This is a genomic window from Vreelandella sp. L-15 (genome assembly GCF_056857635.1).
The window spans coordinates 1-45,351 of sequence record NZ_JBSXNN010000099.1; the positions used below are offsets into that span (position 1 = coordinate 1).

Annotated in this window: 42 protein-coding genes and 3 pseudogenes; 19 read left to right on the forward strand and 26 right to left on the reverse strand. The window is 58.3% G+C overall.

What is annotated here, in order from left to right; all coding sequences use genetic code 11:
- The 3 genes from ltrA to purE form a co-directional block, all read right to left on the reverse strand.
- Positions 1-1,320: group II intron reverse transcriptase/maturase (gene ltrA / locus AC13CY_RS15685; protein ID WP_483052783.1), on the reverse strand; the 1,320-nt coding region annotated here is incomplete at its 3' end.
- A 505-nt stretch (positions 1,321-1,825) separates the two neighbouring features.
- Positions 1,826-2,956, reverse strand: coding sequence for a 5-(carboxyamino)imidazole ribonucleotide synthase (locus AC13CY_RS15690; protein WP_044628530.1), 1,131 nt, complete (start codon positions 2,954-2,956; stop codon positions 1,826-1,828).
- 33 nt (positions 2,957-2,989) lie between these two features.
- Positions 2,990-3,508 carry a 5-(carboxyamino)imidazole ribonucleotide mutase gene (purE, locus tag AC13CY_RS15695; protein WP_054645228.1) on the reverse strand — a complete coding sequence of 173 codons (519 nt, stop codon included), beginning with the start codon at positions 3,506-3,508 and terminating at the stop codon, positions 2,990-2,992.
- 217 nt (positions 3,509-3,725) lie between these two features.
- On the opposite strand from purE, the gene AC13CY_RS15700 reads away from it, so the two are divergent.
- From AC13CY_RS15700 to AC13CY_RS15715, 4 genes are all read left to right on the forward strand, one after another.
- Positions 3,726-3,998, forward strand: a complete 273-nt coding sequence (locus tag AC13CY_RS15700; RefSeq protein ID WP_483052784.1) for an XRE family transcriptional regulator — start codon at positions 3,726-3,728, stop codon at positions 3,996-3,998.
- Between the two features lie 255 nt (positions 3,999-4,253).
- Complete coding sequence (gene dsrO / locus AC13CY_RS15705) at positions 4,254-5,030, forward strand: sulfate reduction electron transfer complex DsrMKJOP subunit DsrO (protein WP_483052785.1); 777 nt, start codon at positions 4,254-4,256, stop codon at positions 5,028-5,030.
- A complete protein-coding gene (nrfD, locus tag AC13CY_RS15710; RefSeq protein WP_483052786.1) occupies positions 5,014-6,207 on the forward strand; it encodes an NrfD/PsrC family molybdoenzyme membrane anchor subunit in 1,194 nt (397 codons plus the stop codon). Before dsrO ends, nrfD begins: the two co-directional genes overlap by 17 nt.
- Positions 6,200-9,295 (forward strand): molybdopterin dinucleotide binding domain-containing protein, encoded by a 3,096-nt coding sequence (locus AC13CY_RS15715; protein WP_286701437.1) that lies wholly within the window; start codon positions 6,200-6,202, stop codon positions 9,293-9,295. Before nrfD ends, AC13CY_RS15715 begins: the two co-directional genes overlap by 8 nt.
- A 19-nt stretch (positions 9,296-9,314) precedes the next feature.
- Here AC13CY_RS15715 and chrA read toward each other — a convergent pair whose 3' ends face one another.
- From chrA to AC13CY_RS15735, 4 genes are all read right to left on the reverse strand, one after another.
- On the reverse strand, positions 9,315-10,508 hold the full coding sequence (gene chrA, locus AC13CY_RS15720; protein ID WP_347189297.1) for a chromate efflux transporter: 1,194 nt from the start codon (positions 10,506-10,508) through the stop codon (positions 9,315-9,317).
- A 100-nt stretch (positions 10,509-10,608) separates the two neighbouring features.
- Positions 10,609-12,294, reverse strand: a complete 1,686-nt coding sequence (gene ilvD / locus AC13CY_RS15725; RefSeq protein ID WP_483052787.1) for a dihydroxy-acid dehydratase — start codon at positions 12,292-12,294, stop codon at positions 10,609-10,611.
- Between the two features lie 95 nt (positions 12,295-12,389).
- Entirely contained in the window at positions 12,390-12,683 is a 294-nt protein-coding gene (locus AC13CY_RS15730; protein WP_062372690.1) for a helix-turn-helix domain-containing protein, read from the reverse strand.
- Positions 12,680-13,000: a type II toxin-antitoxin system RelE/ParE family toxin gene (locus tag AC13CY_RS15735; protein WP_039176121.1), complete on the reverse strand. Its 321-nt coding sequence runs from the start codon at positions 12,998-13,000 to the stop codon at positions 12,680-12,682. The genes AC13CY_RS15730 and AC13CY_RS15735 overlap by 4 nt, the downstream gene beginning before the upstream one ends.
- A 144-nt stretch (positions 13,001-13,144) precedes the next feature.
- On the opposite strand from AC13CY_RS15735, the gene recC reads away from it, so the two are divergent.
- Positions 13,145-16,708, forward strand: a complete 3,564-nt coding sequence (recC, locus tag AC13CY_RS15740; RefSeq protein ID WP_483052788.1) for an exodeoxyribonuclease V subunit gamma — start codon at positions 13,145-13,147, stop codon at positions 16,706-16,708.
- A gap of 10 nt (positions 16,709-16,718) precedes the next feature.
- Here the strand turns inward: recC and pncB are convergent, their stop codons facing one another.
- Positions 16,719-17,894, reverse strand: coding sequence for a nicotinate phosphoribosyltransferase (pncB, locus tag AC13CY_RS15745; RefSeq protein WP_062362966.1), 1,176 nt, complete (start codon positions 17,892-17,894; stop codon positions 16,719-16,721).
- Between the two features lie 183 nt (positions 17,895-18,077).
- Here pncB and AC13CY_RS15750 point away from each other — a divergent pair, with 183 nt between their 5' ends.
- From AC13CY_RS15750 to AC13CY_RS15780, 7 genes and pseudogenes are all read left to right on the forward strand, one after another.
- Positions 18,078-18,386 (forward strand): nucleotidyltransferase domain-containing protein, encoded by a 309-nt coding sequence (locus AC13CY_RS15750; protein ID WP_062362969.1) that lies wholly within the window; start codon positions 18,078-18,080, stop codon positions 18,384-18,386.
- Entirely contained in the window at positions 18,383-18,919 is a 537-nt protein-coding gene (locus AC13CY_RS15755; RefSeq protein ID WP_054641496.1) for a hypothetical protein, read from the forward strand. The genes AC13CY_RS15750 and AC13CY_RS15755 overlap by 4 nt, the downstream gene beginning before the upstream one ends.
- A gap of 112 nt (positions 18,920-19,031) precedes the next feature.
- Positions 19,032-22,730, forward strand: a complete 3,699-nt coding sequence (recB, locus tag AC13CY_RS15760) for an exodeoxyribonuclease V subunit beta (RefSeq protein WP_483052789.1) — start codon at positions 19,032-19,034, stop codon at positions 22,728-22,730.
- The gene (recD, locus tag AC13CY_RS15765; protein WP_172514737.1) at positions 22,727-25,087 is read left to right on the forward strand and encodes an exodeoxyribonuclease V subunit alpha; all 2,361 of its coding nucleotides are present in this window, start codon (positions 22,727-22,729) and stop codon (positions 25,085-25,087) included. The genes recB and recD overlap by 4 nt, the downstream gene beginning before the upstream one ends.
- Before the next feature lie 149 nt (positions 25,088-25,236).
- The gene (locus AC13CY_RS15770) at positions 25,237-25,944 is read left to right on the forward strand and encodes a helix-turn-helix transcriptional regulator (RefSeq protein WP_273422200.1); all 708 of its coding nucleotides are present in this window, start codon (positions 25,237-25,239) and stop codon (positions 25,942-25,944) included.
- Between the two features lie 168 nt (positions 25,945-26,112).
- Complete coding sequence (locus AC13CY_RS15775; protein WP_332102959.1) at positions 26,113-27,321, forward strand: MFS transporter; 1,209 nt, start codon at positions 26,113-26,115, stop codon at positions 27,319-27,321.
- 55 nt (positions 27,322-27,376) lie between these two features.
- Positions 27,377-27,778: pseudogene (locus tag AC13CY_RS15780) on the forward strand (ATP-binding domain-containing protein); the annotation flags it as partial.
- Between the two features lie 47 nt (positions 27,779-27,825).
- Here the strand turns inward: AC13CY_RS15780 and AC13CY_RS15785 are convergent.
- The 5 genes from AC13CY_RS15785 to AC13CY_RS15805 all read right to left on the reverse strand — a co-directional run bounded on the left by AC13CY_RS15785 (position 27,826) and on the right by AC13CY_RS15805 (position 30,560).
- Complete coding sequence (locus tag AC13CY_RS15785; RefSeq protein WP_172514739.1) at positions 27,826-28,743, reverse strand: restriction endonuclease; 918 nt, start codon at positions 28,741-28,743, stop codon at positions 27,826-27,828.
- Between the two features lie 34 nt (positions 28,744-28,777).
- Positions 28,778-29,536, reverse strand: a complete 759-nt coding sequence (locus AC13CY_RS15790) for a carbon-nitrogen hydrolase family protein (RefSeq protein ID WP_172514740.1) — start codon at positions 29,534-29,536, stop codon at positions 28,778-28,780.
- A 92-nt stretch (positions 29,537-29,628) separates the two neighbouring features.
- Positions 29,629-29,895 (reverse strand): Txe/YoeB family addiction module toxin, encoded by a 267-nt coding sequence (locus tag AC13CY_RS15795; protein ID WP_483052790.1) that lies wholly within the window; start codon positions 29,893-29,895, stop codon positions 29,629-29,631.
- Positions 29,888-30,142 (reverse strand): type II toxin-antitoxin system Phd/YefM family antitoxin, encoded by a 255-nt coding sequence (locus AC13CY_RS15800; protein WP_062372652.1) that lies wholly within the window; start codon positions 30,140-30,142, stop codon positions 29,888-29,890. The genes AC13CY_RS15795 and AC13CY_RS15800 overlap by 8 nt, the downstream gene beginning before the upstream one ends.
- Before the next feature lie 82 nt (positions 30,143-30,224).
- Positions 30,225-30,560, reverse strand: a complete 336-nt coding sequence (locus tag AC13CY_RS15805) for a zinc ribbon domain-containing protein YjdM (protein ID WP_062372795.1) — start codon at positions 30,558-30,560, stop codon at positions 30,225-30,227.
- Between the two features lie 154 nt (positions 30,561-30,714).
- Here AC13CY_RS15805 and AC13CY_RS15810 point away from each other — a divergent pair, with 154 nt between their 5' ends.
- Positions 30,715-31,698 carry a zinc-binding metallopeptidase family protein gene (locus AC13CY_RS15810; RefSeq protein ID WP_483052791.1) on the forward strand — a complete coding sequence of 328 codons (984 nt, stop codon included), beginning with the start codon at positions 30,715-30,717 and terminating at the stop codon, positions 31,696-31,698.
- A gap of 25 nt (positions 31,699-31,723) precedes the next feature.
- On the opposite strand, the gene AC13CY_RS15815 is transcribed toward AC13CY_RS15810, so the two are convergent.
- Both AC13CY_RS15815 and AC13CY_RS15820 read right to left on the reverse strand, forming a co-directional pair.
- A complete protein-coding gene (locus AC13CY_RS15815; RefSeq protein WP_172514741.1) occupies positions 31,724-32,617 on the reverse strand; it encodes a dihydrodipicolinate synthase family protein in 894 nt (297 codons plus the stop codon).
- Positions 32,618-32,672: 55 nt separating this feature from the next.
- Positions 32,673-33,425 (reverse strand): SDR family oxidoreductase, encoded by a 753-nt coding sequence (locus tag AC13CY_RS15820; RefSeq protein WP_089675544.1) that lies wholly within the window; start codon positions 33,423-33,425, stop codon positions 32,673-32,675.
- 179 nt (positions 33,426-33,604) lie between these two features.
- On the opposite strand from AC13CY_RS15820, the gene AC13CY_RS15825 reads away from it, so the two are divergent.
- Both AC13CY_RS15825 and AC13CY_RS15830 read left to right on the forward strand, forming a co-directional pair.
- On the forward strand, positions 33,605-34,435 hold the full coding sequence (locus tag AC13CY_RS15825) for an AraC family transcriptional regulator (RefSeq protein WP_089675543.1): 831 nt from the start codon (positions 33,605-33,607) through the stop codon (positions 34,433-34,435).
- A gap of 26 nt (positions 34,436-34,461) precedes the next feature.
- Complete coding sequence (locus AC13CY_RS15830) at positions 34,462-35,073, forward strand: LysE family translocator (RefSeq protein ID WP_089675542.1); 612 nt, start codon at positions 34,462-34,464, stop codon at positions 35,071-35,073.
- On the opposite strand, the gene AC13CY_RS15835 is transcribed toward AC13CY_RS15830, so the two are convergent.
- From AC13CY_RS15835 to trpB, 5 genes are all read right to left on the reverse strand, one after another.
- Positions 35,057-35,377 (reverse strand): hypothetical protein, encoded by a 321-nt coding sequence (locus AC13CY_RS15835; protein WP_089675541.1) that lies wholly within the window; start codon positions 35,375-35,377, stop codon positions 35,057-35,059. The two genes, AC13CY_RS15830 and AC13CY_RS15835, sit on opposite strands and share 17 nt — an antisense overlap.
- Before the next feature lie 42 nt (positions 35,378-35,419).
- A complete protein-coding gene (locus AC13CY_RS15840) occupies positions 35,420-35,704 on the reverse strand; it encodes a type II toxin-antitoxin system RelE family toxin (protein ID WP_089675540.1) in 285 nt (94 codons plus the stop codon).
- Positions 35,694-35,945 carry a type II toxin-antitoxin system Phd/YefM family antitoxin gene (locus AC13CY_RS15845; RefSeq protein WP_062372637.1) on the reverse strand — a complete coding sequence of 84 codons (252 nt, stop codon included), beginning with the start codon at positions 35,943-35,945 and terminating at the stop codon, positions 35,694-35,696. The genes AC13CY_RS15840 and AC13CY_RS15845 overlap by 11 nt, the downstream gene beginning before the upstream one ends.
- 112 nt (positions 35,946-36,057) lie before the next feature.
- A complete protein-coding gene (trpA, locus tag AC13CY_RS15850; RefSeq protein WP_172514742.1) occupies positions 36,058-36,876 on the reverse strand; it encodes a tryptophan synthase subunit alpha in 819 nt (272 codons plus the stop codon).
- A 20-nt stretch (positions 36,877-36,896) separates the two neighbouring features.
- Entirely contained in the window at positions 36,897-38,114 is a 1,218-nt protein-coding gene (trpB, locus tag AC13CY_RS15855; RefSeq protein ID WP_054641486.1) for a tryptophan synthase subunit beta, read from the reverse strand.
- Positions 38,115-38,236: 122 nt separating this feature from the next.
- Between trpB and AC13CY_RS15860 the strand changes: the two genes are divergently transcribed.
- Positions 38,237-39,127, forward strand: a complete 891-nt coding sequence (locus tag AC13CY_RS15860; protein WP_172514743.1) for a LysR family transcriptional regulator — start codon at positions 38,237-38,239, stop codon at positions 39,125-39,127.
- Here the strand turns inward: AC13CY_RS15860 and AC13CY_RS15865 are convergent.
- Positions 39,124-39,276, reverse strand: coding sequence for a VOC family protein (locus AC13CY_RS15865; RefSeq protein ID WP_232068261.1), 153 nt, complete (start codon positions 39,274-39,276; stop codon positions 39,124-39,126). The two genes, AC13CY_RS15860 and AC13CY_RS15865, sit on opposite strands and share 4 nt — an antisense overlap.
- On the opposite strand from AC13CY_RS15865, the pseudogene AC13CY_RS15870 reads away from it, so the two are divergent.
- Positions 39,248-39,460: pseudogene (locus AC13CY_RS15870) on the forward strand (glycerophosphodiester phosphodiesterase family protein); the annotation flags it as partial. The gene AC13CY_RS15865 and the pseudogene AC13CY_RS15870 overlap by 29 nt on opposite strands.
- An 18-nt stretch (positions 39,461-39,478) precedes the next feature.
- Here the strand turns inward: AC13CY_RS15870 and AC13CY_RS15875 are convergent.
- The 3 genes from AC13CY_RS15875 to AC13CY_RS15885 are packed head-to-tail and all read right to left on the reverse strand — an operon-like array spanning position 39,479 to position 41,030.
- Entirely contained in the window at positions 39,479-40,111 is a 633-nt protein-coding gene (locus AC13CY_RS15875) for a hypothetical protein (protein WP_172514744.1), read from the reverse strand.
- Positions 40,112-40,122: 11 nt separating this feature from the next.
- Entirely contained in the window at positions 40,123-40,854 is a 732-nt protein-coding gene (gene nfsA / locus AC13CY_RS15880; protein ID WP_172514745.1) for an oxygen-insensitive NADPH nitroreductase, read from the reverse strand.
- Positions 40,851-41,030 carry a hypothetical protein gene (locus AC13CY_RS15885; RefSeq protein WP_089675533.1) on the reverse strand — a complete coding sequence of 60 codons (180 nt, stop codon included), beginning with the start codon at positions 41,028-41,030 and terminating at the stop codon, positions 40,851-40,853. Before AC13CY_RS15885 ends, nfsA begins: the two co-directional genes overlap by 4 nt.
- A 215-nt stretch (positions 41,031-41,245) precedes the next feature.
- Between AC13CY_RS15885 and AC13CY_RS15890 the strand changes: the two genes are divergently transcribed.
- A complete protein-coding gene (locus tag AC13CY_RS15890; protein ID WP_062372618.1) occupies positions 41,246-42,013 on the forward strand; it encodes a class I SAM-dependent methyltransferase in 768 nt (255 codons plus the stop codon).
- An 84-nt stretch (positions 42,014-42,097) separates the two neighbouring features.
- On the opposite strand, the pseudogene AC13CY_RS15895 reads toward AC13CY_RS15890, so the two are convergent.
- Positions 42,098-43,045, reverse strand: a pseudogene (locus AC13CY_RS15895) (methyl-accepting chemotaxis protein); the annotation flags it as partial.
- A 108-nt stretch (positions 43,046-43,153) separates the two neighbouring features.
- Here AC13CY_RS15895 and AC13CY_RS15900 point away from each other — a divergent pair.
- A complete protein-coding gene (locus AC13CY_RS15900; RefSeq protein WP_172514746.1) occupies positions 43,154-44,350 on the forward strand; it encodes an IS4 family transposase in 1,197 nt (398 codons plus the stop codon).
- Here the strand turns inward: AC13CY_RS15900 and AC13CY_RS15905 are convergent.
- Positions 44,257-45,093 carry a Tar ligand binding domain-containing protein gene (locus AC13CY_RS15905; protein WP_172514747.1) on the reverse strand — a complete coding sequence of 279 codons (837 nt, stop codon included), beginning with the start codon at positions 45,091-45,093 and terminating at the stop codon, positions 44,257-44,259. The two genes, AC13CY_RS15900 and AC13CY_RS15905, sit on opposite strands and share 94 nt — an antisense overlap.
- Positions 45,094-45,351 lie beyond the last annotated feature (258 nt).

Sequence of the window (45,351 nt, forward strand, 5' to 3'; positions counted from 1 at the left end):
TCTAGGTAGGGCCTGATTCATGTGCGAGGCTCCGGCGTTCCACCAGGGCCCTCGCCCATTACCCGCCGATTTCCAAGCACGGTACGCGTCCAGACCTAGGCCTCGGAGTTTCCGCCGCCGGGTCGCTCGGCGCTTCCATTGTCGCCAGATCAGGCCGCGTAAGCGCCGCCGTATCCATTGATCCAGTGCTTCCAAGGGGCGTTTCACATCAACAAGATTGAAGTAGTTAGCCCATCCTCGTAGGACTGGCCTCAACCCTTTGATTACCCGTTGGATGTTACGCCCCCTGCCACGTTTCAGGATCTCACGGACACGCTGCATCATGCGTGTCAGGCTTGTCTTGGCGAGCGTCAGTTTCGACTGCTTGTGCCGAGTGAGGCTGTAGCTCAGATATCCGCGTAGCCATGGCCGATCCACCGCACTTTTACGGCGATTGACCGTCAGCCGAAGTGAGCTCTCGAGATACTCACTCAAGCTGCCCATGACCCGCTCGCCTGCTCGTCGGCTCCGTACATAGATTTGTACATCGTCGGCGTAGCGGCAGAAGCGGTGGCCTCGGCGTTCCAACGCCTTGTCCATGTCGTCCAGCAGGATGTTCGCCAGTAGCGGGCTGAGGGGCCCGCCTTGGGGTGTCCCCCGCCGCCTCGGCGTGGGCAAGCCATGCTGGAACATACCCGCCTCCAGATAGCGACGGATCAGACGCAGTACACGCTTGTCGTCAACGCGCCGCGCGACCCGTGCCATCAGCAGGTCGTGATTCACTCGGTCGAAGAAGGCTTCCAGGTCAAGATCGACCACCCAGCGGTGACCGGCGGTGACGTGGGCCTTCATGGCCGAGACGGCCTGCTTGGCGCTCCGCTTGGGGCGGTAGCCGTAACTCGACTCGGAGAAGCCCGGGTCGAAGATCGGCATCAGTACCTGGGACAGCGCTTGCTGGATTAGGCGGTCGGTAACCGTGGGAATACCGAGCTGCCGCGTCCCACCCTTGGGCTTAGGGATCGTGGTTGCTCGGATCGGGCTGGGGTGATACGCATCGGCCAATAGCCGCTCGCGCAGCGTTGGCCAGTACTGCTTTAGGTGGCCCGCTAACTGGTGCACCGTCATGCTATCGACACCCGGTGCCCCTTTGTTGGCAACCACCTTACGGTAAGCTCCCTCCATGTTCACCGGGTCAACGACCCGTTCCATGAGCGAGGCTGACTCCGCTTTCGTCCACGATAGCGACGCCGGGATCGTCTCGACGCTCACCGGCCGGGGCGTGGAGTTCTGCTCCTGCCCCTCTGGGTGAGTGACGGTATTAGCGTCGGTTTCTGTCTTCATGATCGATCCTCGAGACGTTATCGCCTACTCGCGGTTCTTCATGTTCGGCCCTTGGTGCCGTGGTGAACCGGCACTTACTATGGCCTCTGCTGACGTCTGGTGATCCATCCCGTCGCCTCTCAACGCCGGTAGCACCGTGGCAGACCACCAGACCTCCCAGGGTAAGACGCGCGACCTTCCTCCCACCTACCCGCCGCATTTACTATCGCCCCTTCCGGATAGCTATGGGGCTTTGAGGATCATTGCACTCTCGCCCGGGTGCGATAGCCTCGTATGCGATTTCTGTTCGTCGGGCCGGGAGTTTGCCTTCAGCTTCCTTCGGATTCTGCCTTGCGGCAGACACCCTTGCTGTTCAGCTAACGGTTCCCGCTATCAGGGTCCGTAGGGGACTTTCACCCCCAAGTCATCCTGTGAGGCACCACCCTCAGGAATAGCGCCAGTCAAGGCGCTGCGCGCCATGCCTGGCGCACAATTAAAAAGCCGCCTTTTCAGGCGGCTTCGTTGTTCATAACGTAGATTCAAAACTCCACTCAACGGGGGGCGCATCGGGTATCAACGCCTGACAAGCACGCACTTTTTCAAGCAGCTCGGCGTGACTCGACGCCACGACGTTAACGTGAGCCAGCTTACGCCCTGGGCGCTCGGCTTTGTCATAGCGATGCAGGTGGGTGTCGGCAATGGCCAGCAGCGCGGCGTTATCACCTTCCAGGCCAATCACATTCACCATGCAGGTGGGCGCAATGGCGTTGGTTGCGCCTAACGGCAAGCCTTGAACTGCCCGCAGATGGTTCTCGAACTGGCTGGTAGCCGCGCCATCCATCGTCCAGTGGCCGGAGTTATGCACCCGGGGGGCCATTTCGTTGGCCAGCAGGCTGCCGTCGCGGGTTTGGAACAGCTCCAGCGCCAGCACGCCCACGTAATCCAGCTCATCCAGCAGCGCACGAATGTAGCTGTCGGCGGTTTGTTGAACGCTGGGGTCTAAATCCGGCAGTGGGGCCACGGAGTAGCGTAGGATGCCGCCCACGTGCTGGTTCTCTGCCATGGGGTAGAACACCACTTCCCCATCGCGGCCACGCACCGCAATCATCGATACTTCGCGCACAAAATCGACAAACGCCTCGACGATGAGCTGCGTATGGCCAATCGAGTCCCACGCCTCTTGAGCCTGTTCCGGTGCTTTCAGCACCGCCTGCCCTTTGCCGTCGTAGCCTTCCGTGACTGATTTGGCCACTACCGGGCAACCAAGCTCAGCGGCGGCGGCAGCGAGCTGCTCAGCACTTTCCACCACGCGATAGGCCGGCGTGGGAATACCCAAGCGATCAAACAGCGTTTTCTCTTCTACACGGTTTTGGCACACCGCAATAGCGCGACTGCCGGGATAAACCGGCTTGTGCTGCTCAATCTGCTTTACCAACTCAACGGGGAGGTGCTCGAATTCATAGGTCACTACATCGACCTTATCCAGAAACGCCGCCAGATGCTGGTTCTCCGGGTCGACAATCACCTCGCCGATACCCGCGCTGGGGTTACCGGTGGTATCTAAAAAGGTGAAGGTGTTGCCCAGCGGATAACCTGCCAGCGCCAGCATACGCCCGAGTTGGCCTGCACCGAGGACACCAATGTTTTTTGCAATCATATGTTTTGCACTCTGTGCGCTCATGATGGCTACCTATTGGGCCGAGGAGTCTACGTCAGGGCGCGGGTCGGGGTTATCCAGCACCAACTGGGTCTGCTCGGCGCGGAACGCCTCAACAGCTTCGCGCACGGCGCTGTCCTGAAGACCCACAATTTGTGCGGCCAGCAGGCCTGCGTTGGTGGCACCGGCTTTGCCAATAGCCAGGGTGCCTACCGCAATACCACCCGGCATTTGGGCGATGGAAAGCAGTGAATCCAAGCCCTTCAGCGCTTTAGACTCCACCGGCACACCCAGCACCGGCAGTGCCGTTTGTGATGCGACCATACCCGGCAAATGAGCGGCACCGCCTGCGCCTGCCACAATCACCTGCAGGCCACGCTCAGCGGCACTTTTTGCATATTCGAACAGCAGGTCGGGTGTGCGATGCGCCGATACCACACGGGTTTCGTAGGGAACGCCCAACCGCTCTAACATCGCCACCGCGTGCTCCATGACCGGCCAATCAGACTTCGACCCCATGATCACGCCCACCTTGGGTGCGCTGTTCGACATGCAAAACTCCTCGGCCAACGGCCTATTTAAGCTAGAAAGCAGTCCATAAGCCGCGCACAGTGCGCAGCTCACTCAGAAATAGGAAGGCGCATAGTTTACCAGAGCCACGGGCATTTGCGGGTGTTACTCGCTGCGTGAAATTTTCATCAAATTAGGCATTGAAAACCGCGTGAGTTGGCGGCATTGTGTGTTTGTCATTTCCGACTGATGGAGTCACATGAGTACGGCATACTCAACTGCTCACGCAGAATCATTAGATCCTCCGCGAAGCAGCCCTGACCTCGATGTCAGGGAACTAGAAAAACGTACGCGCCTCATGCGTATTATTACCCGCCTGATCGCCGTATCAGATCTGGGAAGCCGCGAAATAGCCCGCCAGGCTGGCTTACCCGTTCAAAAGATCAGCGACCTGCTCGCCGGAAGGCTAGAGCACCTGGACATCGATGAACTCAATGTCCTGCGTCGCACCCTAGAGCTGGAGGCGCCATAGCCGCAGCTACTACATCAGAATCTACCCCCTTTCGATACAGGCTGGCCCATTGGGTCAGCCTGTTTTTGTTTGTCACGCTTAATAGGACATCTTTCATGAAAACAATCAGTTAGCGTTTTAAGATTAAGTGATCATTAAGAAAAGCTCGCTAACTCATTGACGAGAATCAACTTTCCCCTTCAACGTAAGGCGTAGTCTTAGCGTACCCCGACCATTCGCCCCTGCGAATGACGTTTTACCCGCTAAGGAGGCGCTATGGACGCCATACGCCGCTCGCTACTCGGCCAGCTGGCCCGCTTAAGTGCAGGCGCTGCACTGGTACCCTTTTCTAGCCTTGCCCATGCAGGCATTAATCAGCAGCCTGCCCGGCGCGAAGGTGATCCCACAAAGCGCTACGGCATGCTGATTGATCTTCGCCAGTGTATCGGCTGCCAGGCTTGCACGGTGTCGTGCCATATTGAGAACGCCGCCCCGCTTGGCCAGTTTCGCACCACGGTCTCCCAGTACGAAGTGCAGCACCAGGAGAGCGGTGAGCTGGCCACGTTTATGCTGCCCAGGCTGTGCAATCACTGCGAAAACCCGCCCTGCGTACCCGTTTGTCCCGTTGAAGCTACCTACCAACAGCAGGATGGCATCGTGGTGGTGGACAGCGACCGCTGCGTGGGCTGCGCTTATTGCGTTAACGCCTGCCCTTACGACGCCCGCTTTATTAACGAGCGCACCCAAACCGCCGACAAATGCACGTTCTGCGCGCACCGTTTAGAGGCAGGGCTACTGCCCGCGTGTGTTGAAAGCTGTGTTGGAGGTGCGCGGATTATTGGTGATATGCGCAATCCTGACAGCCAAATCAGCCGCATGATTCAAGAGCACCGTGATGCACTGATGGTACTTCAGCCAGAAAAAAACACGCTTCCCCAAGTGTTCTACCTCGGGATGGATGAACGCTTCACTACACGCCCCGTGGCGGAACCCGTGGCGCTTGAAGTGTTTGATCCCCACGGCCAGGAGATGGGCTATGAATTCCACCATTGAACTGCTCGCCCCGCGTTATGACATTGCCTGGTACCCCTGGGCAGTACAGTACTTTTTCATGATCGCCGTCTCCTACGCGAGTCTCTGGCTTGCAGCCCCCGCGTTAATCTTCGGCAAAAAAGCGTGGCTGCCCACCGCACGTCTTGCACTCATCGCTTGCGTCAGCACCACGCTGGTCGCACCTGTTGCACTACTTGCAGATCTACACCAACCGCTGCGCTTTTGGCACTTTTATGCTTACGCCAACACCCACTCGTGGATGTCCATCGGCAGTGTGGTTCTGCCGCTCTATCTCGTCAGCGTACTGGGCCTTGCCTGGCTGGCTTGGCGCCCGGCGCTCCAGGCCCAGCGCAATGCGCCAGGGCTGAGCGGATGGGTGGCTAAATGGCTAAGCCTGGGCGATAGCGCTACCCCAAGGGCACTGGTGGCCATCGTGGGGGTAGCCGCACTACTGCTTTCCAGCGGCATTATGCTTTATACCGGCGCGGAGCTTGCCATTGTGAAAGCACGCCCGCTATGGAACACCGTATGGCTTCCGCCCATGCTGGTCGCGACAGGCTTCATCGCGGCAGCAGGGCTGGTGTTGGTACTCAACCAGGTAAGCGGGCTGTGTTCGCACGCCACCGTTCGGCAAACGCTGTATGTCCTACTCGCCTTCTGTGCCGTGGCGGGTTTAATCGCGGCTAGCTGGTACCTGGATGGTATTAACGCCAACATTGGCTCGGTCGCAGCAGCGCTGGAGTCTGTTCGTCACAGTCCCTCCTGGCGTAGCACCGCGCTGTGGGGCGGTATTACTGGCATAACGCTCTTTATAGCGGTGGCGTGGTTACTCTCACGCTCTACCCAACGCCAACCCGCACTGTTTGCCTGGGCTTGGCTACTTGGTTTGGTAGCCATTCATATGGGCTGGATGTTCCGTTGGGTGGTGCTGATGGACGTTCAGCACGTCGCCCGTAACAGCGCAGGCTTTCACCACTATGGCATCCCCGCTGGCTCTTCCGGACTGTTAGGTATTGTCGGTACGTTTGGGCTTTGGCTCGCCGCTATCTTACTGATTGAGCTATTTATCCCATGGCGGCAAGCCCTGCAAGGTGGCGTTAAACCGCCGCCCTCTTTCGACACTAATACACCCAGTGACTCGCTTAACGCCGAACAAGGAGCGCCTAACCATGGCTAAGTCTGCTCAAGACCCCTCACGCCGCCGGTTTCTCAAAGGCGCTGCTGCCGCAGGCGGTGCCGCCACCTTTGCAGTAGGCTACGCTGACCCGCTTGCCAAGATGGCCAAAGGACTCAGTGGCAGCGCGGGGGAAAAACCCAAGCACAACATTCACGGCAACTCGCTTACACCGGAGTACCGCGTTGACTTAGCCACTGGCGAGCTAACCCTCACTCCCGATCAACGCACCGCCTTTACCATTTGCTACGGCTGCACCACCCAGTGCGGCGTACGGGTACGCATTGATGACACCCGAGGCGAAGTGCTGCGGGTATCTGGCAATCCTTACCATCCGCTCTCTGCAGATGACCATTTACCGATGCGCACCCCAGTGGCCGATGCGCTTCGCAGCGTCAGCGCCTACGGCGAACAGGGGCAGGTTAACCGCTCTACCGCCTGCGCCCGCGGCAATGCCATGATGAGCCAGATCACTAACCCGTTTCGTATCGACCACTGCTTGAAGCGCGTTGGCGAGCGCGGTAACCGGGAGTGGCAAAAAATCTCGTTTGAACAGCTGATTGAAGAGATTTGTGAGGGGGGCGATCTGTTTGGTGAAGGCCATGTGGATGGGCTGCGCGCCATTCACGACCATGACACGCCTATCGACCCTGCCAATCCAGAGTACGGCCCCAAGGCGAATCAGCTGATGGTCATGGAAGCCACCGACTACGGGCGCTCAGATTTACTCAAGCGCTTCACGCTCAACGCCTTTGCTACCCGCAACTACGGCCACCACGGTGCTTATTGCGGCTTGGCGTTCCGCATGGGGTCGGGGGCCGTGATGAACAATATTGTCACCAATGCCCATGTAAAACCCGATATTCAGAACGCACAGTTCATCATGTATATCGGCTGCGCGCCTAGCCAAGCAGGCAACCCGTTTAAGCGTCAGGGCCGCTTGCTTGCTCAGGCGCGCGCTGCAGGAACCCTTGAGTACGTGGTAGTCGACCCCGCGCTAAATGCCGCCACTTCCCACGCGGCGGATAATAACCGCTGGGTGCCCATTCGCCCCGGTACCGACAGCGCCTTTGCCATGGCGATGATTCAGTGGTTGCTGGATAACCAGGGTTACGCCAGCGATTTCCTCGCCCTACCGGGCCAGTCCGCCGCCGATGCCGCAGGCGAGACCACCCACTCCAACGCGACGCATTTGGTCATTGATACGTTCGAACATCCGCGCCGTGGCTACTTTTTGCGCGCCAGCGATTTAGGTCTTGCTGAGGCCGGTAGCGATGCGGATATGCCCGTCGTCGTGTCAGGCGGCGAATTCGCGCTCAGCGAAGATGTCATGGCCGCCGAGCTATTTGCCGAGCGCGCAGTGGAGCTTGCCGATGGCAGCACCGTCACCGTTAAAACCAGCCTAACGCTGCTGCGTGAATCGGCCCATGAATACGACATGGACACCTATGCTGAACATTGTGGTATTCCCAAAGCAACGATTATCGACTTAGCCAAAAAGTATGCCAGCCACGGCCGTAAGGCCGCCGTTAACTGCCACGGCGGTATGATGTCAGGCAACGGCTTCTACGCTGCTTTTGGCGTTCAAATGCTCAACCTGTTGGCAGCCAACTACAACATGAAAGGCGGCAGCTCGGTGGGCGGCGGCACCTATAAAGGCACCGGTGAAGGCCCACGCTACGACTTAGCCAATTTCCCCGGCAAGCGTGGCCCGCAGGGCGTTTTTCTCTCGCGCTCACGTTTCCCCTATGAAAAATCGTCGGAGTATCAACGCAAGGTAGCGGCTGGCGAAAACCCCTACCCTGCTAAGGCTCCTTGGCGCTCGCTCGCGCCGCCAACACTCACCGAACATTTACCTTCCGCGCTGGATGGCTACCCTTACCCCATTAAAGCGGTGATTGGCTGCATGGCTAACCCGATTTATGGCCAAGCGGGCTTAAAAGGCGTGATTGTTGATAAGTTGAAAGATCCCAAGCGCTTGGGGCTGTTTGTCGCGGTTGATGGCTTTATCAACGAGACCAACCGCTACGCCGATTACATCGTACCGGATTCAGTGATGTACGAAGTATGGGGCTTTGCAGGCTCCTGGAAAGGCACGCTAGGCAAGCTGACCACCACGTGCTGGCCGGTGGTTGAACCGCGCCAACAAAAAACCGCCGAAGGCGAGCCGGTGTCTATGGATAGCTTCTTTATCGCCGTAGCTAAACGGCTGGGGCTGCCGGGCTTCGGTGATAACGCCATCCCCGATACTGATGGCAATCTGCACCCCCTCAACCGCGCTGAAGATTACTACTTGCGGGCAGCGGCCAATATTGCCTTCCAAGAGACGCCGCTACCAGAAGCGAACGAAACAGACGTTGCCCATAGTGGCATTGCACCGCTGCTGCCTAAGCTTGAACGTACGCTGAAAGCCGACGAGCGCAGCCGTGTGGCCTATCTGTACGCACGGGGTGGACGTTTTGAAGATGCCAGCGAACACTTCGTAGGCCAACATTTAAAACGCCAGTGGAAAGAAACCCTGTGTGTCTATAACGAAGCGGTTGGCACCAGCATTGATACCACCAATGGGCTGCCAAACCGGGGCGTACCGTGTCACTCGCTGCCTCAAATGGCGAATAAGCAGCCCATGCGGGAGATCTTCTCAGAGCAAGAGTGGCCGTTACTGGCATTCTCGTTCAAATCCAATCTGATGAACTCCTACGCCATCGGTAACGAACGGCTGCGGATGATCAAGCCCTACAACCCCGTGCAAATGCACCGCCAAGATGCCGAACGCTTTGGCATTCAGCACGGCGACACCATTCGCATTGAAAGCCCTGGCGGCAGCGTGGTGGGGCTAGCCCTGGTAAGCGAAAGCGTTGTGCCCGGCGCACTGGGTATTGAACACGGCTACGGTCATAAAGATTTAGGCGCCACACCACACATCATTGACGGTGAACCCCAGCCTGACATGCCGTGGATGCGGGCAGGCATCAACATCAACGACTTGGGGTTTAAAGACCCTACGCGGGCGGTAGACGGCACTTGGCTTGAACCGATTAGCGGCGCCAGCGTGCGCCAAGGCCTACCGGTTAGAGTGAGCCGCGTATAAACCGGCTGGGGTAGTGGCGCTATAGCGTGATCACTACCCCACCCAAAGCGACAACGATCACGACTACCCATGCAGGCAGCTTCCATACGGTGAGCAGCAGAAAGCCCGTCAACGCCAGCACAAACTCGTACGGCCCAAGAATGGCACTGGTCCACACCGGCTGATAAAGCGCCGCGCCTAAAATCCCCACCACCGCCGCATTGGCACCGCGCATCAGCGCTTGAGCACTGTTCCACTGGCGGAACTGGTTCCAAAATGGCAGCACGCCGACCAGCAGCAAAAACCCCGGTACAAAAATCGCCAGCAGCGCCAGTAACGCGCCAATCACGCTGGGTATCCCTGGCAGCAGCGCCCCTAAATATGCAGCAAACGTAAACAGCGGCCCCGGCACCGCTTGTGCCGCGCCGTAACCGGCCAAGAACTCATCTGCCGTGATCCAACCCGATTGCACTACTTCCGCTTCCAGCAGTGGCAGCACCACATGGCCACCGCCAAACACCAGCGCGCCTGAACGGTAGAACGCATCGACCACGTTCAACCAACCGGCACTCGCCGCTAACAGCGGTAAGAGCACCAACAAAGCGGCGAATAAACCTAATGCTAGCGTGCCCGCTCGGCGTGTCACCGGGAAGTGTAGCGATTCGCTAGACGATGCTGCAGCGCTTTGGCGACAAAGCAGCAGCCCCGCCACGCCGCCCAGCACAATCGCCGCCACCTGCCCCAACGGCCCGCTAACCAGCACCACCGCGAACACCGCTGCCAGGGCAATTCCCGTGCGGGTTTTATCCGGGCAGAGGTTACGCGCCATGCCCCACACCGCGTGGGCCACAATAGCCACCGCGACCACTTTTAAGCCATGAATGATGCCGCTGGCCACCGGGCCATCCAGCACTGCCGCGCCCAATGCAAACAGCACCAGCACGATGGCAGAGGGCAGCGTAAACGCCAGCCACGCCATTGCCGCCCCCCAGGGGCCAGCGCGCATCAACCCTAAGGCAAAGCCCACCTGGCTACTGGCTGGCCCCGGTAAAAACTGGCACAGCGCGACCAAATCCGCGTAGGCCTGCTCGCTGAGCCACTGGCGGCGTTCCACAAACGCCGTACGAAAGTAGCCCAGGTGCGCCACGGGGCCACCGAACGAGGTCAGCCCCAGCGCCAAAAATGCCCAAAATACCTCACTGGCTCGCCCTCGAACCTGATTTTCTACCGCCATATTCTCACCGTTGACTCATGAAAAAGCGCAAAGCGTTCAGGGTACGCCTTGCGCTTGACGACTTAGTGACAGCCTAACCGTGCCGGTGACTCTTCACAGGTTATTCTTGGTCGGTCACCGCACCGGTACTGGCCGAGCTGACCAATTTGGCATACTTCGCCAACACGCCTTTACGATAGCGCGGCTCAGGCTGTTGCCAGGCCGCACGGCGGCGCATCATCTCTTCATCGCTGATATGCACATCAATGGTATCGGCTTCGGCATCAATGGTGATCGGGTCACCATCTTCCACCAGCGCCAGCGGGCCACCGTCGAAGGCTTCCGGGGACACATGCCCCACCACGAAACCGTGGCTGCCGCCGGAGAAGCGGCCGTCGGTAATCAGCGCCACATCGTTGCCCAAGCCACGGCCCATAATGGCTGAGGTAGGCGTGAGCATTTCTCGCATGCCAGGGCCGCCTTTCGGGCCTTCGTAGCGAATCACCACCACATCGCCCGCCACCACGGTGCCATCGTTGATACGCGCCTGGGCTTCCTCTTCCGAGCCAAACACTCGCGCCGAGCCGCTAAAGCGGGTGCCCTCTTTGCCGGTGATTTTCGCCACCGCCCCTTCCGGCGCTAGATTACCGAACAGAATACGCAGGTGGCTTTCGGCTTTGATCGGGTTACCCAACGGCGCGATGATCTGCTGATCCATCGGGTAGGGCTCAACGTTAGCGAGGTTTTCCGCCAGCGTTTTACCGGTCACGGTCAAGCAGTTGCCGTTGAGCAACCCAGCGTCCAGCAGAATTTTCATCAGCGGCTGGATACCGCCAATCGCCACCAGCTCGCTCATCATGTAGTGGCCGCTGGGGCGCAGATCGGCCAGTACCGGCACGCGCTTACCGATCTCGGTGAAGTCTGCCAGGGTCAGCTCGACGCCGACGGTGCGTGCCATGCCTATCAGGTGCAGCACGGCGTTAGTAGAACCACCCAGGGCAATCACCACGGTCACGGCGTTCTCGAACGCCTCGCGGGTCATGATATCGGAAGGCTTGATGTCTTGAGCCAGCAGCGCCAATACGGCTTCGCCTGCAGCTTTGCAGTCGTCGCGCTTCTCTTGGGAAATCGCGTTCTGCGCCGAGCTGCCCGGCAGGCTCATGCCCAGCGCCTCGATGGCCGAGGCCATGGTGTTGGCGGTGTACATCCCCCCGCAGGAGCCTGGGCCAGGAATCGCCGTCTCTTCGATGTTTTTCAGCTCGATCAGGTCGATGTCCCCACGGGAGTGGGCGCCCATCGCCTCGAACACCGAGACGATATCGGTATAGCCCTTGCCGGGCATGATGGTGCCACCGTAGACGAACACGCTGGGGCGATCGAGCCGCGCCAGCCCCATCACACAGCCCGGCATGTTCTTATCGCAGCCGCCAATCGCCACCAGGCCATCGAACCCTTCGCAGCCCGCCACGGTTTCGATGGAGTCGGCAATCACTTCCCGCGAGACCAGCGAGTACTTCATGCCTTCGGTGCCGTTGGCAATGCCATCAGAAATGGTAATGGTATTGAACACCACGCCTTTGCCTCCGGCGGCATCGGCCCCATCCCGAGCAAGCTCCGCCAGCTCACCAATATGGCTATTACACGGCGTCACCATACTCCAGGTAGACGCGATACCTACCTGAGGCTTTTGAAAATCGTCATCGTTGAAGCCCACGGCGCGCAGCATGGCGCGGCTAGCCGCTTTACCGGGGCCATCCACCACCGGGGCAGAGTGGCGGCGGGTATTATGGTTGGTTGGCTCGGTCATCACGGACTCCTCTCAATGGCATAGCAAAGGCCACAGCTTGGCGGCGGTAAGCCGATGACGCAAGAAGAGTTCCAATATTGCAGTGCTCTGACTGCTTAGTGGGCTGGCTGTTTTTGTTGTTCAACATGTACCGTCAGCTCAAAACCACAGGCGTGTGCATAGCGCTGTAATGTTTTCCAGCCGGGGTTACTGCTTCCCCGCTCCAAGCGGCTAATGTTACTTTTTTGTGTATCCAAGCGTTTAGCAAGCTCTTCTTGGGTCAACCCGGCACGCTGGCGCATAGAAATCAGTGTGGAAGCCAACGCAAACTCCGGTGCCAAACGCTCATACTCAGCCTCTACTTCAGGGTTTTGAAGCGCCTGCTCTTTTAATGCTTTTAAGTTCATCATGACTGCACCTCGCGCTGTCTTGTCCGCGCTAACGTTAACGCCTGACGCGGCGTTTTTTGGCTTTTTTTGACGAATGCGTGCAGGACGACGATGTGTTTCCCATGCACGTAACAGAACAAGGAACGGCCAATCCCCTCTTGTGCCTTTGCTCGAATTTCAAACAGGCCGTCACCCATGGACTCCGTATGAGGAGGCCCTAAGTGAGCACCATGCTGCTCTACCATCTCCAGCAACCGGAGCATTCTGGCCTGTATTTTAGGCGGCATGCCTAGAATTTCTTTTTCCACACCTGGGTAAAACTCAACCTGCCAGTCCATAGCCCGCCCCATCAAAGTTATCTTTTATGATAACCCAAGGCATATAAAAGTTCCTACTCCAGATACACGCGAGTACCCCCAACTTATGGCACCATAACCTCACTGCTACCCGTGACGCCGATTGCCGTGAAGGAACGCCGCCGTATGCCTGCCAATGCCCTGCTCTCCCCCACTTCGCTCACCCCCGGGTTCATGGTGGTACACGCCAATCGGCTGGAGGACTTGCGGGGGCTGGCGGTGGAGTGGATGCGGCGGCACCCGCTGGGGCCGCTAGAGAACGAAACCATTCTGGTCCAGAGCAACGGCATTGGGCAGTGGCTGAAGCTGGCCCTGGCGGAAGACCCCGGCAACGGCGGCGCGGGTATTGCTGCGGCGCTGGACGTGATGCTGCCCGCGCGGTTTTTATGGCAGGCCTACCGCCGGGTGCTCACCCACGTTTCCCACGATGCCGACGCCGTGCCGGAAACCTCGCCATTTGATAAGTCGCGCTTGGTATGGCGGCTGCTGCGCCTGCTGCCTACCCTAGCCGGCCAGCCGGTGTTCGAGCCGCTGGCACAGTTTTTGGAAACCGACCGCGACCAGCGCAAGCACTACCAGCTGGCCGAGCGGCTGGCGGATCTCTTCGACCAGTACCAGGTCTACCGCGCCGATTGGCTGGACGCCTGGGCCAACGGCCACGACGTGCTGATTACCGCCCGAGGCGAACACCGCCCGCTGGAAGAGCACCAGCGCTGGCAGCCTGCGCTGTGGCGCATCCTGCGGGACGATGTGGCCGCCACCCAAGGCGATGCCGGGCTGAACAGCAGCCGCGCCCAGGTTCACCAGCGCTTTTTGAAGGCCACCGAGCACCTGGAAGGCCAAGACTGCCCGCCGGGGCTGCCCCGGCGGCTGATTATCTTCGGCATTTCATCGCTGCCCCAGCAAACCCTGGAAGCCCTGGCGGCGCTCTCCCGCTGCTGCCAGATCGTGCTGTGCGTGCACAACCCCTGCCAGTTCTACTGGGCGGACATCATCGAGCACAAGGACCTGCTGCGCGCCCAGCGCTATCGCCAGCGGCGCAAAACCGGCATGCCCGAAGCGCTGGATGTACTGGGCACCGGCGATGCCGATGACGCCCTGCACCTGCACGCCCAGCCGCTGCTGGCCGCTTGGGGCAAGCAGGGCCGCGACTACCTGCGCCTGCTCGATGAACACGACGACGCGGGCAACTACCAAACCCTTTTCGAGCAGCAGGCGCTGCGCATCGATATGTTCGAGCCGTTCAGCGGCGAGGAGCGCCACTGCCTGCTCAGCCAGCTGCAAGACGATATCCGCGAGCTGCGCCCGGTGGCGGAAACGCAAGGCCACTGGCCGGCACTGCCTGCAGGCGATGACTCCATCGTGTTCCATATCGCCCACGGCCCCCAGCGGGAAGTGGAGATTCTCCACGACCAGCTGCTGGCCGCCTTCAGCGCCGACTCGGCCTTGCGTCCGCGCGATATCATCGTCATGGTGCCGGATATCGACCGCTACGCGCCGCACATCGAAGCGGTATTTGGCCAACTGCCCACGGACGACCCGCGGCATATTCCCTATACGCTCTCCGACCAGGCCAGCCGCCACCGCCTGCCGCTGATGATTGCGCTGGAAAAGCTGCTACGGCTTCCAGAGCTGCGCCTGACGGTCAGCGATGTGCTCGACCTGCTGGAAGTGCCCGCCCTGCGCCAGCGCTTTGGCCTGGAAGAGCGCGACCTGCCGGTGCTGGAGCGCTGGATGGAAGGCGCGGGCATCCGCTGGGGGCTCAACGCCAAGCAGCGCCAGCGGCTGGAACTGCCCGGCGGGCTGAGCCAGAACACCTGGGCCTTCGGCCTGCGCCGCCTGCTGCTGGGCTACACCGTCGGCGACGGCCACGCCTGGCAAGGCATCGAGCCCTTCGATGATATTGGCGGCTTGGAAGCGGGCCTGGCAGGGCCGCTGGCCACGCTGCTGGAAAAACTCGACGCCACCTGGGAGAGCTTCTGCCAACCCACCGATGCCGCCACCTGGGTCGCGCGGCTGCGGGCACTGCTGGAAACCTTCTTTCTTACCGACGACGCCCAAGAGAGCATCATGCTCACCAAGCTGGAAAGCGGCTTGCAGCAGATGCTGGAAAGCAGCCGGGAAGCCGAACTCAACGACCCGCTGCCGCTCTCCATGGTGCGCGAACACTGGCTGGCACAGATCGATGAGCACAGCCTTTCCCAACGCTTCTTGGCCGGAGCGGTCAACTTCGCCACGCTGATGCCCATGCGCGCCATTCCCTTCAAGCGGGTGTGCCTACTGGGCATGAACGACGGCGACTACCCCCGCTCCCAGCCGCCGCTAGATTTCGACCTGATGGGCAGCGACTACCGCCCCGGCGACCGCTCCCGCCGGGAAGACGACCGCTACCTGTTTCTCGAAGCGCTGCTCTCCGCCCGCGACCAGCTCTATGTGAGCTGGGTCGGCCGCAGCCAGATCGACAATACGCCGCTGCCGCCCTCGGTGCTGGTGGGCCAACTGCGCGACCACTTGGAAGCCGGCTGGCAAACGGAAAACGGCGCGCCGCTGCTGGAAACACTCACCACCGAGCATCCGCTGCAGCCTTTCAGCCGCGCTTACTTCAACAGCCCAGCAAGCCGGCTGTTCACCTACGCCCACGAATGGCGCGAGGTGTACGCCCCACGCACGCCACCCGCCGCTAGCCGCACGCTGCCAGCGCCGGAAAACGCCCCCACCAGCCTCTCGCTTGGGCAGCTAGGTAGCTTTCTGCGCGAGCCGGTGCGCAGCTTCTTTAATACTCGCTTGGGGGTCTATTTCGAGCAGGAAGCCATCGCCGAGCTGGACGCCGAGCCCTTCGCCCTGGATGGCCTGCAAAACTGGCAGCTTCAAGACCAGCTAATTGCCGCCCAGCGCCACGCGGTGGATAACGGCCAGCCGCGCATGCAAGCATTACACGAGGCGTTGGAACGCTTTCAAGGCCAAGGCGTGCTGGCCATGGGCGCGTTCGGCGAACGCATGCGCGCGGCACTCGCCGAACCCATGGAGGCGCTTTTCAACGCCTACGAAGAAGCGCTAGACGCGTGGCCGCATCCCCTGCCCGACACCATGATTCACTTCGAAGCCCACGGCCTCACACTGGAAGAGCCCCTGGGCGAACTGCGTCAGGATGAAGCAGGCCACCGCTGCCGCCTGCTGCTACTCAGTAGCAGCCTGATTAGCCAAGGCAGCGGGCGCGGCCAGTACCGCTGGAGCCACCTGCTGCGCCCCTGGGTCGCGCACCTAGCGGGCAACCTGGATGGCCCGATGACGACGCAACTACTCTCCAAAGCGGGTCATGTCACGTTAGCGCCGGTGGATGCCGAGACCGCCCGCCAGCACTTGGAAACCCAGCTAGCCGCGTGGCAAGCGGGCTTAGAAACCCCGCTACCGCTCGCACCGCAAGCCGCGTTTGCTTGGCTAAGTAAGCAAGGCACGCCGGATATGGCGCAAGAAAAAGGCCGAGAAAGCGACGCCTACGCCGCCGCCGAAAGCGCCTATGAAGGCGGCCGCTACCAAACCGGTGAAGTAGCCCAAAGCGCGTATTTAAGCCACCAGTGGCCCCGCTTCGAGCGGTTGTTCTTCGAGCAAGCCAATGGGCACACCTTTGCCACATTGGTGGAAGCGCTCTACGCCCCGCTCTTTTTCGCTGTTAAAGGCAAAAAAGAGTAAAGCCAAGCAGCTATGAGCTGCCCATACTGAGCACTTTCTTCGCCAACGCAATCATCTCCGGGTCGCCGGTGTTCTTAGTGGGCACATCGGACAGCTTCACCACTGGCAGCCAGCCCTGACCTTCAGGGCGGGCCTCGACCATTTTGATCACCATGTTCATGGGCGCTACGCCAATATCGTTGGTGAAGTTGGTGCCAATGCCAAAGGCCATGCCAATCCGTCCTTGGCAGAAGGCGCGGATGCGCTCCACTTTTTCAGGCGTGAGGGCATCGGAGAAGATGATGGTTTTGCTCAGCGGGTTAATGCCCAGGCGCTGGTAGTGGGCAATGGTGGCATCGGCAAATTCAATCGGGTCGCCGCTATCGTGGCGCACGCCATCGAACAGCTTGGCGAACTTCTTATCGAAGCTCTCGAAAAAGGCGCGGGTAGTAAAGGTATCGGTCAGCGCGATACCCAAATCCCCCCGGTACACGTCCACCCAGTGCTCCAGCGCCAAACTGTTGGCCATTTTGAAACCAAAGCGAGCGCCGTGGAACATAAACCACTCATGGGCGTGGGTGCCGATGGGCTTCACCCCGTGGCGCATGGCCAGCAGCACGTTGCTGGTGCCGCTAAACGCCTCGCCGCCGTAGTGGCGCAGCGCTTTGACGACTCGGTCGTGCACCGCAAACGAGAAACGCCGACGGGTGCCGAACTCGGCAATCTTCAGCCCGTGCTGGCGGTACAGTTCGATTTTCTCTCGCGTGCGCTGCTCGATGAGCGCTTCGTCATCTTCCGACACGCTCACGCCGCGCAGTTGGTACCAAAGCTCGCTAATCAGCGCCATCAGCGGCACTTCCCACAAAATGGTGCGGTACCAGGGGCCTTCCATCACCACCGAGAGCTCGCTGCCCTGCTGCTCGATCGTCACTTCGCTGGGGTCGTAACGAAAGCCCGCCAGAAAATCGAGATAGGTGGGGTCTAGGTAAGGGCAGGTGGTTTGCAGGTAGCGCTTCTCTTCATCCGACAAGCGCAGCGTCACCATGCGATCCACTTCACCGCGCAGCGCCTCACCAAAACCCTCAGGAAACGCATGCTCGCCACGATTGATAAACGCGTAGCGGGCATGGGCATAGGGGAAGCGTTTAATCACGGCATTCTGCATCGTGATCTTGTAAAAATCGTTATCCAGAAGCGAGGTCAGCATGAGATCCCTTCACCAGCATCAACAGATCGCCAAGAGCGGCTAGCCCGCTAGATTACCAGTTGGCGACGATACCTCACAGCCTAACCCCTGTTTGCTATGGCTAGCAGGTGGGAGAGCGGCTATCTGCTATCGTGAGTAGAGTGCTACCATTTAAACACCGGTTTATCACTAGGAGCGGACTCCATGCGTCTTTCGCAATCACAGCGCGAGCTTATTCTGTCAGGCGTCCGTGAGTTTGTGGGGCCTTCGGTGGCAGTGCATGTTTTCGGCTCGCGGCTAGATGATAGTAAGCGAGGCGGCGATGTCGATCTGCTGCTTATATCCCCCAACGCCATCCCGCTACTCGCCTGTGCTGAGCTCAAAATGGCGCTAGAACAACGCCTCCAGCTACCGTTCGATATCGTGACCTACGTCACAACAGCTGAACCTACTCCGTTTCAAGCCATTGCACTCGCCCAGTCACGGCCAATGACGCTTGAGGTAGCCGCATGAGCCAGGATGTACTTAGCGAACAGCAGCGCTATCTGGCGCAGCTGCTTGAAGCCATTCAGCGCTGCGCTTGGTTTCTTCATCAATCACGCAAAAAAGTCACATGGCCTTTGGACGGTGATTGGTTAGCCGACCATAAAAAAGATGTCGACCTTTTTGAAACACTGGCCGCTATCAATGAGCGGTTTGCCAAGCTACAGGACTCCATTGCTTCTGCTATGCGGCACAGCGCTCTGTTGGCAGGGGAGTCTACTGACAGCTTTCTCAAAGTCCTTTCGCTGTTCGAAAAGCAGGGCGTCGTGGACGCTACCAGTGACTGGCAGCGCTGCCGCGCTATTCGCAATATTGCCGCTCATGATTACTCGACGCACTATGCACAAATAGCAGAGCACTTTAACTTGCTGAACGAACTTGCCGACGTTCTCCTTGTTACCTCAAAAAGACTAGTGACATGGAGTGCTGAACAATTGGGCATTTTTCCCGCCACCCAAGACTTCTCTAACGAATTCGACACAGTCTTTCAAACCAGCCTCTAACGCTGCTTTGCTCTTTTGCCCAGCTCTTGGCAACGCGATATAGTGCCGGTGCCTTTGGCTACCCGCCAAAGGCGCTTTGCTTTCCGCCTGCCGTGATGTTCGGAGAATGAGAATGAGCCAGCCCGCCCCGCTGAACCCGCTGACGCTACCGCTTCACGGCAGCCGTTTGATTGAAGCCAGCGCGGGCACGGGGAAAACCTTCACCATTGCGCTGCTGTATGTGCGCTTGGTGCTGGGCGGGCAGCACAGTGAAGACGACACCGCTTTCGTACGCCCGCTCACCCCGCCGGAAATTTTGGTAGTCACGTTTACCAACGCCGCCACCCAAGAACTGCGCGAACGTATCCGCCACCGGCTGGTGGAAGCGGCGGCGGTGTTTCGTCATCAGGGTGAAGACTCACTGCTTCTAGCACTGCGCAGCCAATACCCAGAGGCCACGTGGCCCGCCTGCGCCCGCCGCTTAGAGCTGGCTGCCGAGTGGATGGACGAAGCCGCCGTTTCCACTATTCATAGCTGGTGCTACCGCATGTTGCGCGAGCACGCCTTCGATAGCGGCAGCCTGTTCTCGCTCAATTTGGAAAACGACCAGCAAGAGTTGGAGCAGGAGGTAGTGCGCGACTACTGGCGCACCTTCTACTACCCGCTGGACGCCGAAGCGCTGGGCAGCATTACCGGCTACTGGAAATCGCCGGATCAGCTCCACGGGCAGGTGCGCAAACTGCTGGCCGAAAGCGAGGCCCTAGGCAGCCCCCGCCCCGCCCCCGAGCAAACCCTAAGCGCCGCCCAAGCCGAGCGCAGCGCACGCCTAGCCGAGCTAAAAGCCCCCTGGCCTGCGTGGCTAGATGACCTAGTGCCCGCACTGGAAGACGCCGCAAAACGCAAAGCCTTCAAAGGCCAGAGCTTCAACGCCAAAAGCCGTGCCAACTGGCTAGGCGCGCTGCGGGAGTGGTGCGACAGCGACGCCACCCGCCCCGCACTCACCGATGCCGCCTGGAAACGCCTTACCCCAGACGGCATGGCCGAGATATGGAAAGAGGGCGCGCCCCCTTGCCCGGCTGCCTGGGAAGCGCTGGCCGAGCTGCCCGCCGCGCTAAACGCCCTGCCCGAGCCGCGTAATGACCTGCTGATTCACGCCGTGCAGTGGTGCAAAGTGCGCCTGGAGCGGGAGCAGGAGCGCCGCGCCGAAATGGGCCCCAACGACCTGCTCACCCACCTGGACCGCGCCCTGCAAGGCCCCAACAAGGAGGCGCTGGCCGCGCAGATACTGCGCCAGTTCCCCGTGGCGCTGATCGACGAGTTCCAGGACACCGACCCCATCCAGTACCGCATTTTCAACGCGGTGTATGAGGTCGCCAAGCCCCGCAGAGACGCCGCCATGCTGCTGATCGGTGACCCCAAGCAGGCCATTTACGCCTTTCGCGGCGCGGATATTTTCACCTACTTAAAAGCCCGCGAAGACACCGCAGGCCGCCACGTGACGCTAGGCACCAACTTCCGTTCCAGCCGCGCCATGGTAGCGGCGGTGAACCACTGCTTCCGCTACGCCGACCAGCACCCGGCCGGGGCGTTCCTGTTCCGCGAAGAAGGCGGCGACAACCCGCTGCCGTTTCTGCCGGTAGACGCCAAAGGCCGCCACGAACAGCTGGTTCATCAGGGCCAGCCGCTGCCCGCCATGACGCTCTGGCCGCTCGCCGCCGACGAGCCGCTTTCCAAAACCGCCTACCAGACCGAAATGGCCGAACGCTGCGCCTCCTACATGGCGGAACTGCTCAACGCTGGCCAACACGGCAAGAGCGGCTTTCAAACCGAGGATACGCTCATCCCGCTCAAGCCTTCCGATATGGCGGTACTGGTGAACGGCCTGCAAGAAGCCCGCGCCATTCGTCAGGCGCTGGCCAGCCGAGGGGTGAAGAGCGTGTACCTGTCGGATCACGATAAGGTGTTCAGCTCGCCCATGGCCGCCCAGGTAGAGCGCTGGCTGCGCGCCTGCGCCGAGCCGCTGGCTAGCTCCCGCCAGGCCGAAGCGCACCTGCGCGCCGCGCTGGCCACCCCAGCGCTGGGGCTAAGCCTCGCGGAGCTGGACCACCTGCAGCAAAACGAGCTGGCCTGGGAAGAGCGGGTGGAACAGTTCAGCCACTACCACCGCCTGTGGCAGCGCCAGGGCGTGCTGCCATTGGTGCGCCGCATGATGGTGGATTTCGAGATTCCCGCCCGCCTGCTGGCGGAGTTTGAAGAGGGTGAGCGCTTGCTCACCGACCTGCTGCACCTGGGCGAACTGCTGCAGCAGGCCAGCGCCGAGTTGGACGGCGAGCACGCGCTGATTCGCTTTCTGTTTGACGCCATTGCCGACCCGGAAAGCCACGGCGACAGCCACAAACTGCGCCTGGAGAGCGACGCGGATTTGGTCAAAGTGGTCACCATCCACAAATCCAAAGGGCTGGAGTACCCGCTGGTGTTCCTGCCCTTCATCGCCAACCACCGCCCGGTCAAAGCCGAGGACGTACCGCTACGCTGGCACGATGGCGAAGGCAACCTACAGCTCAGCTTAGAAGCCGATGACGCGATACTCGCCACCGCCGACCGCGAACGGCTGGGGGAAGACCTGCGCAAACTCTACGTGGCGCTCACCCGCGCCCGCCACGCCACCTGGCTGGGGCTGGCCCCGCTGAAAGGCCTGGAAAACAGCGCGCTGGGCTATCTGTTGACCGGTGGCAGCCCCCTTTCCCCCGATGCACTCCCCAAGGCGCTCGATACCCTGGTGGAAGGCAGCGACATCCACCTCGGCACGCCGCCCGAGCCCACCGCTGATCGCGTGACGCCCGTGGCGGAAAGCAGCGCCCTGGGCCACGCCCGCACGCCCACGCGCCCGGCCAAAGAGCACTGGTGGATTGCCAGCTACTCCGCGCTGCGGCTTTCCGGCACGCTCACCGCCCCGGTGCTGCCACCGCTGGAGCCCACCACCGCCCAGGAAGCCACCGCCTTCGAAGTGCTGGATGAACCTCAAGAACTATCTCAAGAACTATCTCAAGAACGATCCCAACCGGAAGCGTATCACCTGCACAAATTCCCCCGTGGCCCCGGCCCCGGCACCTTCCTGCACGGGCTGCTGGAGTGGGCGGGCAAGCAAGGTTTCGATGCTGCCGCAAAGGATAGAGAAGCGCTCAACGACATGCTGTGGCGGCGGGTGCAGCTACGCGGCTGGCAGGCGTGGCAAGAGCCGCTGGCGGGCTGGCTAAGCGCCCTGCTCACCACGCCGCTACCGCTGGCCGCGCCCACCCCGCAAAGCGTGGCGCTGAATGAGCTGGAAAGCTACCAAGTAGAGCTAGAGTTCTGGTTTGCCGCCAAGCGGGTGAACACCCAAGCCATCGATGCGCTGGTGAGCAAGCACTTACTGCCAGGGGTAGAGCGCCCCGCGCTGGATGCCGATACCCTGAACGGCATGCTGAAAGGCTTCATTGACTTGGCCTTCGAGCACCAGGGGCGCTTTTACGTGCTGGACTGGAAATCGAACTACCTAGGCCCCAACGACAGCGCCTACGAACCCGAGGCCCTGCGCCACGCGCTGCTGGCCAAACGCTACGACCTACAGGCCGCGCTCTACTTACTCGCCATGCACCGGCTGTTAAAAGCACGACTGCCGGATTACGACCCGCACCAGCATTTGGGCGGCTCGATGACGGTATTTCTACGCGGCAGCCGCAGCCCTGGGCGCGGCGTGGTGGGCGAACCCGCCCCGGTTGAACTCATCGAAGCCCTGGATAGCCTGTTTGCAGGCGAGCCACACGCCATCCAACAGGAGGCCACGGCATGAGCCGCCAACACGATAGCCACACCTTCGATATGTTCGGCGAAGCCGCCAGCGCCCACCCGGCACTCAGCAGCACTCCGGAACTGCTGGCCCTGTGTGAACGCTGGGTAGCGCGAGGCTGGCTGCGGGATTTAGACCGCGCCCTGGTGCGCTTTCTCGCCAGTGAAGCCCCGGACGCCCCCACGCTGCTGCTACTGGCGGCAGCGCTGGCCAGCCACCAGCTAGGCCGCGGCCACGTATGCCTGGATATTAACGCCACGCTCAACGCGCCGGATTTCGCCCTTTCGCTACCACCCGAAGGGGACGACCTCACTGACCCACCGCCGCTGCCCAGCGACGTGCTGGCCACGCTCACGCTCAGCGAATGGCAAGCCGCCCTACACCACCCGCTGCTCACCAGCGAAGGCCCTGGCAACACGCCGCTGGTAGTAGTAACCACTCACTCAGCCAACGGCACCCCCAACACGCGGCTCTACCTGCGCCGCTACTGGCAGTACGAGCAAAGCCTGCACCAACACATCGCCGCACGCCTGGAAACGACCAGCACTGGTTTAGAAAACATAGACACAGCAAGTACAGGCACAGAAAGCAAAGGTGGGAGGCCAATTCATTGGGCGACGGGTGACGCCAGTCACCCTGGGTTACTCCCCCAAGCCCTGAACATCCTTTTCAAGCAAAGCAACGGCCTAGACTGGCAAAAAACCGCCTGCGCCCTGGCTGCCCGCAGCCGCTTCGGCATCATTACCGGCGGCCCCGGCACCGGCAAAACCACCACCGTGGTACGCCTGCTCGCCCTGCTGCAAACCCTGCAACTGGCCCAGCACCCCAGCCAGCCGTTGCGCATTCGCCTAGCCGCCCCCACCGGCAAAGCCGCCGCCCGCTTGAACGAATCCATCGCCGGGCAAGTCGCCAAACTCCCCTTCACCGACCTCACCATGTTGCTGAAAGGAGCCGAGCAGACAGAAGCTTCGAGTGAGGAAACTGTGTTGGAGAAGACTTTGTGGGAGGGAGCTTCAGCTCGCGATGATTCACCCACAGAACAACTATCAGCCACCATCCCCACAGAAGTGACCACTCTGCATAGACTACTCGGCGCACGCCCCGACACCCGCCACTTCCGCCACAGCGCCGCCAACCCGCTGGCCCTGGACGTACTGGTGATCGACGAAGCCTCGATGGTGGATATCGAGATGATGGCGGCCACCCTCAGTGCTCTGCCCGCCCACGCCCAGTGCATTTTACTGGGGGATAAAGACCAGCTCGCCTCGGTAGAGGCTGGCTCGGTACTCGGCGACTTGTGCCGCCGCGCGGAAGCCACCCACTACACCCCAGCCACCGCCGAATGGCTGGCCCAGGCCACCGGCCAGCCGCTGCCAGCCGAGTTCATCGACCCCGCAGGCCAACCGCTCGACCAAGCCATTACCATGCTGCGGGTCAGCCACCGCTTCAATGAACACAGCGGCATCGGCCAGCTCGCCAAGGCCATCAACCAGCCGAGCCATGCGCAAAGCGAACGGGAAAAGCAGCAGGCCGTCACCGCCGTGCTGCGCCACGGCTACCCGGATATTCACCATTTGGTCATGAGTGACGACGCCGCGCTGGACAAGCTGGTGATTCACGGCAGCCCCAGCGGCTTTGCGGGGAACGGCGAAGGCCGCACCGACCACCAGGGCCAACCCATCGCCCCGCCCACGGGCTACCGCCACTACCTCAAGGTGCTGCAAGCACAGCGCCCACGGGGGGAGTCCTTCGAGGAGAGCCCCGCCGTCTACAACACCTGGGCCAGCGAGGTGCTCAGCGCCTACAGCCACTTCCAACTGCTGTGCGCGCTGCGCAAAGGCCCTTGGGGGGTCGAAGGCTTGAACCAGCGCATCGCCAGCACGCTGCGCGGCGAAAAGCTGCTGTTCGGCAGCGACTACACGCTGGAGAAAGGCTGGTTTGAGGGCCGCCCGGTACTGGTCACCCAAAACGACTACGGCCTGAAACTGATGAACGGCGATATCGGCATCACCCTGGCCGTGCCTGACCCGCGCAATCCGCAGCAGAAGCTATTAAGAGTGGCCTTCCCTTCATCAAGTGCCGCCAGCGACCCCGCAAAGCCCATCCGCTGGGTGCTGCCCTCCCGCCTGCACGCGGTGGAAACCGTGTTTGCGATGACGGTTCACAAATCCCAAGGCTCGGAGTTCTTGCACACCGCCCTACTGCTCCCGCCGACGCTGAACCCCATTCTGACCCGCGAGCTGGTGTACACCGGCATCACCCGCGCCCGCGAATGGCTCACGGTGGTGGAAGCCAAGCGCGGGGTGTTGAATGAGGCGGTGATGAGGGAGGTGATTAGGGTTAGTGGGGTTGGGGGTTAACGATGCGATTTGAGGTAAATTTTGAGCATAGCGTTATTTTCGATGAAAGCATCGTTACATTGTTTTTGATTGCCTAGCACTCAGAGCTTCTCACAAACTCTTGAGCAAAACAGGTGTAAAGCATTCAACTTCATGAGCAGGAATATACAATGATTTTAGAAAGCAAAGTTAACGCAACAGAAAAAGATATAAAATCAACTAAAGCATTCGAAAATTCATTACAATCATTAGGGGCAAACAGGTATGCCTACTTCTATCGCGAAAACCACAACCCAAAACCTATCATCACTTCCAACCTGCCTCACGAGTGGCTTTCTGAATATGAAAATAAATTATTGCATCGCATCGACCCTGTTCTGGAAATCTCGAAAAACACTGCAATTCCTTTTTCCTGGTCAACCGAAGACTTAAACAAACAAAACCAAAATCTGCTAAAAAATGCATTAAAGCACAACATCACCGAAGGTTATACTTTTATTACCATTTCTCATGACCAGACAATCGGCACTCTCACTTTATGCATAGACCAGGAAGAAAAAGGCCTTCTCTCCAAACTCAAAAAAAATGAAGCGGCTATTCAGTTGTGCTTACTAAAATATCATGAAAAACGTAAACACATCCCCAGAAACCATCTAATAGACAAAGATGAAAATATAGCAGAAAAACTATCAAGTCGAGAAATGGAGGTATTGCGCTGGATTGCGACTGGAAAAACATACTCAGAGACTGCAATGATCCTAGGCATCACCGAACGTACCATAAAGTTTCACGCCACTAATATAAAACAGAAACTTAACGTTTACAGTGCCCGCCAGATGACTTATATAGCAACAAAAAATGGGTTGATTGATGATTAAAGGAATATAATTTTTAAAAACCTGAAAACACCTCTCCGACTGTACCTAGGTGCAGTTGCCCATCATTTTAGAAGCATTAAAATATAACAAAAGGTCTATCCGGGGCCTTATATATTATAGTCTAGCCTTCATAGATCACCATAGACGCTTCTAAAATTGGAGATAAACGTGAAACATCAACGCATGGCAACAGTATACCTGATTGCATTAGGTGCATTTGCATTGGGGATGGCATCTTATGTTATTGCGGGTCTTGTGCCAATGGTTGTTAGTGACTTCGGTGTATCGGTGGCCAAAGCTGGCCAGTTGGTTACGGCCTTCACCCTAGCTTATGGAATCGGATCACCGGTATTTGTTGCTCTACTACCGGCCCATAAACAGCGCTTAGGCCTACTGGTCGCGCTCGCCATCTTCACAATCGCCAACCTGGTTAGTGCACTGGTAACGACCTATACAGCGCTGGTAATAACACGAATCTTTGCTGGCGTAGGCGCTGGTGTATATCTAGCCATGGGGATTGCTGCATCGGCCGCCGTTGTTCCTAAAGATAAACGCGGCCAAGCACTGGCGCTCATCATGGGTGGAATGGCCAGCGGCACGGTATTAGGTGTTCCTGCCGGACTGATGATCGCTGAGCAATTAGGTTGGGCCTCAACTATGTGGCTTATTGCCATTCTCGGATTGATCTCAATGATAGGTCTGGCAGTAAAACTCCCAGCACTTCCCGCCTCAGAAACCTCTACGCTTCGGGAAAAATTAACCATTATTAAAGATATGAGAGTCACTTTGATTTTGACAGTTTCCCTGTTGGCTGCAATATCTAGCCTTGGGCTTTACACCTACATCGCGCCCATCATGGCTAATGAAGGCTTCGGGGGTGTTTCGAATATTACTCCCTGGCTATGGGTATGGGGAATCGGTGGAGTAGCGGGCAGTTTCCTCATTGGCCCAATAGCGGATCGGGTTAGTGGACCAAAACTCGTGGCTGCCATTATGCTTATGCTAACCGTTTCTCTGGCGGCCCTACCCTTTACTGCGGGTATCAATGCCTGGCTGGCAATGGTGCCTATTGCTATATGGGGTGCAGTAGGTTGGGCTCTGCAAGTCCCTCAAAATAATCAGCTAATCTCCGCTCGTGAAAGAATCGGTGGTGGTAATGTCGCCGTAGCGCTAAATGAATCAGCACTTTACCTAGGTAGCGCCATTGGTGCCGCTGCGGGAGGACTAATCTTCGCTTTTCAGCTGGGAGGATGGGCTCTGCCGTTTGCTGCCGCATCCGTTGCGGGGCTTGGGCTACTGCTACAGTTGATAGCGCTGAAATCAGCTAGTATTCTCAATAACCCCGATGCTGCACACTGTGGCCCTTCATCCCGATAGCATCAATATTAATAGGCCTCACTGCCAAAAAGCACGGGGCCTTGCTACGCTCGCTGTCACCCAAAACGACTACGGCCTGAAACTGATGAACGGCGATATCGGCACCACCTTGGCCGTGCCCGACCCGCGCAACCCGCAGCAGAAGTTATTGAGAGTGGCCTTTCCTTCATCAAGTGCCGCCAGCGACCCCGCAAAGCCCATCCGCTGGGTGCTGCCTTCCCGCCTGCACGCGGTGGAAACCGTGTTTGCGATGACGGTGCACAAATCCCAAGGCCCGGAGTTCTTGCACACCGCCCTACTGCTACCGCCGACCCTAAACCCCATCCTGACCCGCGAGCTGGTGTACACCGACATCACCCGCGCCCGCGAATGGCTCACGGTGGTGGAAGCCAAACGCGGGGTGTTGCATGAGGCGGTGGTGAGGGAGGTTGTTAGGGTTAGTGGGGTTGGGGGTTAACATGAGAAAGCTATTGTCTATGCTTAGCTTTGTTAAATGTTTCTCGGTTAGTCTTCGATAAAGAAGTCAGTATCGACTTTCTTTATTTCATAGACCGCCGCAGAACTAACGCCCACGCCATGATCAATCATCAGTTGTACGAGATCCGTACCGTCTAGCAGAACAACCTTGGGATCAATTTGCCCGACATAATCCAGCGCCTCTTTTGAGAATCGGCTAGTTGTAATGAAAACCCCTTTCTTAGCCCGCTGGCCATGAAGGGCTCCAACAAATTTCTGAATTTCTGGGCGGCCAACTGGTGCTTCCCAACGTTTTGCTTGGAGATATATCGTTTCCAAACCGAGACGATCTTCTTTGATAACACCATCAATACCTTCATCTGCAGTCTTGCGGGTAGCTCTGCCTGCTTCTTTCACAGAACCTCCATATCCCATTGAAACGATCAGGTGAACAACCAGTTTCTCAAAAAATTCGGGCGTATTATTCTTTACGAGATAAAGTAGCTCGTTTGCCACTTCGTCACGTAACTGCTGATAGGCTTGCTCCAATGTTTCTTCAGGAGTCGTCGTTACTGTTGCGTCATCACCAGTGTGAGTTACCTTCTCGGTTCGGTTTTTACTGCTTGCCTGCCGAAACTCTTGAAACTCATCAAACCGCTGCAAGTACTTTATGTCTATTCGCTCCGGTTTTTCCAAAAGAGCTTTTCGGCCACGATCAGAAATATAGAACCTTCCCCGCTTAGGTGATTCTAACACCCCGGCCTGGGTTAAATAGACCTTGGCCCAGGCTACACGGTTTGCAAATGTAGTTTGCCGTCCGCTTGGCAGCCTTTCCTCAAGATCTTCTTGAGAAAGACCCATTATTTCTGCCAACTTCTCACGAGCTTCCTGCATAGTATACTCTTTACCATCAGCAGAGAATTCGAGCAACGGCAACATCAATGATTGAAAATCAGGTACAGCCAAGGGCTACTCCTACAATATTTATCTACAAATAACATTAGACATGAACGCGACCGCTTAATACACCGTTGTAAATGCGGCACAGCACCAAGCTAGGCTGAGTGCCGTGGGCGCTAACCATTAGCTCCCCGGCTGCGTTCCAGCCGCCGCTATTGCCACAGGTTTGCCAGCCGCCCGTGGTGGAAACGTGGTTGGCGAGCACTACCGGCTGTTGGTGGCGCTTTGCGATGGTGGCGAGCAGCTCGGCATCTGTTGCATAGCCGCCTGGGGAGATCAGCGCGCTGGCGAGATATACGTCCGCTTGTTGGGCGGCGGCGGTAGCGGCGTGGCTTGTGTGGGTGAAGTCGGCGCATACGGCCAGGGCGATGCGGGTGCTGTTAACGTTGATTAGGCCGCTTTCGTGGCCGGGGGCACAGTAAACCTCCTCCCCTTCGTGAAGGTGCTGTTTTAGGTAGAAGGTATGTTCGCCGTTGGGGAAGCAGATCACCGCTGCGATGTAGGGTTTGCCGTTGGGGTTGTGCAGCGGGCAGCCTGCTATTACTACCGTGTTATTGGCTACGGCAGCGGCGGTGAGGGCGGCAAAGGTGGCATCGTCGCGGGGCATGGCCAGTTGGCTGAGTAGCGCCAGCTCGTAGCCGGTGAGCGAGAGTTCGGGAAAGGCCACCACGTTGGCCCCCAGCGCGGCGGCGCGTTCTATGTAAGCTAGGTGCGTTTGTAGGTTGTCGTCTACCGCCGCTTTGCTGACAGGCAGTTGGGCGAGTGCAATGGTGATGGGGGCTGGTGTGGTAGCTGTCATTTTTTCCACTTAGCTGGCTGGGTGCAGGCACAGTCGCGGGCTAAAGTCACCTCCCACTGCTGGCTCACTCTCGGGGCCGATTCAGTTGCGGGCTAATAGTGATAGCGGCAAGAAATGACAGTGATCGCGTGGTGTTCGACTGCATAAACAAGCCGATTAGTATCGTCTATACGTCGAGACCAAAAGCCCGCTAGGTTTTCTTTTAAGGGCTCTGGCTTGCCGATTCCTTCAAAGGGAGAGCGCTTTACATCGTTTATCAGCTTATTAATGCGCTTAAGGGTTTTCTTATCCTGCGCTTGCCAATAGACGTAGTCGTTCCAAGATTCATCTGTCCAACACAACAGTCGCTGACTACTCATCCATTAACTCTCGTGCGCTTGTTTGGCCAGCACGATATTGCGCTATTGAGCGGTTAAGGTGTTCAGCATTTTTAGGCGAACGAAGCAGGTGCACTGTTTCCATTAGGCTATTGTAATAATCCAGCGACATCACAACGGCATCTTCAGCATCCCTGCGCGTGATCACGGTGGTATCCGCATCATTAACGACGCCATCCAGCACGGCTTTTAAGCCATTCCTCGCTTCTGTAAAAGACACAATTTTCATACACGCCTCACATGTACTATTTAGGGTACAAGTCTAGCCGTTGCTCGCAAACCTGTACAGCTAATAAGACAGGACGACTGCTTCAGGCCTTTTTCACAAACTGTGCAGTCACCATCATGTCGCCTGCGCCGTCTACTTTGCAGTCTAGCTGGTGGTCTTTGCCCTCTTTTAGCCGTTTGATGACGGCTTTGGTGCCGATCTTGAGCACTTGGGAGCTGCCTTTGACCTTGAGGTCTTTGATCAGCGTGACCTTGTCGCCTTCGGCGAGCGGCGTGCCGTTGGCATCTTCCACGTTCACGGCCTCTTCGGCGGCGGCTTCTTCAGGGTTCCATTCGTGGGCGCATTCGGGGCAGATGAACAGGCTCTGGTCTTGGTAAACAAATTCCGACTGGCAGCGGGGGCATGGCGGACAAGGCATAAGCAGTGGCTTCTTTCTATAGTCAATGAGCGGGTGATGATACTCAGCCAGGGCGGCCTTGGCGACTGCTCTACGCGTTTCATTAACGGCCGTGCACTGCAATCGCCGTTGGACGTAACCGGGCCTCGGCTCCTAGACTGAAGCTTCGTTTCTCTTGAGATACCCGACCTATGCGCGTTTTTCTAATCCGGTCGGTGCCGGTTCACTCTGGTTCGATAATTTGGTCACGGCGGATGGTGTGCCGGTGGCTTACGACCCCCAGGCACGGGCGTTTATTCCCATGCCGCCCTTCTGTGCCAATCATGAAGTGATTGGCTGTAACTGGATTGCCCCCAAGCAGGGCGAGTTCTGCCGCGCCTGCGCGATGACCGCCCTAGCCCCGGACCCTGCCATTTCCGATGCGATACCCAACTGGGCGCAAACCGAGGCAGCCAAGCGCTGGGTAATTGATAACCTAGGCCGCTGGCACTGGTTTCGCCCGGAAAACCCCGGCGCGCCGCCGGTATTTCATATGCTGGCGGAAGGCGATACCCCAGTGCCAATGGGGCACGTGGGTGGCGTGGTGACCATTAGCGTGGCGGAGGCCGATGCCGTGCTGCGCACCACCCGCAAAGAGGCGTTGGATGAGCCTTACCGCACCATGATTGGCCATATGCGCCATGAAATTGCTCATATGCTGTGGTGGCGCCTTAGCTTGCGGAAGGATTTTCTGGATGCCTTCCGCGAGATGTTTGGCGATGAGCGGGAAGATTACCCGGCGGCCTTGCAGCGCCACTACCAAAACGGCCCGCCTGCGGATTGGCACACGCGGTTTCTCTCCACCTATGCGTCTTCCCACCCCCACGAGGATTGGGCGGAAACCACCTCGCACCTGCTGCACTTAACCGATATCACCGATAGCTTTGTGTCGTCGGGCATGACCTCGCCCGTGCTACCGAATGACCATAATTGGGATGCCTACGCTGAACCGGATTCAGAGCGGCTGATTCATATTGCGGCATCCTTAGTGGCAGGCGTGAACCATGTAAACCGTTCGATGGGGCTGTCGGATCTCTACCCGTTTGTGCTTTCCGAAGTGGCGCTGCGCAAGCTGGAGTTTGTTCACAACTGGCTGCGGCGCGGTGCGCAAGGGCTTTAGCCACGTGCGCTTTGCTTGATGCGATTTAGTGAAGGTCCAGTGCCTCGATCACCGCTGCCACCCGTTGACGAGCTTCCCCTTGCAGGGTGTTCAGGGGTTGAGGCAAGCAAGGTGCGCTAGCGCGACCGGTGAGTTCGGCAATGGTCGCTGCCACCCGCAGGCTGCCGCCATAGTCGTGATACAGCGCCCATAGCGGTGCTAAGGCGTCTGAGCGGGTTTGGGCCTGTTCAGCGTCGCCCGCTTGGGCGGCGCGTGTTAGCGCCAGCGCTAATTCTGGGTAGAGCCCGCCCATCACCGAATACCACGCCTCGCAGCCTGCCAACAGGCCCGTCGCGGCGGCGGGGTCGCCGCTGATGCCGATGGTCACATCATTAGGAATCAGCGCCCGCAGCCGCGCCACGCGAGCTTTGGCGTCTTCTAGGTTGTAGGGCACTGGCGGAATTTTAATTGAGCGCACCTGGGGCAACTCGGCAATGCGCCCGTGCAGCTCGTCGCTGAACGTAAAGTGCGTGGTGCCGGGGTTGTCGTACACGCACAGCGGCACGCTGATGGCGCGGCTGACGGTGCTGAACAGGTTGAACACGTCGTCATCGGTCAGCTTTTGGTACGACACAGGCGCTAACAGCAGGCCGCCAGCCCCAGCCTGCTGTGCGTGCTCAGCATTGGCCAGCACATCGCGGGTGCGCAGCGCACCAATGCCCACCACCACCGGCACCCCCGCCGCACTTTCCACGCTCAGCTTGGCCACCCGCGCCCGCTCTTCTACGCTTAAATAAGCGTAGCTACCGGTAGAACCCAGCACGCCAATGGAATCCACCTGCGCTTGGGCCAAACGGGCCACGAGCTGGGTAAATTCCTGCTCTTTGATGCCTTGCTCATTCATGGGGGTTAGCGGAAACGCACTCAGGCCGGTAAACATGGGGGTGTCCTTTTTTGGATGACTGCGTAGAAGCAGCACAGTGCTGATTAGGGCGTTATAGACCGCCCGCGAGGTCCACCATAGTGCCGGTGGCAAACGATGACTTGTCGCTGGCTAGCCAAAAAATGGCGTCGGCCACTTCAGATGGCTGGCCGCCCCGCTGCATAGGGATACGTGACTTTAAGCGGTCCACTCGCTCAGGCTCGCCGCCCAAGGCGTGCATCTCGGTGTAAATCAGGCCGGGGCGTACCGCATTCACGCGGATGCCCTCGGCAGCCACTTCCAGGGCCAACCCCCGAGTTAATGTATCCACGGCCCCCTTCGAGGCGGCGTAATCCACGTACTCGTTGGGAGAGCCGCTTTTGGCTGCCATCGAGGAAACATTGACGATACTACCGCCGATGCCACCCTGGTGCGTCGACATGCGTCGTACCGCCTCCTTGCAGCATAGAAAACAACTGATGACGTTTTTCTGTAGTACGTCGTTAAAGCGCTCAACCGAGATATCCATCATGCGCGCTTGGGTGTTGAGAATAGCGGCATTGTTGACCAGCACCGTTAGCGTGCCCAGCTCCTGATCTACCCTGCTGAATAGCTTGGCGACATCATTGGCCTCCGACACATCGGCTTTTACCGCGATACAGCGAACGCCCAAGTTGAGAATGTCGCTGCGAACGCGCTCTGCCGCCGTGTCGTTTGCAACATAGTTAAGGCACACATTGTACCCGTGCTGCGCGAACAGCTTGGCTGTCTCGGCACCAATGCCTCGGCTTCCGCCCGTTATAACGACGACTTTGGGGTTTGCCACGCGCCCTCCTTGTTTGCGAACGTTGGTTGGCCTACCGGTTGATGCACCGCCTAGTGTGAATATACACCTGACACGCAGTTGAGCAATTATGTACAAGCATCTGCGGCGTAAGCGGCATACGCTTACCCCGTGTGATGAGAGATGCCCACACGGGGTTGTGTTCGATTACGGAGGTTGGCATGGGAAGCACCAGCCAGTTTGAGTTCTTCAAAAGCGATCATGTACCGTCACTGACGGTATTGAAGGCTGCGATTGGGGACTTCAGCTACGACCGTCATGCCCATGAAGAGTATGCCTTGGGAGTGACACTAGCGGGGCGTCAGGACTTTTTTAGCGGCGGTCAGTTTCATCGCAGCCCGCCCGGCAACGTGATTCTTTTTAATCCTGAAGATGTTCACGACGGCCATTCTGGCGGCGAGCAGGCGCTCGATTATTTAATGGTGTACGTGCATCCCGATCAGGTAGCGCCGCTGTTTGAAGACGCACTTGGCCGCCCATTGGCCTCCCCTTTTCGCTCACAGAGCACGCTGATTCAAGACTCGCGATTGCGCCAAGCCATTCTGAATGTCGCCCGCATGGTGACGCACCAAGTGGGTAGCTGCATCGACCAAGAGAATGCGTTGTCTCATGTTGTTGAGCGTATGGTGCAACTGGGTGGCAACATGGCCTCCAGCCCGGTAGCCCGCCGCCCAGACGCGCTGCTTAATCACGCCAAAGCGTATATTCATGAGCATCTAGAGACGGATATCTCGCTGGATGACATCAGCAACGCGGCTCACTTATCGAAGTACCACTTTTTGCGACTGTTTCGCCAACAGTTCGGCATGACGCCTCACCAGTATGTGATTAATTGCCGGGTAAACGCTGCCCGCGCCGCGCTGGACCAAGGCGCACCACTCACCGAGATAGCACTGCGCTTTGGCTTTACGGATTTGAGCCACTTCAACCGCCGTTTTAAGCGTATCTATGGCATGACCCCCTACCAGTATCAACGCGATATCACGCGCTAAGCACGTTTCCATCTAGAGGTTTTTTCATGTTAGCCATCATCGCCTATGCCCTGGGCGTTATGTACACGCCTGGGCCTGTGAATTTGTTGGGTTTAAATGTCGGTATCAATGGCCAGGGGAAACAAGCGCTGGGATTTTGCCTGGGCGTGGGGCTCGCCATGCTGATTTACTTGCTGGTATTAGGCTGGGCGGGAGCCGCTTGGATCTCGCAAGGCTCACGCGTAGTGCTTAGCGCACTCGGCTGCGCTTATATTCTCTATTTAGCCTTTAAGGTAGCCCGCGCCAATATCACGCTTGAGACTCACGCCCCAGCACCGCGCATGCTCAGCTTTCGCGATGGCTTGATGATGCAGTTGCTCAACCCCAAAGCCATGGTGGCAACGCTGCCTATCACTACCTTGCAGTTCCCCGCCGCAGGCATTCAGGGGGTGAGTCTCTTTCTCTGGTCGTTAGGGCTAGCCGCACTGGCCGCAGGCGCGCCCGGTAGCTATGTAGTGATGGGTAGCCTGCTCGGCCAGCGCGTTAAACACGCAGGCCTTATTAAAGGGTTTAACTGGATCATGGCGGGGCTGCTGGTGGCTGTGTCGCTATCGATTGGCTACGAGCATGTATGGCTGGCGGCTACTGCCCAAAGCTAATCCCCAAGCGCAGCGCTTGCAGGCTATCGAGCTGTACCGTCACCTCATCAGAAAACAGCGGGTGGCCTTGCACGCGCACGTTAACCGCCGCCTGGGAGCCACGGTAACCAACGGAGACAACGATATTGGCGCTATCACTCACTGGGGCCAACCAATCGTACTCAACGTTATCCACGCTCACCGATGAAAGCCCACGGGCTTCCAACTGCTCCTCGACTTCCTTCTCGATCACCACACCGTAGTAGACATAGAGTCCTGCGTAGCCCAGCCCCAGCAGTACCAGCAATGAAAAGAGTTTGCCCATTATTTGCCTCTGTTTGTGGTCATTTGTACGATAAGTGATGGATTACATCCGGCGCTTTAGCGACGCGTAGACTTTGCCTTTGTCACGCTTACCCACAGCAATAACGTAGATAAACAGTTCATCATCCACTACTTCATAGACCAGACGATAGCCTACGCTTCGAAGCTTTATTTTATAGCAGGCATCGAAACCACTGAGTTTATCGGCAGGCACACGAGGGGTTTCTAGCCTTTCAGCCAGCTTCTTTTTGAACTGTTGTTTGACGGGTGGGCTAAGCTTTTCCCACTCTTTCAAGGCCGCGGGCAAAAAGCGTAGCTTATAGGTCATCCAGTGATACCGTGACGGCCTTGTCTTTATCGGCGCGACGCTCTTCCACTAGCTTGGCCAGCTCGTAGTCTTCCAGCATCTCCATCATCGCCTCATAAGTTTCTACAGGGACAAGGTAAGCGGCGGGCTTGTTGTGATTCAACACAGCAATGGGGGCACCGCTTGCCTGGCTCAGCAGTGCCGAAGGGTTTTTCTTTAGCTCAGAAATACTGACCGAAAAGTTAGCTAATACTTGGTGCATGGAAACCTCCTGAAGCCATAAAAAAGCTCCTTTTCTAGCCCTAATATTAGCTCTTTTTTTGCAACTACTCCAAGCGTTCGCTGTTTACATTCACTGCTCAACGATGCGATGCCTAATGTCTACACCCTCTCACACTCTCCGCCAGTTCTTTCACCAGCCCATGCACCCGCGTCACGGCGTCATCACCGCTGCGGGCATGTTCGATGCAGTCTACCAGCGCAGAGCCCACGACCACGGCGTCGCTGAAGCGGCCAATGGTGGCGGCCTGTTCGGCGGTGCGGATACCAAAGCCTACGGCGATGGGCAGCGACGTGTGTTCGCGCAGCTGATTAACGGCGCTTTCCAGCCGCTCCGGTGTGGGGGCGCTGCCGCCCGTCACCCCCGCCACGGAAACGTAGTAGATAAACCCGGAAGCGTTGGCCAGCACTTTGGGCAGGCGCTTGGCATCGGTGGTGGGCGTGGCGAGGCGGATAAAATCGATGCCGTGCTGGGCGGCAGGCTGGCACAGCTCTTCGTCGTGTTCGGGCGGTAGATCTACCACGATCAGCCCGTCTACCCCGGCCTTGGCGGCATCGGTGAGAAAACGCTCGACGCCGTAGCAGTATATCGGGTTGTAGTAGCCCATCAGCACGATGGGGGTGGTGCTGTTCTGTTCACGGAACTGGCGCACCATCTCCAGCGTTTTGGCTTGGGTCTGGCCGTTTTCCAGCGCGCGCAGGGCGGCTTTTTGAATGGCGGGGCCATCGGCCATGGGGTCGCTGAACGGCATGCCGAGTTCAATGATATCCACGCCTGCTTCCGGCAACCCGTGCAGCAGGCGGCGAGAGGTCTCGGCATCCGGGTCGCCAGCGGTGAGGTAGCTGACCAGCGCCGGGCGGTTTTGCTGTTTGAGCGCGGTAAAGCAGTGTTCAAGACGAGAGGTGCTAGTCATGTCGTTCTCCTGTATCGCGCTCATACGTTTTTCACTCCGAACTTATCCCCCAGATGATGGGCCACGCTCATCATGTCTTTATCGCCACGGCCACTGAGGTTGACCACCATCAGGTGCTCGCGGGGAAGTGTCGGCGCGCGCTTAGCCACTTCAGCCAGGGCGTGGGCAGTTTCTAGCGCGGGGATGATGCCCTCTTGGCGGCAGCAGATTTGGAATGCTTCCAGCGCTTCGTCATCGGTGGCGGAAACGTACTCGACCCGCCCTTGCTCGTGCAGCCAAGCGTGCTCGGGGCCGATGCCGGGGTAGTCCAGCCCTGCGGAAATAGAGTGAGCGTCGATAATCTGACCATCTTCGTTTTGCAGCAGGTAGGTGCGGTTGCCGTGCAGCACGCCGGGGGTGCCGCCGTTCAGGCTGGCAGCATGTAGGCCGCTGTTGACGCCTTTGCCGCCTGCTTCCACGCCAATCATCTTCACATCGGCGTCATTCAAGAAGGGGTGAAACAGCCCCATCGCATTGGAGCCGCCACCAATGCAAGCCACCAGGGAGTCCGGCAAACGGCCCTGTTTTTCGGACATCTGAGCGCGGGTTTCATGACCAATCACCGCTTGAAAATCGCGCACCATCGCCGGGTACGGGTGCGGGCCTGCCACGGTGCCAATGATATAGAAGGTGTCGTCGACATTCGTTACCCAATCGCGCAGCGCTTCGTTCATGGCATCTTTCAGCGTGCCGGTGCCTGAAGTGACGGGGATTACTTCCGCCCCTAACAGTTTCATGCGGAATACGTTGGGCTGCTGGCGTTCGATGTCGGTGGCGCCCATGTAAATCACGCAGGGCAAACCAAAACGCGCAGCCACGGTAGCGGTGGCAACGCCGTGCATGCCTGCGCCGGTTTCCGCGATGATGCGCTTTTTGCCCATTTGCTTGGCCAACAATACTTGACCAATGCAGTTGTTAATCTTGTGTGCGCCGGTGTGGTTTAGCTCTTCACGCTTGAGGTAAATGCTCGCGCCGCCGAAGTGCTCGGTGAGCCGCTCGGCAAAGTAGAGCGGGCTGGGGCGGCCGACGTAGTCGCCCTGAAAATAGGCGAGCTGGCGCTGAAATTCAGGGTCGTTTTTGGCGGTGGCGTACTCATCCTGCAGTTCAAGAATCAGCGGCATTAGGGTTTCAGCGACAAAGCGGCCACCGAAACTGCCAAACAGCCCGTTGGCATCGGGTAGGCTTAAAGGTTTATTCATCACGACCTCTGCGTTTTGGGGCGATTTAGGGTTGTGATGACGTTAGCGCAGGCAGGCGGGAAGAAAAATCGATAAGATGGCACCAACCTGTGAGTTTTACGCAACTATTGAAAGAGACATCCATGCAACACAGCCTGCCGCCCTTAAGCGCCCTACGCGCCTTTGAAGCCACCGCCCGGCTAGGCAGCGTAACCGCCGCCGCCGATGAGCTAAGCGTGACCCACGGTGCGGTAAGCCGACAGCTAAAGAGCCTGGATGAGCATTTTGGCGTAGCACTGTTCACCAAAGCCGGGCGGGGGCTAGTACTCACTCACCACGGAGAGCAATTGCAAAACGGCGTGGGGGAAGCCTTCGCCAAGCTCAGGGATAGTTGCACCCGGCTCAAGCATGAGGTGGAAGAAGCACCGTTTACCCTGGCCTGCCCCGGCAGCCTGCTGGCCCGCTGGCTGATTCCCCGTTTAGACCGCTTAAACCAGGCGCTGCCGGAGCTAAAACTTCAGGTGGTGGTGAGCGATTCCGAGCAGCCCGGCCAGCCGGAGACCAGCGCAACGCTGGCCTTTTTCGAGCCACCTTGGCCTGACGAGGGCGAGCTGATTGAGCTGATGTCTGAGGAAATTTGCGCCGTGGCCAGCCCACGTTTGGCAGATGCGTGCCATACCTCTCATCCCGCATCGCTGTTTACCAACAAACTGCTTTATACCGCCTCACGCCCCCAAGCGTGGCCCCAGTGGGCAGACGCCCAAGGGCTGGAAACCTCTGTATTGAAAACAGCCCTCCAACAGGGCCAAGGCTTTGCGCACCTGTACTACCTCATAGAAGCTGCCGTGGCGGGCCTAGGGGTCGCCATCGCCCCGAAGCTACTCGTAGAAGATGATCTGAAAAGCGGACGGCTTGTCGCCCCTTGGGGCAGCATCGAAACCCCGGCCAGGCTCTGCCTGTGGCTGCCCAAACACGCCAACGCCCGCCGCAGTGAATCACTGACTGATTGGTTACGCAAGGAATTGGAAGGTTAAAGCGCTACTCGGTGTGGGTACACCACAAACGCCAACTTGTTGCCATCCGGGTCGCGGACGTAGGCGGCATAAAAGCCCTCCCCGTACTGCGGCCGAAAGTCCGGTGCGGCTTCGTCTACCATTGCCGAGTATGCAGCAGGGATTGGCACCAACGCGATCTATCAGGGCAACGAAGTGATTGATGCGGCCTTTATTCGCCAGGCCCAAGCTAATGGCCTGCCGGTACACGTCTACACCATCAATGAACCAGATGAGATGCAGCGTTTAATGGCGCTGGGGGCGAACGGCCTGTTTACCGACTACCCCGACCGCCTGCTTGAGTTAGTAGAGTAATCACCCGCATTGATACCTTTAGGAGGTCGCACCGGAGGAGGTGAACTCCTGCGGTGTCACGCTGGCGAATTTCTCTACAAAAAACACCAGGGTTTCAGGATGCCGAAAGCGCCTTTCAAAGGTTTCCTGCCCACTCTCTGAGCGGCGCGTTATCCGAGCGTGGTAGGCACTGCCTACCTTAGCCACATTAACGCTATTTTCATGGCCAAGCTCTCGGTGTACGGCGGTCACCGTCGCTTTAGTCTCGAGCATTGTTGCAAGCCTTTGCGCGGTAGAACGCTCTTCATCAGTCGCCCACAGCGGCTGGTCGCGGTTGCCATAATGGTAAAGCAGCACCGCCAGTAGCATGGCGAAGATACTGCTGGTGAGCATCCAAGTCAGTAAAACACCAGAAACAGGCATGGTCAGCATAATGACTAGCTGTACCACGCTGCCCACCACAAACACCCCTGCCAGCGGCCGCCACATACGCTGACTCATGACACGGCGCTTTAAAACATACCCCCACAGCCCGACCACACCCAACGCACCAAAAAAGAGGTATGCCATGGCAAGAGGCGTCCCGCCGCCGGAAAACACGGCCACGATACCTATCACAGGTAGCAGGCTATAAAGCCCGGCCAGTAGAACGTAGGCACGCTGAAGGGACATAGGATGACTCCTTATTTCATGGTAAAGCCGCGTTTCACCAAGAAATCACGCATATGGGGGCGCAGCTTGCTATCAAACAGAGGGGCTAGGTTGTGCGACCAATCACTATTTTTATTGCCGCTACTACGAGATTGATAGTACGCCTGCATGGTGTCGTCAAAGGCGGCTACATGGTCACTATCATCAGTGTAGTAGTCCTCTTTAAGAATCGCTTCAACGGGCAGTCGCGGCTTCACCTCTGGCTGGTGGGCGGGGTACCCAAGGCACATACCAAACACTGGGTAAACATGAGCAGGCAGGCGCAGCAGTTCGCTCACCGCCTCGGGGTTGTTACGAATGCCGCCGATATAGCAAATACCCAGCCCTTCCGATTCGGCAGCTACGGCCACATTTTGTGCCATGAGCGCGGTATCCACCGTGGCGACAAGCAGCTGTTCCGTCATACCGCGCTCAACGTTGGCGCCCGTGCGGGCGGAAGCTTCTGTTGGGCGCTTCATATCGGCACAGAAGACTAGAAACACCGCACTGCTAGCGACATAGCCCTGCCCGCCTGCCAGCTCGGCAATGGCTTCACGGTTATCCGAATCTTTCACATGAATCACCGTGTACGCCTGTACATGGCTAGACGTGGCAGCGGCCTGCCCTGCTTTAATCAGCTCTAACAGCAGGCCGTGGGGGATCTCTTGATCAGTGAATTTACGAATCGAACGGTGGGAATTCAGTAGCTTAATCACGTCATTCATAACATTTTCCTCTTCAGTGCTTTGTCGTACCAAGAAATATGACCATCGAACACCAGATACAGCGCTTCACTGGTGCCGACGATGATGTGGGTAAACTCACCAATCGCCATGACATAGGTGACGATAATAATGATCCATACCTTCGCCGTGCTCTTCCCCACCTTCAAAATTATCATCCGCTTGATGATGCTGGCTCGTGGTTGCTCTCTCCCTGATAAGTCATCAGCGTAACCGTATTGTCTACACTTGGGTAGACGGTCAATGTGGTTAACACTGAGTTGTTAACGTACGGTGGTTAAAGAATTTTTACGTGATGTTGCACGCGTGAAAGTGAACGCTCGCTATACTGCTAATAACCCACTGAGTCCAATAACGATGCTAGGAAGCCGATATGTCAAACGCCTCTCACTCCCCGTCAGGTCAGGCATGGAATGCCGACCGGTACGCGGAACATGCCAGCTTTGTTCCTGATCTTGGCCATGACGTGGTCAAGCTGCTCTCGCCCCAGCCAGGGCAGCGCATTCTGGATCTTGGCTGCGGCGAAGGTGCATTAACTGAGCGCATTATGCAGCTAGGTGCCGATGTACTGGGTATCGATGCCTCTGCTGATATGGTGGCCGCCGCCCAAAAACGTGGCGTAACGGCACGAATCATTGACGGTCACCAGTTGCCCTTTGACCATGAGTTCGATGCGGTATTTAGCAATGCAGCACTGCACTGGATGCTGGACCCTCAAGCAGTGCTGGCCGGAGTAAAACGGGCACTGAAACCCGGCGGGCGTTTCGTAGCGGAATTTGGCGGCCATGGCAACGTGGCCGCCATTTGCACCGCGCTCATTGCCTCGCTGCAGTTTCGCGGCATTAGCTCTAAAGGCCGCCACCCTTGGTATTTTCCAACCACCAAGGAGTATGGCAACCTGCTTCAAACGGTTGGCTTCCGTGTGGATAGCATTGAACTCATCCCCCGCCCAACGCCGCTGCCTAATGGCATGGCGAGCTGGCTAGAGACGTTTGCCAGCCCCTTCTTCCACGGGCTGGAAGATGATCTGAAAGACGCTATTTTCGATAACACGCTGAATCTGTTGGCCCACAGCCTAAGCGACGGCCAAGGTAACTGGACAGCGGATTATGTGCGCATCCGGGTGGTTGCCCACACTTAATCTGGCCCTTCTTAACCTCTCTCTCTTTAATCACGTCTGGGGCGGCTAGTAAGCCGCCCCAGATGTTGTAGTGAGCGTGGCGGGTTAAAACTCGTCCCAGTCGTCATTACTATTCACCGTTTGCGGGGCAGCAGGTTTGACAGCCGGGCGACGCTGTTGCGCCTCTAACGCAGGCGGGGCTGCGGGTTGCTCGCTGCCTTCCGCCAACCGGAAGGTGGCCATCAACGTCGCGAGCTGGCTCGCTTGCCCCTCCAACGCGTTAGCTGCTGAGCTGGTTTGCTGTACTAGCGCAGCGTTCTGCTGCGTCACCGAGTCCATTTCTGTCAGCGCGGCGTTGATCTGCTCGATGCCGCTATTCTGCTCGCGGGTGGCGGTGGAGATTTCACCCATCAGCGTGGTGACTTGGCGAATGGCGTCGACGGTTTGGTTAAGCGTTTCGCCACTCCGCTCCGCCTGGGTGGCACCGCTGTTGATTTGCGTAGTGGTTTGCTCAATCAAACCACGAATCTCTTTGGCCGATTCCGCACTGCGCGTTGCCAGTGAACGCACCTCACTGGCCACCACCGCAAACCCGCGACCCTGCTCACCTGCCCGCGCGGCTTCAACCGAGGCGTTCAACGCCAAGATATTGGTTTGGAAGGCAATCGAGTCAATCACTCCGATAATATCGTTGACCCTATCAGCGCTAGCGGCAATCTCACGCATCAGCTTCACGGTTCGCTCTACCTCTTCGCCGCTGGCCTCTGCGGACTGGGAAGCCGCCACCGAGAGTTGGTCGGCCTCCTGGGCTATCTCGGCATTTTTACCCACGGTAGTCGCCATTTGCTCCATGCTGGAGGCGGTCTGCTGCAGCGCCGAGGCCTGCTGCTCGGTACGCGAAGAGAGGTCTTGGCTTCCCGATGAGATATCACTCGCCCCACTGTAGACGTGCTCACTGCTACTGCGCAGCGACATCACCAAGGTTTTCAGTTTGTCCTGCATCGCCGAAAGCCCTAGAAAAAGCTGGCCAATCTCATTACGGCCTCGGTCCTGACGGATCCCCACGAAATAGATAAGAAAATCAGAATGATATGATTGAAAAGGCCTGCATGGGTCGGCATGTTGTTAATCGCCAAACCAACAATATGCCTAAGGAGACCCATGCAGGCCCCTCGATTCTTACATACTCTGCTGACCTCATCACTCCCCCTGGTCCATGCCAAGCGCCTGCAGGCGCTGCTCGACACGGTGGGTGCCCTGCTGGGCGAGCGCCGCCTGGGCTTGACCGCCCTGGGGCGTGCCTTGCCAGGGCCAGTGGCTACCAAGCACACCATCAAGCGAGTTGATCGGTTGCTGGGCAACCCTCACCTGCATCAGGAGCGTCCCCTGTTCTATTGGCTCGTGGCCAGCCTGCTGATTGGCCACATGACCCGCCCGCTGATTCTGGTGAACTGGTCGCCGATTGATGACCGTGGCAAACGGTTCTTGCTGCGCGCCGCGGTGCCCTTTGCCGGGCGCTCGCTGCCAATCTTCGAGAAAGTCCACCACAAGGATGGCTGCCAACACTGTGAGGCATACTTGTTGGCCGCTCTGGCCGAGGTGCTGCCTGACAACGCCACGCCGATCTTGGTCACCGATGCGGGCTTTCGTAATCCCTGGTTCGAGGCGGTTGAGGCACGTGGTTGGTACTACGTCGGCCGGGTGCGTAGCCCGGTTCGCTGCCAGCTGCCAGGGCAGGCGTGGCAGCCTGTGGTAGACCTGTTTCCGCAAGCGACATCGGTACCGCGGGCGCTGGGTTCCGTGCAAATTGCTGAGAGCAATCCACTGACCACCCGCATGGTGCTCTACCATCGGCCGCCGCAGGGGCGCAAGCATCGCAACAAGCGCGGACAGGTCTCCCAGGACAGCCGCAGCCGGGCGATTGCCGAGCGCCAGAAGGAGCCCTGGGTGCTGGTCAGTAACCTACCGGCGCGCTCAACGCTGGCGGACAAGTTGGTGGCCATTTACCGGCAGCGCATGCAGATTGAAGAGGGCTTCCGCGACGTCAAGAGTCCCCAGTTCGGGCTGGGCTTCGGCATGCATCAGTCTCGCCAAGGCAAGCGGATCGAAATCCTGCTGCTGATCGCGATGCTGGCCAATGTCGTGGTGATGGTTGCCGGTCTTCAAGTCCGAGACAGCGGGCAACAGCGACGCTACCAGAGCAACACGATCCGTCATCGGAACGTTCTCTCCGTGTGGCGTTTGGGACTGGAGTGGCTGCGACGTCATTGTGTCGGTGCTGTCCCATGGCCCTCTTGGAAGACAGTTCTGACGAGCCTCCAAGGGGAAGTCAAAGAGCAGGCCTTATGCGATGGATAGCAAAGTTCGTGGGGATTCCTCAGGCCTCGGTCTTCAATTTGCCCGGTTAAGTCACCATCAGCAATCTTTGAAAAGTGGCCTAAGGCATGTTGAATCGGAGTGACGACGCCACGCATCATTGCAACACGAATCACCACCGCGGCGATTAAAGAGAACAGCAACAGGCCGATGGCAATAGCTCCGCCGATAGTGGCTAAGCGCTCTACCCGCTGCATCACTTGCTGACCGCGAGCTTCGGTGTAGGCCACCAATTCGCTCATGGAAATATCAAGATTAGCGCCCAACTCACCCAGCGCCTCCTGGCGGCGCTGAATCTGGAACGGTGCTGCGTCTAGCAAGGGAACCATGCCTTCGGTAACAAAGGCGTGATAGGCAGCCACTACCTCAGCACGGTAATTAGCAAGAGTACTTTCAGGCACCACGGGGATCGCCGAAAACTCTTCAAACCTTTCTTGAGCAGCCACAACGGCCTCACCCGCCATCGCTAAGCTTTCCCGCCCTTTATCCGGATTCCCCTGCATACTCAGGCTTGCCGAGCGATCTAGAAAGGTTTGCGCCCTTAGCGCATTCACCTGGGTACGGTTTGCCAAATTCGCCAATCGCACGTTGGTGTTGTTGATCTCTTTAAGCGCTTGGTCGCTAGTGTAGCTGGCATAAAACCCCAGCCCACTAATAAGACCTATCATCACAACCAACAATGCTAAGGCAGCCGTCAAGCTCCATTTTATAGATAGTTGCTTCATTGGTGCGTTCCCTTTGTTTTATTAGATATTGCCCACATTTCAAAAGAGTAGAGCAAAATGAAGTGAAGTACGGCGCGTATGCGACTTTTTTATACCAACAATTTATCAATAACGGAAAATCGGGTAGGGGCCGGGGTCACCCCCGGCGCCCTCCCACACCACCGGGCATACGGTTCCGTACCACGGCGGTTCATGCAGAACGTTTAAGCCATCTTACCGTATCCAGTATCGATATCAGGCCCTGATCATAAAACCACT

What these genes read in the sequence shown, in the direction of transcription:
- AC13CY_RS15905 (WP_172514747.1), bottom strand. Translation starts at nt 45,093, where the DNA reads ATGAAGCAACTATCTATAAAATGGAGCTTGACGGCTGCCTTAGCATTG.
- chrA (WP_347189297.1), bottom strand. Translation starts at nt 10,508, where the DNA reads ATGGCGGTAGAAAATCAGGTTCGAGGGCGAGCCAGTGAGGTATTTTGG.
- AC13CY_RS15795 (WP_483052790.1), bottom strand. Translation starts at nt 29,895, where the DNA reads ATGAGTAGTCAGCGACTGTTGTGTTGGACAGATGAATCTTGGAACGAC.
- purE (WP_054645228.1), bottom strand. Translation starts at nt 3,508, where the DNA reads ATGTCGAACAGCGCACCCAAGGTGGGCGTGATCATGGGGTCGAAGTCT.
- AC13CY_RS15900 (WP_172514746.1), top strand. Translation starts at nt 43,154, where the DNA reads ATGCAGGCCCCTCGATTCTTACATACTCTGCTGACCTCATCACTCCCC.
- AC13CY_RS15800 (WP_062372652.1), bottom strand. Translation starts at nt 30,142, where the DNA reads ATGAAAATTGTGTCTTTTACAGAAGCGAGGAATGGCTTAAAAGCCGTG.
- AC13CY_RS15885 (WP_089675533.1), bottom strand. Translation starts at nt 41,030, where the DNA reads ATGATAATTTTGAAGGTGGGGAAGAGCACGGCGAAGGTATGGATCATT.
- AC13CY_RS15735 (WP_039176121.1), bottom strand. Translation starts at nt 13,000, where the DNA reads ATGGACTGGCAGGTTGAGTTTTACCCAGGTGTGGAAAAAGAAATTCTA.
- AC13CY_RS15890 (WP_062372618.1), top strand. Translation starts at nt 41,246, where the DNA reads ATGTCAAACGCCTCTCACTCCCCGTCAGGTCAGGCATGGAATGCCGAC.
- trpA (WP_172514742.1), bottom strand. Translation starts at nt 36,876, where the DNA reads ATGACTAGCACCTCTCGTCTTGAACACTGCTTTACCGCGCTCAAACAG.
- AC13CY_RS15805 (WP_062372795.1), bottom strand. Translation starts at nt 30,560, where the DNA reads ATGCCTTGTCCGCCATGCCCCCGCTGCCAGTCGGAATTTGTTTACCAA.
- AC13CY_RS15750 (WP_062362969.1), top strand. Translation starts at nt 18,078, where the DNA reads ATGCGTCTTTCGCAATCACAGCGCGAGCTTATTCTGTCAGGCGTCCGT.
- AC13CY_RS15845 (WP_062372637.1), bottom strand. Translation starts at nt 35,945, where the DNA reads ATGCACCAAGTATTAGCTAACTTTTCGGTCAGTATTTCTGAGCTAAAG.
- AC13CY_RS15755 (WP_054641496.1), top strand. Translation starts at nt 18,383, where the DNA reads ATGAGCCAGGATGTACTTAGCGAACAGCAGCGCTATCTGGCGCAGCTG.
- AC13CY_RS15835 (WP_089675541.1), bottom strand. Translation starts at nt 35,377, where the DNA reads ATGGGCAAACTCTTTTCATTGCTGGTACTGCTGGGGCTGGGCTACGCA.
- dsrO (WP_483052785.1), top strand. Translation starts at nt 4,254, where the DNA reads ATGGACGCCATACGCCGCTCGCTACTCGGCCAGCTGGCCCGCTTAAGT.
- AC13CY_RS15700 (WP_483052784.1), top strand. Translation starts at nt 3,726, where the DNA reads ATGAGTACGGCATACTCAACTGCTCACGCAGAATCATTAGATCCTCCG.
- AC13CY_RS15770 (WP_273422200.1), top strand. Translation starts at nt 25,237, where the DNA reads ATGATTTTAGAAAGCAAAGTTAACGCAACAGAAAAAGATATAAAATCA.
- AC13CY_RS15815 (WP_172514741.1), bottom strand. Translation starts at nt 32,617, where the DNA reads ATGTTTACCGGCCTGAGTGCGTTTCCGCTAACCCCCATGAATGAGCAA.
- AC13CY_RS15825 (WP_089675543.1), top strand. Translation starts at nt 33,605, where the DNA reads ATGGGAAGCACCAGCCAGTTTGAGTTCTTCAAAAGCGATCATGTACCG.
- AC13CY_RS15690 (WP_044628530.1), bottom strand. Translation starts at nt 2,956, where the DNA reads ATGATTGCAAAAAACATTGGTGTCCTCGGTGCAGGCCAACTCGGGCGT.
- AC13CY_RS15830 (WP_089675542.1), top strand. Translation starts at nt 34,462, where the DNA reads ATGTTAGCCATCATCGCCTATGCCCTGGGCGTTATGTACACGCCTGGG.
- AC13CY_RS15840 (WP_089675540.1), bottom strand. Translation starts at nt 35,704, where the DNA reads ATGACCTATAAGCTACGCTTTTTGCCCGCGGCCTTGAAAGAGTGGGAA.
- AC13CY_RS15860 (WP_172514743.1), top strand. Translation starts at nt 38,237, where the DNA reads ATGCAACACAGCCTGCCGCCCTTAAGCGCCCTACGCGCCTTTGAAGCC.
- recC (WP_483052788.1), top strand. Translation starts at nt 13,145, where the DNA reads ATGCCTGCCAATGCCCTGCTCTCCCCCACTTCGCTCACCCCCGGGTTC.
- nrfD (WP_483052786.1), top strand. Translation starts at nt 5,014, where the DNA reads ATGAATTCCACCATTGAACTGCTCGCCCCGCGTTATGACATTGCCTGG.
- recD (WP_172514737.1), top strand. Translation starts at nt 22,727, where the DNA reads ATGAGCCGCCAACACGATAGCCACACCTTCGATATGTTCGGCGAAGCC.
- recB (WP_483052789.1), top strand. Translation starts at nt 19,032, where the DNA reads ATGAGCCAGCCCGCCCCGCTGAACCCGCTGACGCTACCGCTTCACGGC.
- ilvD (WP_483052787.1), bottom strand. Translation starts at nt 12,294, where the DNA reads ATGACCGAGCCAACCAACCATAATACCCGCCGCCACTCTGCCCCGGTG.
- AC13CY_RS15715 (WP_286701437.1), top strand. Translation starts at nt 6,200, where the DNA reads ATGGCTAAGTCTGCTCAAGACCCCTCACGCCGCCGGTTTCTCAAAGGC.
- pncB (WP_062362966.1), bottom strand. Translation starts at nt 17,894, where the DNA reads ATGCTGACCTCGCTTCTGGATAACGATTTTTACAAGATCACGATGCAG.
- nfsA (WP_172514745.1), bottom strand. Translation starts at nt 40,854, where the DNA reads ATGAATGACGTGATTAAGCTACTGAATTCCCACCGTTCGATTCGTAAA.
- AC13CY_RS15875 (WP_172514744.1), bottom strand. Translation starts at nt 40,111, where the DNA reads ATGTCCCTTCAGCGTGCCTACGTTCTACTGGCCGGGCTTTATAGCCTG.
- AC13CY_RS15730 (WP_062372690.1), bottom strand. Translation starts at nt 12,683, where the DNA reads ATGATGAACTTAAAAGCATTAAAAGAGCAGGCGCTTCAAAACCCTGAA.
- AC13CY_RS15790 (WP_172514740.1), bottom strand. Translation starts at nt 29,536, where the DNA reads ATGACAGCTACCACACCAGCCCCCATCACCATTGCACTCGCCCAACTG.
- trpB (WP_054641486.1), bottom strand. Translation starts at nt 38,114, where the DNA reads ATGAATAAACCTTTAAGCCTACCCGATGCCAACGGGCTGTTTGGCAGT.